The organism is Paenibacillus sp., from assembly GCF_031177825.1.
In the GTDB taxonomy this organism is placed as follows: Bacteria; Bacillota; Bacilli; order Paenibacillales; family YIM-B00363; genus Paenibacillus_AE.
In genome coordinates this window covers 115,343-172,055 of sequence record NZ_JAPSKE010000011.1, presented here as the reverse complement: position 1 = coordinate 172,055, position 56,713 = coordinate 115,343, and the positions used below count along the sequence as shown (strand labels likewise).

At 60.2% G+C, this 56,713-nt stretch carries 47 protein-coding genes and 1 rRNA gene (1 of these 48 only partly in view); 11 read left to right on the top strand and 37 right to left on the bottom strand.

The window, feature by feature from the left end; all coding sequences use genetic code 11:
• Both RIN49_RS15085 and RIN49_RS15080 read right to left on the bottom strand, forming a co-directional pair.
• A 16S ribosomal RNA gene (locus tag RIN49_RS15085) occupies positions 1–89 on the bottom strand; the annotation flags it as partial.
• Between the two features lie 306 nt (positions 90–395).
• Positions 396–1,256 carry a nucleotidyltransferase-like protein gene (locus RIN49_RS15080; RefSeq protein ID WP_309120989.1) on the bottom strand — a complete coding sequence of 287 codons (861 nt, stop codon included), beginning with the start codon at positions 1,254–1,256 and terminating at the stop codon, positions 396–398.
• 130 nt (positions 1,257–1,386) lie between these two features.
• Here RIN49_RS15080 and RIN49_RS15075 point away from each other — a divergent pair, with 130 nt between their 5' ends.
• Positions 1,387–1,719, top strand: a complete 333-nt coding sequence (locus RIN49_RS15075; RefSeq protein WP_309120988.1) for a DUF2614 family zinc ribbon-containing protein — start codon at positions 1,387–1,389, stop codon at positions 1,717–1,719.
• 76 nt (positions 1,720–1,795) lie between these two features.
• Here the strand turns inward: RIN49_RS15075 and RIN49_RS15070 are convergent, their stop codons facing one another.
• From RIN49_RS15070 to RIN49_RS15040, 7 genes are all read right to left on the bottom strand, one after another.
• Positions 1,796–3,553, bottom strand: a complete 1,758-nt coding sequence (locus RIN49_RS15070; protein WP_309120987.1) for a glycosyl hydrolase family 18 protein — start codon at positions 3,551–3,553, stop codon at positions 1,796–1,798.
• A 117-nt stretch (positions 3,554–3,670) separates the two neighbouring features.
• Positions 3,671–4,105 (bottom strand): Fur family transcriptional regulator, encoded by a 435-nt coding sequence (locus RIN49_RS15065; RefSeq protein ID WP_138198339.1) that lies wholly within the window; start codon positions 4,103–4,105, stop codon positions 3,671–3,673.
• A gap of 110 nt (positions 4,106–4,215) precedes the next feature.
• Positions 4,216–4,728, bottom strand: coding sequence for a DUF6677 family protein (locus RIN49_RS15060; RefSeq protein ID WP_309120986.1), 513 nt, complete (start codon positions 4,726–4,728; stop codon positions 4,216–4,218).
• A 65-nt stretch (positions 4,729–4,793) separates the two neighbouring features.
• On the bottom strand, positions 4,794–6,242 hold the full coding sequence (gene gatB, locus RIN49_RS15055; RefSeq protein WP_309120985.1) for an Asp-tRNA(Asn)/Glu-tRNA(Gln) amidotransferase subunit GatB: 1,449 nt from the start codon (positions 6,240–6,242) through the stop codon (positions 4,794–4,796).
• 26 nt (positions 6,243–6,268) lie between these two features.
• Positions 6,269–7,729 (bottom strand): Asp-tRNA(Asn)/Glu-tRNA(Gln) amidotransferase subunit GatA, encoded by a 1,461-nt coding sequence (gene gatA / locus RIN49_RS15050; protein ID WP_309120984.1) that lies wholly within the window; start codon positions 7,727–7,729, stop codon positions 6,269–6,271.
• Between the two features lie 76 nt (positions 7,730–7,805).
• Complete coding sequence (gene gatC / locus RIN49_RS15045) at positions 7,806–8,093, bottom strand: Asp-tRNA(Asn)/Glu-tRNA(Gln) amidotransferase subunit GatC (protein ID WP_309120983.1); 288 nt, start codon at positions 8,091–8,093, stop codon at positions 7,806–7,808.
• A gap of 126 nt (positions 8,094–8,219) precedes the next feature.
• On the bottom strand, positions 8,220–8,594 hold the full coding sequence (locus RIN49_RS15040) for an ATPase (RefSeq protein ID WP_138198348.1): 375 nt from the start codon (positions 8,592–8,594) through the stop codon (positions 8,220–8,222).
• A 149-nt stretch (positions 8,595–8,743) separates the two neighbouring features.
• Here RIN49_RS15040 and ytvI point away from each other — a divergent pair, with 149 nt between their 5' ends.
• Positions 8,744–9,841: a sporulation integral membrane protein YtvI gene (ytvI, locus tag RIN49_RS15035; RefSeq protein ID WP_309120982.1), complete on the top strand. Its 1,098-nt coding sequence runs from the start codon at positions 8,744–8,746 to the stop codon at positions 9,839–9,841.
• A gap of 65 nt (positions 9,842–9,906) precedes the next feature.
• Here ytvI and RIN49_RS15030 read toward each other — a convergent pair whose 3' ends face one another.
• The 9 genes from RIN49_RS15030 to yicI all read right to left on the bottom strand — a co-directional run bounded on the left by RIN49_RS15030 (position 9,907) and on the right by yicI (position 25,212).
• Complete coding sequence (locus RIN49_RS15030) at positions 9,907–12,273, bottom strand: glycoside hydrolase family 95 protein (protein ID WP_309120981.1); 2,367 nt, start codon at positions 12,271–12,273, stop codon at positions 9,907–9,909.
• A 181-nt stretch (positions 12,274–12,454) separates the two neighbouring features.
• Positions 12,455–14,158, bottom strand: coding sequence for a type 2 periplasmic-binding domain-containing protein (locus RIN49_RS15025; protein WP_309120980.1), 1,704 nt, complete (start codon positions 14,156–14,158; stop codon positions 12,455–12,457).
• Between the two features lie 70 nt (positions 14,159–14,228).
• Complete coding sequence (locus RIN49_RS15020; protein ID WP_309120979.1) at positions 14,229–15,107, bottom strand: carbohydrate ABC transporter permease; 879 nt, start codon at positions 15,105–15,107, stop codon at positions 14,229–14,231.
• A 21-nt stretch (positions 15,108–15,128) separates the two neighbouring features.
• The gene (locus tag RIN49_RS15015; protein WP_309120978.1) at positions 15,129–16,082 is read right to left on the bottom strand and encodes an ABC transporter permease; all 954 of its coding nucleotides are present in this window, start codon (positions 16,080–16,082) and stop codon (positions 15,129–15,131) included.
• Positions 16,083–16,694: 612 nt separating this feature from the next.
• Entirely contained in the window at positions 16,695–18,269 is a 1,575-nt protein-coding gene (locus RIN49_RS15010; protein ID WP_309120977.1) for a response regulator, read from the bottom strand.
• Entirely contained in the window at positions 18,266–20,062 is a 1,797-nt protein-coding gene (locus RIN49_RS15005) for a cache domain-containing sensor histidine kinase (RefSeq protein WP_309120976.1), read from the bottom strand. Before RIN49_RS15005 ends, RIN49_RS15010 begins: the two co-directional genes overlap by 4 nt.
• 112 nt (positions 20,063–20,174) lie before the next feature.
• Positions 20,175–20,834 carry an SGNH/GDSL hydrolase family protein gene (locus RIN49_RS15000; RefSeq protein WP_309120975.1) on the bottom strand — a complete coding sequence of 220 codons (660 nt, stop codon included), beginning with the start codon at positions 20,832–20,834 and terminating at the stop codon, positions 20,175–20,177.
• Positions 20,824–22,866, bottom strand: a complete 2,043-nt coding sequence (locus tag RIN49_RS14995; protein ID WP_309120974.1) for a beta-galactosidase — start codon at positions 22,864–22,866, stop codon at positions 20,824–20,826. Before RIN49_RS14995 ends, RIN49_RS15000 begins: the two co-directional genes overlap by 11 nt.
• 78 nt (positions 22,867–22,944) lie before the next feature.
• Positions 22,945–25,212: an alpha-xylosidase gene (yicI, locus tag RIN49_RS14990; protein ID WP_309120973.1), complete on the bottom strand. Its 2,268-nt coding sequence runs from the start codon at positions 25,210–25,212 to the stop codon at positions 22,945–22,947.
• A 109-nt stretch (positions 25,213–25,321) separates the two neighbouring features.
• Between yicI and RIN49_RS14985 the strand changes: the two genes are divergently transcribed.
• Entirely contained in the window at positions 25,322–26,188 is an 867-nt protein-coding gene (locus RIN49_RS14985) for a helix-turn-helix transcriptional regulator (RefSeq protein ID WP_309120972.1), read from the top strand.
• A 5-nt stretch (positions 26,189–26,193) separates the two neighbouring features.
• Here the strand turns inward: RIN49_RS14985 and RIN49_RS14980 are convergent, their stop codons facing one another.
• From RIN49_RS14980 to uptA, 13 genes are all read right to left on the bottom strand, one after another.
• Positions 26,194–27,276 carry a response regulator transcription factor gene (locus RIN49_RS14980; protein WP_309120971.1) on the bottom strand — a complete coding sequence of 361 codons (1,083 nt, stop codon included), beginning with the start codon at positions 27,274–27,276 and terminating at the stop codon, positions 26,194–26,196.
• Positions 27,273–29,066, bottom strand: a complete 1,794-nt coding sequence (locus tag RIN49_RS14975) for a sensor histidine kinase (RefSeq protein WP_309120970.1) — start codon at positions 29,064–29,066, stop codon at positions 27,273–27,275. The genes RIN49_RS14980 and RIN49_RS14975 overlap by 4 nt, the downstream gene beginning before the upstream one ends.
• Positions 29,067–29,166: 100 nt before the next feature.
• Complete coding sequence (locus RIN49_RS14970) at positions 29,167–30,705, bottom strand: extracellular solute-binding protein (protein WP_309120969.1); 1,539 nt, start codon at positions 30,703–30,705, stop codon at positions 29,167–29,169.
• Between the two features lie 69 nt (positions 30,706–30,774).
• Positions 30,775–31,656, bottom strand: coding sequence for a carbohydrate ABC transporter permease (locus RIN49_RS14965; protein WP_309120968.1), 882 nt, complete (start codon positions 31,654–31,656; stop codon positions 30,775–30,777).
• Positions 31,657–31,668: 12 nt separating this feature from the next.
• Positions 31,669–32,616, bottom strand: a complete 948-nt coding sequence (locus tag RIN49_RS14960) for an ABC transporter permease (protein ID WP_309120967.1) — start codon at positions 32,614–32,616, stop codon at positions 31,669–31,671.
• Between the two features lie 137 nt (positions 32,617–32,753).
• A complete protein-coding gene (locus RIN49_RS14955) occupies positions 32,754–34,688 on the bottom strand; it encodes a hypothetical protein (protein ID WP_309120966.1) in 1,935 nt (644 codons plus the stop codon).
• 273 nt (positions 34,689–34,961) lie between these two features.
• A complete protein-coding gene (locus RIN49_RS14950) occupies positions 34,962–35,945 on the bottom strand; it encodes an NAD(P)H-quinone oxidoreductase (RefSeq protein ID WP_309120965.1) in 984 nt (327 codons plus the stop codon).
• Positions 35,942–36,562, bottom strand: a complete 621-nt coding sequence (locus tag RIN49_RS14945) for a TetR family transcriptional regulator (protein WP_309120964.1) — start codon at positions 36,560–36,562, stop codon at positions 35,942–35,944. Before RIN49_RS14945 ends, RIN49_RS14950 begins: the two co-directional genes overlap by 4 nt.
• Positions 36,559–37,704, bottom strand: coding sequence for a YhgE/Pip domain-containing protein (locus RIN49_RS14940; protein ID WP_309120963.1), 1,146 nt, complete (start codon positions 37,702–37,704; stop codon positions 36,559–36,561). Before RIN49_RS14940 ends, RIN49_RS14945 begins: the two co-directional genes overlap by 4 nt.
• Before the next feature lie 97 nt (positions 37,705–37,801).
• Complete coding sequence (locus RIN49_RS14935) at positions 37,802–38,026, bottom strand: DUF2905 domain-containing protein (protein WP_309120962.1); 225 nt, start codon at positions 38,024–38,026, stop codon at positions 37,802–37,804.
• An 18-nt stretch (positions 38,027–38,044) separates the two neighbouring features.
• The gene (locus tag RIN49_RS14930; protein ID WP_309120961.1) at positions 38,045–38,671 is read right to left on the bottom strand and encodes an MBL fold metallo-hydrolase; all 627 of its coding nucleotides are present in this window, start codon (positions 38,669–38,671) and stop codon (positions 38,045–38,047) included.
• A gap of 16 nt (positions 38,672–38,687) precedes the next feature.
• Entirely contained in the window at positions 38,688–39,254 is a 567-nt protein-coding gene (locus RIN49_RS14925; protein ID WP_309120960.1) for a thioredoxin family protein, read from the bottom strand.
• Positions 39,255–39,332: 78 nt separating this feature from the next.
• Positions 39,333–39,932 carry an undecaprenyl phosphate transporter UptA gene (gene uptA, locus RIN49_RS14920; protein WP_309120959.1) on the bottom strand — a complete coding sequence of 200 codons (600 nt, stop codon included), beginning with the start codon at positions 39,930–39,932 and terminating at the stop codon, positions 39,333–39,335.
• A gap of 145 nt (positions 39,933–40,077) precedes the next feature.
• Between uptA and RIN49_RS14915 the strand changes: the two genes are divergently transcribed.
• On the top strand, positions 40,078–40,527 hold the full coding sequence (locus RIN49_RS14915; protein WP_375295256.1) for a cupredoxin domain-containing protein: 450 nt from the start codon (positions 40,078–40,080) through the stop codon (positions 40,525–40,527).
• 48 nt (positions 40,528–40,575) lie between these two features.
• Entirely contained in the window at positions 40,576–40,890 is a 315-nt protein-coding gene (locus RIN49_RS14910; RefSeq protein ID WP_309120958.1) for a dehydrogenase, read from the top strand.
• Between the two features lie 433 nt (positions 40,891–41,323).
• Here the strand turns inward: RIN49_RS14910 and RIN49_RS14905 are convergent, their stop codons facing one another.
• A complete protein-coding gene (locus tag RIN49_RS14905) occupies positions 41,324–41,701 on the bottom strand; it encodes a VOC family protein (protein WP_309120957.1) in 378 nt (125 codons plus the stop codon).
• Between the two features lie 85 nt (positions 41,702–41,786).
• On the opposite strand from RIN49_RS14905, the gene RIN49_RS14900 reads away from it, so the two are divergent.
• Positions 41,787–42,554 carry a sulfite exporter TauE/SafE family protein gene (locus RIN49_RS14900; protein ID WP_309120956.1) on the top strand — a complete coding sequence of 256 codons (768 nt, stop codon included), beginning with the start codon at positions 41,787–41,789 and terminating at the stop codon, positions 42,552–42,554.
• On the opposite strand, the gene RIN49_RS14895 is transcribed toward RIN49_RS14900, so the two are convergent.
• On the bottom strand, positions 42,540–43,811 hold the full coding sequence (locus RIN49_RS14895) for an MFS transporter (RefSeq protein ID WP_309120955.1): 1,272 nt from the start codon (positions 43,809–43,811) through the stop codon (positions 42,540–42,542). The genes RIN49_RS14900 and RIN49_RS14895 overlap by 15 nt on opposite strands.
• 73 nt (positions 43,812–43,884) lie before the next feature.
• Positions 43,885–44,751: an AraC family transcriptional regulator gene (locus RIN49_RS14890; RefSeq protein WP_309120954.1), complete on the bottom strand. Its 867-nt coding sequence runs from the start codon at positions 44,749–44,751 to the stop codon at positions 43,885–43,887.
• 134 nt (positions 44,752–44,885) lie between these two features.
• On the opposite strand from RIN49_RS14890, the gene RIN49_RS14885 reads away from it, so the two are divergent.
• Positions 44,886–46,865 carry a beta-galactosidase trimerization domain-containing protein gene (locus tag RIN49_RS14885; protein WP_309120953.1) on the top strand — a complete coding sequence of 660 codons (1,980 nt, stop codon included), beginning with the start codon at positions 44,886–44,888 and terminating at the stop codon, positions 46,863–46,865.
• Positions 46,866–46,921: 56 nt separating this feature from the next.
• The gene (locus RIN49_RS14880) at positions 46,922–47,638 is read left to right on the top strand and encodes an SOS response-associated peptidase (protein WP_309120952.1); all 717 of its coding nucleotides are present in this window, start codon (positions 46,922–46,924) and stop codon (positions 47,636–47,638) included.
• Here RIN49_RS14880 and yyaC read toward each other — a convergent pair.
• On the bottom strand, positions 47,616–48,128 hold the full coding sequence (gene yyaC / locus RIN49_RS14875) for a spore protease YyaC (RefSeq protein WP_309120951.1): 513 nt from the start codon (positions 48,126–48,128) through the stop codon (positions 47,616–47,618). The genes RIN49_RS14880 and yyaC overlap by 23 nt on opposite strands.
• Before the next feature lie 91 nt (positions 48,129–48,219).
• Here yyaC and RIN49_RS14870 point away from each other — a divergent pair, with 91 nt between their 5' ends.
• On the top strand, positions 48,220–48,444 hold the full coding sequence (locus RIN49_RS14870; RefSeq protein WP_138197368.1) for a DUF1128 domain-containing protein: 225 nt from the start codon (positions 48,220–48,222) through the stop codon (positions 48,442–48,444).
• Positions 48,445–48,642: 198 nt separating this feature from the next.
• Here the strand turns inward: RIN49_RS14870 and RIN49_RS14865 are convergent, their stop codons facing one another.
• Both RIN49_RS14865 and RIN49_RS14860 read right to left on the bottom strand, forming a co-directional pair.
• Entirely contained in the window at positions 48,643–53,565 is a 4,923-nt protein-coding gene (locus RIN49_RS14865; protein WP_309120950.1) for an RCC1 domain-containing protein, read from the bottom strand.
• Between the two features lie 130 nt (positions 53,566–53,695).
• A complete protein-coding gene (locus tag RIN49_RS14860) occupies positions 53,696–54,709 on the bottom strand; it encodes an NAD-dependent epimerase (protein ID WP_309120949.1) in 1,014 nt (337 codons plus the stop codon).
• 107 nt (positions 54,710–54,816) lie between these two features.
• Here RIN49_RS14860 and RIN49_RS14855 point away from each other — a divergent pair, with 107 nt between their 5' ends.
• Positions 54,817–56,226, top strand: coding sequence for an RsmF rRNA methyltransferase first C-terminal domain-containing protein (locus RIN49_RS14855; protein WP_309120948.1), 1,410 nt, complete (start codon positions 54,817–54,819; stop codon positions 56,224–56,226).
• Positions 56,227–56,252: 26 nt separating this feature from the next.
• Positions 56,253–56,713, top strand: the beginning of a protein-coding gene (locus RIN49_RS14850) for an LLM class flavin-dependent oxidoreductase (RefSeq protein WP_309120947.1). The gene runs 547 nt beyond the window's last position; only the first 461 of its 1,008 coding nucleotides appear in the window; its start codon is at positions 56,253–56,255; its stop codon lies off the right edge, out of view.

The following is a 56,713-nucleotide window of genomic DNA, read 5'->3' as shown; positions in this document are numbered from 1 at the left end:
CTGTCCCCGAAGGAACAACTCCGCTCGACTTGCATGTATTAGGCACGCCGCCAGCGTTCGTCCTGAGCCAGGATCAAACTCTCCAAAAAGGGTAGTTCAAACTGCTGCGCTCATTACAAGCTAGCTTTACTTCTTTAAAAAAAGCATATGCGCTCATGTTCAGTTTTCAAGGTGCAAGCTTTATTTCATTGTCGCCTTATTTTTAGCGGCGACTTTTATATACTACCACATCCGCCTATCCGATTGCAACCATTATTTTTTTACCAAATGATCGCTGGCTCTCGGGGTCGTCCTTTCGAACAACCGTTTTTGGCGTGCAGGAGATAATTTATCACATGACAAAACCAAAAGTCAAGGGATTTGCCGGAGGCAAATCCCATCTGATCTTCCGTATGTTAACTGGTGTATTTCATTTCCAACACGTCCAGGCTCGGATCGGAAGCGACGAACACTTCCTGAATGAGCGAACGGCGCACCAGCTTCTTGAGCACGAGATGGAGCTCGGTCCGGACGGCGTGCAGATCGGGATGCCGCTCCAGCTCCGCGGCGCTCCACGGCTCGGAGCGGCTGGACAAGATGCGCAGTAGCGGTCGGCAGCAATCCTTCAGTTTGGACATCACCGAGAAATCGCATGCCAGATGCGCGAGTCGAACGCGTTGCTCCAACGTCTCCGTATTCGTGGACAGTTCTTCGTAGAGCTTAAAGATACCCGGATTAATGCTTCTTACCTGCTTCCAGACGGTAAGCTCCGGTACATGCCCGCTCTCGACGACGGAAATCTTGGCCCAGTGATGGACCGCCGTCAGAATATGGCTGTGCGCATCCAGCAGGTCGCCAGCCTCCAAGTCATTCTTGCTCAATAGGAAATGACGCAAAAACAACGAGAATTCCTGAAACAGCCGCTCGTCCCGCTTCTCGGGCGTCACCGCGAGCAGCGTCTCCCGCTTTTCCTCGAGGAACCCTTGTTTATCCAATACGATCTCTCCCGCTAACAGCCATTGTTGCACGTCGCGATTGCCGGTCGGAGCTAACAGCGCCCCCAACGTCCCACGGTCGTACCATCTTTCTTGTATGTAGGTCTTGTCTTTACTATAATGATGGGTGAAGCATTGCTGACGATCGCTGTCGGTAACGACGATAATCAGCGCGTCGAAGCCGTCGATCAATGCGGAAAACTGCATCGTTTTCTCGATGTACGCAGCCGCGATCACATCCGGTCTGTCCGCGTAATGCCGCTCGACGAACGATTTGATCATAACCCACAAGCCCCCATGTCTTTATCCGATACGCTTCGTGCATTTTGAGATAGAACATATATTCTACGGCGATGGGCGGTTTCCTGCCGAACGGCGAGCATTTTTTCAACCGAAAGAGGAGAAGATACGAATGCGCTTGAAATCAAGCAAGGTGAACGAGTTCCGGTTATGGGGCTTGGTATTGATGCTGGCGGGCATGGGCTTCATGATCGCCGGAACGGCGGCGATCGTCTTTAAGTTTCCCGGTTCGAGCATCATTACCGGCATCGGGCTCGTCCTCGGACTGATTACGATGTTGGGCAGCATGGCGATTTACTTTTGGGCCGGCATGCTGTCGACTAGCGCGGTACAACTGCAATGCCCGGAATGCGGCGAGATGACGAAGATGCTCGGCAAGACCGACCGCTGCATGTACTGCAAGACGATTCTTACGCTGGACCCTTCCCAAGCGCGGAACTCTTAATGAATAAGGAAAAAGATGAGAAGAACCTCGAACTTCGGGGCTCCGCTCATCTTTTTTTATTTTCCGTGGAACGAAGTTATTTATGATGCAATGTTTCGTCTATCGTGCTCCAGATCGTATCGTTCGCGAAGTTGCGGCTCCACGCCGCGACGCCGGCGAGCCCAAGCTCCCTTGCGAGCTCGGCTCGCGCCTTCATCGAGATTTCGTCTTCGATCCAAATCTTCTTCACGGCGCCGTCCTCTTCATACTGAACGTATCGTTGTCCGGTTTTCTCGTCCAATTCTGGCTGTAAACCCTTCTCATTGATCAAATCCGCTACGGCCTTCATGCCCACCGCTTTCGAAGACACCTTCTTCTTCCCGTCCACGGTCTCTTCGGTCCAGATTCTCGTGTAAAACGGTACTCCGAGCAGCAGCTTCTCCGCGGGAACGCCGTGTTCTTCGATAATGACGCGCATCCCGTTCTCCACCCATGGCAGCGAAGCGACGGAGCCGGCGACGGGACTCGACGCCCAATGCTCGTCGTATGCCATCACCATCATATAATCGACGATGCCCCCTAGCGCCTTCCGGTCGAGGAACTTCGACCACGTATCGCTGCCTCCGGCGAACGTCACGTCGATCGATACGGTCAACCCCGCCTCGTGCAGCAGAGGCGTTAACTCGCGCATAAACTGCGTAAGGTTCGGACCGTCCTTCACGTGCACATTTTCGAAATCGACGTTCACCCCGTCCAGCTTGTACAGCTGCGCCCAGCTGACGAGCTGCCTCGCCATCGACATTCGCCGATCGTACGTGGACAACGCCTCTGCCGTCATATCCGGGTCGAAGTTGTTGCTGAAGAGCGCCCACACCTGATAGCCGCGGTCATGCGCCCAACGGACGTAGGCGGCGTCGGCTCGATTCTCGAGGGCGCCTTCGCCGTCGATGACGTGGAACCACGTCGGCGAGACGACGTTCAGCCCCGGCATCGGTCCGAACTTCGTCGCGTCCGGATTTCGTTCGTACACTTGCTCCCAAGCGAGCACGATCTTCTTCCCCATCGGGCGATCGGGAACATATGGGGCCGCTTGGGGAGCGTCTGGACCGGATACGACCTCCGCGCCGGCCCAACGAACGGATCGTTCGTCCGCGAATCCGACGAAGCCTTGGTCCGTCTGCACCTTATACCATCCCTCCGCTTCGCCCCAGACGACCGCCCGTTCGCCGGGCGCCAAGTCGTCGACGATCGGGGCGCGCACCGTCGGCTCGGACCGGACGGCGACGTCCCGCCGCCGCTCTTCGCCGCCGGCGGCCGCCGGCGCTTCGATGCGGGCCAACGTATCGCCGGCGCGAGCGAGCGTCACGATCCCCGTATTCGCGGCTTCGGAGACGACCAGGCCGTAGATCGTCAGGATCGGATCGATAGGGACGTAGACGACGCCGTCATCCCCGTGCTCGACCGGGAAGCGCAACTCGAACGGCTTATCGTTCGACCACGCGGTCAGCTGGTCGCTCACCATCCGCAGTACGCGATGCTCCGTCGCGATAATGACGGACTTGGTCGCGTCCTCGTAACGAATGTTCGGATCGACGACCTCCTGCAGCAGCGACAAGGGAAGCTTCAAGCCTTCCCCCGTGCCGACCGCGCTTCCGTCCATCGCGGCGCCTTGATAAAACACCGGCTTGTCCGAGCCGTAATCGGGGATGATTCGCGTATCGACGGGACCGTAATTGCGAAAGAACCAAACCAAAGCGACGCCGAGCAGCGCGATCGTCATCATAAGAAAGAAAAGGAAGGACCAACCTCGGCCGCGGCGCTTGCGTCTCGGCGGCGGTACGGTCGCTGTATGCACGATGTCTCACCTCCGGAAGGAATAGAAATTTTATCGTACTCGAAAAATAAAAACGTGCCGAACCCTACCCGGGAATACGGCACGCGCGAAATCGATCATGTAACTGTTCTTCCAATCTCAGTGCGATACGCGCTTAGCGCACGCGCTGCAAATCCCGTACACTTCCATGCGGTGGCCGTGCACTTGGAATCCCGTATGCGTCGCGGCGGCGACCTCGATCTCCGTCAACGGCGGAAACTCGAAATCGGCGATCGTGCCGCAGTGCTCGCAGATCGCATGGTAATGCTCCGACATATCCGCGTCGAACCGGCTGGAATCGTCGCCGTACGTCAGCTCCCGCACGAGCCCCGCTTCGATAAACACCTTCAAATTATTATATACGGTCGCTACGCTCATGCTGGGAAAACGGTCTGCAAGCGCCCGATAAATTTCGTCCGCGGTCGGATGGGTCATCGATTGCAGCAGGAAGGATAAGATGGCATACCGCTGAGGCGTCATGCGTACCCCGGTCGATTTCAGTTTATCCAACGCCATATCTAGCTCCATCGCCATAAACGCTCCCCCCATCCTCATTCCTGTTTATAGTCATTCTAAAAAGTCTTAGTTTATTGTACGTCGCTTTCTCGCCGTTTGTCAACGAATGCGCCCGCCCCCGGCGCCTTTCACTTTTTCCCGGCGCCCGACAAAAACACGAAGACGCCGATCAAAATAAGCGCACCGGCGACGATCAACGGGCCGTTGTCTCCCGCGATGGAATCGAGCCCTTCGCCGCCGGTCGTCGCCCAGTACGCCGCGAACAGCAGTCCGCCTCCGATGAAGGCGTATTGCGCGAGCGACGAGCGTCCGCGCTGCGGCGACGCCGCGCCCGAGGCATCGCCGTCGAAGCGGTTCATTCGATCCGTCGTCTGCAGCGCATCGAAGAGCGTATAGAAGTAGACGACCGGAATCAAAATGCCGAGCAGCACGATGAGCGGCACGATCCCTTCAATAGAGACGAGGACGACGCCGAAAATGTTGCCGACGAGGATCAACATAAAAAACAACCCTCGCTGCATCGCCCCCGCATACAGATGCCCGATGCCGGGGAACAGCGCCGATAACAGGCCGGCGACCCACTTCTTCTTCTTCGGTGTATCGATCTCGGTCGCCCCCTCCGTCGCTCGCGCGAACCGCACAGAAACCGAGCGGCGCTCGGCAGTCTAGCGCCGGTCCGATCGGTTTCCAAGACGAATCGCGTACGTTATCCGTTCAACCTCTCCAAAATCAGCTTGTTGACCAAGCCCGGATTCGCCTTGCCTTTCGTTTCCTTCATGATTTGGCCGACGAGGAAGCCGATTGCCTTCTCTTTCCCCGCTTTGTAATCCGCGACGGATTGCGGGTTGGCGTCGACGATGCGATCGACGACCTGCTTAATCTCGCCTTCGTCGCTGATTTGCACGAGGCCTTGCTCCTGCACGATCGTCTGCGGCGACTTGCCCGTCTCGATCATGTCCTTGAACACCGACTTGGCGATTTTCGTGGAGATCGTACCGTTTTCGATGAGACCGATCATCTCGCCGAGCCCGCGGCCGGTGATCTTCACGTCCTTCAGCTCGAGATTGTTCGCGTTCAAGTACCCGAGCAGGTCGCCCATGATCCAGTTCGCCGCGGCTTTCGCGTCCTTCGTGAATTGAAGGCTTTCCTCGAAGAAGCGCGCGAGCGGCAGCGACGCCGTAATGACGTCCGCGTCGTACGTCGACAAGCCGTATTCGGCGGCGTAACGCGCCTTCTTCGCATCCGGCAGCTCCGGAATCGTCGCCCGGATGCTCGACTTCCACGCGTCGTCGATATACAGCTTCACGAGATCCGGGTCCGGGAAGTAGCGATAGTCGTGCGCTTCTTCCTTGCCGCGCATCGAGAACGTCTTGCCTTGTCCTTCGTCCCATCGGCGCGTCTCCTGCACGACCTGACCGCCGCCGTCGAGAATGTCGGCTTGGCGCAGCTCTTCGTATTCCAATCCGCGCTGCACGCCGCGGAACGAGTTCATGTTCTTCAGCTCGGCGCGGGTGCCGAATTCCTTCTGTCCCCACGGACGGATCGAGATGTTGGCGTCGCATCGGAGCGACCCCTCTTCCATCTTTACGTCCGAGACCTCGCAATATTGCATGATCGCCTTCAATTTTTCGAGATACGCTCTCGCTTCCTCCGGACTGCGAATGTCCGGCTCCGAGACGATCTCGACGAGCGGCGTGCCTACGCGGTTGAAGTCGACGAGCGAGCCGACGCCGGCCGGAAGATGCGTCAGCTTGCCCGCGTCTTCTTCGAGATGCAGCCGCGTCACGCCGATGCGCTTCGTCTGTCCGTTCACTTCGATGTCGATCCACCCGTTCTTGCCGATCGGCTGGTCGTATTGAGAAATCTGATACGCCTTCGGGGAGTCGGGATAGAAATAGTTTTTCCGGTCGAACTTGCTCTCCGTCGCGATCTCGCAGTTCAGCGCCATCGCCGCCTTAATGGCGTATTCGACGGCCCGCTTGTTCAGCACCGGCAGGACGCCGGGATGTCCGAGGCAGATCGGGCACGTATGCGAGTTCGGCGGCGCGCCGAAAGCGGTCGAGCAGCCGCAGAAAATCTTTGAGTTCGTGTGCAGCTCTACGTGCACTTCGAGTCCGACGACCGTTTCGTATTTTCGTTCGGTGGCTTGCGTCATGGGGGTTCCTCCTTCCTCAGCTTCGCTTATAGGTTCGGTCTTTGCTTATGATGGTCCGTCGCTTGCTCGAACGCGTGAGCCGCGCGAAGCACGGTCGATTCGTCGAACGCGCGTCCGATCAGCTGCAGGCCGATCGGCAAACCTTCCGCGTTCGTGCCGCACGGCACCGAGATCGCCGGCACGCCGGCCAAGTTGACGGGAATCGAAAAGATGTCGTTCAGGTACATCGTCAGCGGGTCGTCCACCTGCGCGCCGAGCTTGAACGCCGGCGTCGGCGCCGTCGGCCCGAGCACGAGATCGAACTTCTCGAAGACCTCGTCGAAGTCGCGCTTAATGAGCGTGCGCACCTTCTGCGCTTTCAAGTAATACGCATCGTAATATCCCGAGCTCAGCGCGTACGTACCGAGCATAATGCGGCGCTTCACTTCGTCGCCGAAGCCTTCGCTGCGCGACTTCACGAATACGTCCAAGAGCGATTCCGCCTCGGAGGAACGAACGCCGTACCGGACGCCGTCGAAGCGGGCCAGGTTGGAGGACGCCTCGGACGACGCAAGCAAGTAATACGTCGCGACCGCGTATTCGTTATGCGGCATCGACACTTCCTCCCAGACGGCGCCTTGCGACTCGAGCGCCTTGAGCGCCGTGAGAACGGCGTCCTTCACGGCCGAGTCGATGCCTTCGCCGAAGTACTCCTTCGGCACGGCGATGCGGAGGCCTCGGACGTCGCCCGTAAGCGCGCTTAGGTAATCCGGGATGTCCACGTTCGCCGAGGTCGAGTCGAGCGGGTCGTGGCCGGCGATCGCCTGCAGCACGTACGCCGCGTCCTCGACGGAGCGCGTCACCGGGCCGATCTGATCGAGCGACGAAGCGAACGCCACGAGACCGAAGCGCGACACGAGGCCGTACGTCGGCTTCAAGCCGACGACGCCGCAATATGCGGCGGGCTGGCGGATCGAACCGCCGGTGTCGGAGCCGAGCGCGAAGAACACCTCGCCCGCCGCCACCGCCGCGGCCGAGCCGCCGCTGGAGCCGCCCGGGACGTGTTCCAGATTCCACGGATTGCGGGTGACGTGGTAGGCGGAATTTTCGTTCGAGCCGCCCATCGCGAATTCGTCCATGTTCAGCTTGCCGATCGTGATCGACTGCGCCGCATCCAGCTTGTCCATGACGGTCGCATGATGCACGGGTTTGAAGTTGTCGAGAAACTTGCTCGCGCACGTCGTGCGCAGCCCTCTCGTAACGATATTGTCCTTGATGCCGGCAGGCAATCCGAACAGAAGCCCCTTCGCTTCGCCGTCGCCGAGCCGACCGTCGAGCTCGGCCGCGCGGCGGCGGGCCCCTTCTTCGTTCAGCGTCAGGAACGCCTGGACCCGATCCTCTACCTCGCCGATTCGACGGTAGCTCTCGTCGACCAGATCGGTGACCGACAGCTCCTTCTTATGAAGCCGGTCTTGAATGTCTCGCAGTTTCGATTGGAATAAAGACAACGGGAACAACCCTTTCCTTCATATATGTAACGCATGCTTCCATGGGTATCGCAAGCTTCATGCATGGTCGAAGTCGTTATTCGAGTACGGCCGGCACCCGGTATTGCCCGTCTTCTTCGTCCGGCGCGCCCGCCAGCGTCTCTTCGACCGGCCACGACGGTCTCGCTTCGTCTTCTCGCAGGACGTTCTTCACCGGAAGCACGTGCGTGGTCGGCTCGACGCCTTCCGTGTCCAGCTCCTTCAGCTTCTCCGCATATTTCAAGATCGCGTTCAGCTGCTCCGTGAACCGTTCCTTCTCCGCGTCGGTCAAGGCCAAGCGGGCCAGCTTCGCGACATGCTCTACATCTTTCAACGTTACGCTCACTTTCGGGGCACCTCCGATATCTAAATACAAGTTCTCTCATTATATATTATAAAATTCGCGCCATGCAAAAAAAGCCTGAACGACGATCCCGCGGTCAGGCTTTCTCCATATTAGGCGAGCTTCCTCTTAAATCCACGCCCGCAAATTCACTTGTTTCACGAAATCCGACGCGTTCGGCGTCTCTTTCGGCTTCTCCTGCGCCGGCTCCTCTTCCCCGTTCAACAACCGCTTGAACAACGCTTCGTTCCGGGTCGCCAGGGCGAAGTCGATCAGCGACTCCTTCTCGACGCGTTCCGCTTCGCGCTGCAGCAGCGTCTCTTCCAATTCGACGTCGTCCTTCGGTACGAAGACGTGCTTATTCATCGTCGGCACGCGCACGACATAGTCGAAAGCGTTGTCGGGGTTGCGGTCGTACGCAATAATGAAGCCGTGCTCCCCGATCGGCAAGCCTTGTTCGAACTTGTCGCCCATGAGAATCACCTTCTGTCCCAATCGCAGCATTGCGGTACCCCCCTTATGCAATTTATCGAAATTGTCGTTCTCGTTATCCATTCTTGCCTTTTATCCTACTAAAAAACGCGGCAGGTGTCTACTTTCGCGAGATCGGTTATGATATAGCTAGCAAAGTTTAGGAAAAGGAGCGAATCCGCTTGCAAAGCTTCTACCGAAAATATTGGAGAACCGCGTTCGACATCGGGTTGATCGCGCTGACCGTATACTTGCTCATGTATGCGTTCAGCTTCGTCTACCGCATCGCCACGCCGATTCTGCTCGCGTTCGTTATTTTCTATCTTATGGAGCCGATGGCTCGCTTCATGCACAAACGCGGCATGAAGAAGTCGATCGCCGCCGCGATCGCCATCATCGTCCTGATGCTGATCATCCTGCTCGTCTTTGTCGGTCTCGGCGCCATCGTCGCGACGCAGGTCATCGGACTCGTCTCGGCGATCGAACGCAATTCCGCGATGTTGCAGGACCATATTTTGCAAGGCGTCCGATACGCGCAGGAGCAGTACAACGCGCTTCCCGTCGGCGCCGTGGAACAAATCCAGAGCGCGCTCGCCGGGCTCAGCGATTGGGCGACCGGCTTCGCGGGTACGGTGCTCAACTATTTCGTCGGCATCATTACGTCGTTCTCTACGTTTCTATTTAATTTCTCGATCGCGGTCGTGCTCGCCTACTTCCTCAGCATCGAGATCCCGTTCTGGCGGCGGACCGCCGAGACGAAGACGCCGAAGACGTTCAAGAATGCGTTCGTCTTTCTCCGCGACAACGTTCTGCTCGGCCTGATGGCGTACATCAAGGCGCAGCTGAAGCTGATCGGCTTCACCTTCGCGATCGTCTTCATCGGACTGCTCGCGCTTCGAATCGACAACGCGTTCTCCCTCGCGCTGCTCGCCGGGCTGTTCGATGTACTGCCGCTGCTCGGCGTGTCGGCCGTCTTCCTGCCGTGGATCGCCTACTGCTTCATTACGGGCGACCTCTTCCTCGGCATCTGCTTATCGGTGCTGCTGGCCATCGTGCTCACGTTCCGGCAAATCATGGAGCCGAAGATTACCGGCGACTCGCTCGGCGTCTCGGCGTTCACCGTACTGTCGGCCATGATGATTTCGATGTCGCTGTTCGGCGTGGCGGGCCTCATCCTGTCGCCGATCCTGATCATTCTATTGAAGGCGCTGTACGAGCAGGGTTATTTGAAAAAGTGGATCCGAATGCCGCCCGAAGAATACGAGCGCACGGACGTATAAACCTCGCGCAATCCCAAAAATCCCCCGTTCCGGCTAGAGCCGAGGACGGGGGATTTCGCGTTGCGTTAACGGAGCGAGATCGCGTAGACGCCGCCGGGCGCCGTGGCGAAGCCGCCGTCGGCATCCGGCGCGACGGCGACGCCGGACGCGTCGCGGACGACGTAGCCCGCGCCGTCCGCAAGGCGCAAGCGGGCGCCGGCGTTCGAGCGCACGGTCGCGCCGGCGAGGCGGCCGTCCGCCCAGACGACGTCGACGACGAAGCCGCCGCGCGCCTTCAGGCCGCGGACGCTGCCCGCCGGCCACGCCGCGGGCAGCGCCGGCAGCAGCCGCAGCGCGCCGCCGTGGCTCTGCAGCAGCATCTCCGCCATGCCGGCCGCGCCGCCGAAGTTGCCGTCGATCTGGAACGGCGGATGGTTGTCGAACAAGTTCGGCAGCGTCGAGCGGCGGAGCAGCGTGAACACGTATTCGTACGCCGATTCCCCGTCGCGCAGCCGCGCGTATAAGTTAACGAGCCAGGCCGCGCTCCAGCCGGTATGGCCGCCGCCGTGCGCGAGCCGGCTCGCGAGCGTGGCGCGGCACGCCTCGGCGAGCGCCGGCGCCGCGTCGGGCGTCATGTCCTCGCCCGGATACAAGCCGTACAGATGCGACACGTGCCGATGCCCCGGCTCGCTCTCCGGGAACGGCTCCAGCCATTCCTGCAGGCGCCCCTGCGCGTCGACGCGGTACGGCGGCAGGCGGCGGAGCGCGGCGCGGAGCTCTTCCGCGAACGCGGCGTCGTCCGCAGCCTCGATCGTCAACACGCGGGACGCTTCGAGGCAATTCGCAAACAGGTCGCGGATGAGCGCGAGGTCCATCGTCGTCGCCGCCGAGACGCTGCACGGCTCGCCGTTCGGCAGCAGGAAGCGATTCTCCGGCGACGTGGACGGACTCGTGACGAGCATGCCGTCCGGCCCCTCGACGAGCCAATCGAGCGCGAACCGCGCGGCGCCCTTCATGAGCGGATAGGCCGTCTCGCGAAGGAACCGTTCGTCCAGGTTGAAGGCGTAATGCTCCCAGAGGTGACGGGACAGCCAGACGCCGCCCATCGGCCAGAACGCCCAACTCGGGTCGCCGCCCGTCGGCGTCGACGCTCGCCACAGGTCGACGTTATGATGCGTCGTCCAGCCGCGCGCGCCGTAATGGACCGCCGCCGTCCGGGCGCCCGTCCGGCTCAGGTCGGCGATCATTCCGAACAGCGGCTCATGGCACTCGCTCAGGTTGCACAGCTCCGCGGGCCAATAGTTCATCTGCGTATTGATGTTCGTCGTGTAATCGGAGCACCATGGCGGCTGCACCCGGTCGTTCCAGATGCCCTGCAGATTCGCGGGCTGCGTGCCCGGACGCGACGACGCGATGAGCAAATACCGCCCATACTGAAAATACAGCTCCTCGAGCCGATCGTCCCGAACGCCTTCCCGGTACCGCGCGAGCCGCTCGTCCGTCGGCGTCTCGTCCGCCGTCTCGCGGGCTTCGCCGTTCCCGAGCGTCAGCTCCACCCGCTCGAACAGCGCGCGGTGCTCCGCCTCGTGTCGCGCCCGAAGCGTGCCGTAGGGCATCGAACGCATCGCGTCGAGCGCGGAGGCGCACGTCGCCGCGAGCGGAGCGGCGCCCGGCTTCGGCATGACGTCGTACCGCTCGAAGTCGGTCGCCGCCGTCAGCAGGAACGTCACGGACCGCGCTCCGCGCACGCGAAGCGTTCCGTCGGCCGCAGCGGCAGCGCCGCCGTCCGCGATCGCCCGCAGCCGGATCGCGAATGACAGCCCGGCATCGTCCTCGTATTGGATCGAATACGGGTGATCGCCGCGGTAGTTGTCCGCGATATGCGTCGGCGCCCGGCCCTGCAGCAGCAAGTCGTCCCCGGCCGCGGCGACGGCGTGCTTCAGCGGCGAATCCAGCGCCGCGTCGACGTCGAACGGCGCGCCTTCTTCGGTCGAGAGGCGCACGATCATTGCTTGATCCGGCGCGCTGACGAACGCCTCCCGCACATACGTAACGCCGCCGAGCTTGTATCGGACCGTCGAGACGGCCGAGTCGAGCTCGAGCTCCCGGACGTACGCCTCCGGTTCGCCGTCCGCCGCGTGCAGCGTCAAGCGCAGGTCTCCCAGCGGTTCGTACGACTGCACGTTGGCGCCGAGCATCTTGTCGCGAACGAGCGTCTCCGCCGCGCCGTAATCGCCGTTCGCGATCAGCTCCCGCGCGGTCTTCAAATACCGCATCGCTTCGTAATTGTTCGTATCCCGCGGGAAGCCCGACCATAACGTGTCCTCGTTCAACGCGTACCGCTCCTCGCGGACGCCTCCGAACGCCATCGCGCCGAGGCGGCCGTTGCCGAGCGGCAACGCTTCCTCCCACGCCGCGGCGGGCTGCTTGTACCATAATCGTTGCTTCTTCATCCGAGCGCTTCCTCTCCTTCTCCGCTATGCCAAGGATCAACGGCTTCTCCGTCCTCCGAAGGACGGCATCCGTTTCCCGAGACGATTCAGGTGTTATATCCGCAGGAAATACTTTCTGAATCGTGGAAAAAGGGAGCCGGCCTCGCGGCCCGCCCCCTTCCGCTATGCATTTTCCCGAAAATTACTGAATGACGCCCTTCTTCTGCAGATCGAGGATATGGCGCTCGTACATGACCTTCTCGACCTTCGCCGCGCCGACTTTATCCATGTCCTTGACGAAGTCCGCGTAGATGTCGTCGAACTCCGCGTCGCTCTTCGCAAGCACGAGCTTCGGAATCGTCTTGTTCCACAGATCCTTGATCTTCGCGTTGATGACGCCTTCCGGCGTCGACCCTTCCGGCTCGATGTTGTCGAGGCCGAGCGCGTTGCCGTCGAAATTGTATTGAGCGATCATTTCTTTAGCCGCGTATTGCTCCGGTTGGTTCTTCATGAAGTCGCGCTTCTCCGCGTCGTCCCACAGCTGGCCCGCGCGCCACATGAGCGTGGAAGCGGTCAGTCCGTACTTATTATACCATGCCGCGTTGTCGGACAGCTCGAGCTGCTTCACTTCTTCCTTGTATTGCGGCAAGCCGTCGACCATGTCGTACGTCTCGCCTTCCTTGCCGTAACGCAAATCCATCTGACCTTCGTCCGACCAAGCGTACTCCAAGAACTTGATGATCCGGTCCGGGTTTTTCGCGTTCTTCGTAATGAAGAAGCCCTGCCAGCCCATGAGCCGCTGCGCCGGATAACGCGGCTCTTGCCCGTCCACCTTCAGCGGGTTCAGGATGACGTATTTCTTGTCCGCCCCGATCGTGCTTTCGATCTTCGGATTGTACATCGTATAGATGTTGTTCATGAACGCGCTCGATACGATGTATTGGCCGCCGTAAATTTTCTCCTCGTATTGCTCCTGCTTCGCGATCAATTGCTGCGAGTCGAACAGACCTTCCTTCTGCAGTCGGTTCACGAAGCGGAACGCCTCGATGAAGCCCGGATCGCGCATCGGGTAGGTAAGCAGCTTCTCGTCGTCCTTGATGCGGTTCTCCTGGTGATTCGGCGAGAACGAGTAGATGAGGGAATCCATCGACAAGCTGCCTTGGAAGCCCCACATGGAGACGTCGAACGATTCCATGCCGAGCGGGCTCAGGTCCGGATACTTCGCCTTCGCGTCCTTAAGGAACGCGATGAGATCTTCTTCCGTCTCGATCGCCGGCTTCCCGAGCGCTTCGTAGATATCGCTGCGGACGAAGTACGGGCGGATCGGCGTAATCGGCACGCCGTTCACGAGACGGTCTTTCGTCTCGTAGAAGTTCGGAAGGTACCAAAGCTTGCCGTTCACGGAATGGTACTTCACCAACTCTTCGTCGAGCAGGCCGCGGAAGTTCGGCGCGTACTGGTCGATCAGCTCGTCGAGCGAGTACACCATGCCGCTGTTGATCAGCTTCGTCACCTGCGGATGGTTCCAATCGAGCATGAGCGTATCCGGCAGATCGTTGGAGGCGATCATCGTGTTCAGGAAGTCGTTGTCGTTGCCCGTCGCGAGGAATCGGTCGATCGTCGCGCCCGTCTTCTCCGTCACGAGCTTCATCGCGTATTGGTCTTTCCACAAGTAGTTCGAAGCCCATGTGCCATAGAAGTATTGACGGAACGTGAACGGAGACGTGTCGGACTTGTATTCCAGCTCGTTCGGATCCGCCGGCGCCGCGTCGGTCCCTCCCGCCGTCTGCGTACCGCCCTCGGCTTCGGCCGGCGTCGTCGGCGCGGCTTCTTCCTTCGCGCCGCAGGCGGCCAATACGACGGATAACGCGAGAAGCGAGAATAAGCCTTTCTTCATTCGGTTCATGCGATGAATCCTCCCTTTTCTGTGTTTCCCCTAGTCTTGTATGCTTAACGGTTTCCCGCGCAAGCCTCGCTTATCCTTTGACGGACCCGATCATAATGCCCTTCACGAAGTATTTCTGAAGGAACGGATACGAGAAGACGATCGGCAGCGTCGTTATGACCATCGTCGCCAGCTTCACCGACTCGGCGGTGACCGTCTTCATCCCAAGGTTGCTGGCGATCAAGCTGACATTGCTGTTCGAGCTGATGATCTGCATCAAGATTTGCTGCAGCGTTCTCAGATCCGGTCCGCCGTACAGCATCGCGTCGAACCAGGAGTTCCAATGGAACACCGCGTTGAACAGCGCGACCGTCGCGAGCACCGGCTTCGAGACGGGCAGGACGAGCCGGAAGAAGACGATCAGATCGTTCGCGCCGTCCACCTTGGCCGACTCCTCCATCTCCTTCGGGATGCCGCGGAAGAACGTCAAGATGATGATGGCGTTGAACACGTTGAACAGCGTCGGCAGGACGTACACCAAGAAGTTGCCCTTCAGGTGCAAATATTTCGCGATAAGCAGGTACTCGGGGATGAGGCCCCCGTGGAAGTACATGGTCACGATCGCCATCATAAGGAACAGCTTGCGCCCGAGCAGGTCCGGCTTCGAAACGCCGTAAGCGAACGCCGAGGTGAACAGGACGGCGCAGGCGGTGCCGACGAGCGTCCGGGCGACGGTGACGAAGAACGCGGACAAGATGCTCTCGTCGCGGAACACCATCTTATAGTTCTCGAGCGAGAAGACGCGGGGCCAGAACGTGACGCCCCCGCGGGCCGCGTCGATCGGATCGTTGAGCGACGTGATCAAGATGTTGTAGAACGGATACAGCGTAGCGAACGCGACTAAGGCCAGCAGCGCCACGTTAGCGGCGTCGAACAGCTTCTCCCCGGGCGTGCGATGGAACGTATGCATGTTGCGCGATTCCTCCTTCCGTTAGAACAGGCTCTCGCCCGTCAGCTTGCGCGACGTAAAGTTCGCCGTGAACATGAGCGCGAACGCGACGATCGATTGGAACAGCCCGACCGCGGTGCCGTACGAAAACCTGCCGAGCACGATGCCCATATCGTAGGCGTAAATTTGCAGCACGTTCGCTTCGTCCTGCGTCATCGAGTTTTGCATCAGGAACAGCTGGTCGAAGTTCGTGTTGACGAGGCCGCCGACCGCCAGGATGAACAGGATGACGATCGTAGGCTTGAGCGCCGGCAGCGTGATGTGCCAGATGCGCTTGAAGCGGCCCGCGCCGTCGACGACCGCCGCTTCATACAGCTGCGGATCGATGCCGGCGATCGCGGCGAGGAAGATGATCGAGTTCCAGCCGATGTTCTTCCAAATTTCCGAGACGACGACGAGCGTCAAGAACGTATCCGGGTCGCCCATGAGGATGCGCTCCGCATCGACGAGGCCGAGCGTCTGCAGCAGCGAGCTTAACGCGCCGGTCCGGGGATCGAGCAGCGTGTACATAAAGCCGACGACGAATACCCAAGAGATAAAGTACGGAAGGTACGACAGCGACTGCACGACGCGCTTGAACTTCTGGCTGCGCAGCTCGTTCAACAGAATCGCCAGCAGGATCGGCGCCGGGAAGCCGAAGATCAGCTTCGCGATGCTGATTTTGAACGTGTTCCCGAGCGCGTCCAAGAACGTCGGATCGATGAACAGCTCCTCGAAGTTCGCGAGTCCGAGCCATGGACTGCCCGCGAAGCCTTGAACGGGGTTATACTCTTGGAATGCGATAATGATGCCGTACATCGGCGCGTAATTGAACACGATCATCCAGAGGACGGCCGGCAGCGTCAAGATCATGAGGTAGCGCTGCGACCAGAACAATCTCGCCAGTCGAGATTTGTTCGTTACGGCGGCAGCGGGGGTAACGGCGGCGTTGCGCATCGGCGATTCTCCTTTCGACGAAAACCCTTACATCGTTCTTTCGATGTTCTCATTGTACGGGGTGCGCCCGGGGCGGAACTATAATAAAAACCAATGATCGTTTCGAAATCCAACGGGATTGTTGAAAAGTCGCGGCGATGCCCGGGGCGTATCGCCGAAGCCGGCGATGGATGCGCGGAGGCGGGCTTCCTTCCGGAGGATTCTCCGGATTCTGCGAAGTAAGCGCAGATGTGGGCATATTTCCGGGAGACACGCTCCAACGATCGGGTACCCTCGAGCCGAACCGCAGAAAAAAGGAGCGACATTCGTCGCCCCGTTGCTGATAACGCCAAATATTCGCTTATCCCAGCAAATAACGTCACTTTTGGCACTATCGCACGCCCGCGATCGCCGAAATCCCGTCAAACCTGTTCGTCCTTGCCGACCGCCAAGCTCGATAACGCCAAATATTCGCTTATCCCCGCCAATAGAGCCAAATTTGGCACTATCGCACGCCCGCGTCCACCCAAGTCCCGTCACGCCTGTTCGCCCTTGCCGACCGCCGAACTCGATAATGTCAACTATGCGCTTATCTCCGCAAATAAAGCCAAAGTTGACGTTATCGCCCGCTCGTTACCTATGCGCTAGCTCCTGATATTCGCCCGGCGTCATGCCGACCGCGTTCTTGAAGACGGTGCAGAAATACGACGTGTTCGGGATGCCGACCTCCTTCGCGACGCGCGACACCTTGTACTCGGACCGGCCGAGCAGCTCCTTCGCCTTGTCCATCCGGCATTCCGTCAGACGCTCGTGGAACGTGCGGCCCGTCGCCTTCTTATACAGCGCGCCCAAGTAGTTCGGCGACAGAAACACTTCGGCCGCCGCCGCCGTCAAGCTCAGGTCGGTGGACATATAACTCGTCTCGATCAGCCGGTTCACCTTGCTGACGATGTAATCGTCCTTGCCCTCCCGCTTGTTCGCCAGGAACGCGATCATGCTCTTCGCCACGGCGAGGCCGTGCGCGCGGAACTGCCGCAGCGTCGACAGCCGGTCGAACCGAGCCGCCGCTTCCCCTTCGTTCGCCTCGGGATCGCCGGCGAGCATCGACAGCTCGAAATACAAGCCGGTCAAGTAATTGCGAACGTATTCCCGCTCCGCCCCGCGCTGCGACGAGATCGCGTCGAACATGCCGCTCGCGGCGTCGACCGCCTTCTTCTCGTCGAGCGCGCTGACGCCGTACACGACTTGCTTCGCGTACGCGCCGACCTTCGCCAGAAACTCGTTCGCCTCCGCGTAGAACGCCGCCTTCTCCCGCTCGACGGCTTCGGGCAGCGCCACGCCGGACAATCCCCAGAATACCGCGTACTCGAGCGCGCTTCTCGCGGCGCGGACGGACTTCCACGCCTCCGTCAGTCCGTCCGCCGCGCCGCCGACCGCGACGACCGCGTCCTCCGGCCGGGCGAAGCCGCCGGGCTTCGCGAGCCGCGCCGCGAGGCCGTTCGCGACCGCGCGCGCCCCGGCGTCGTCCGCCGCCAGGACGACGGTCCACGCGTGCTCGACGGCGCCGCCCGCGTCCGGCAGCGCGAGGCAGGGCGCGCCGACCGCGCGGCGCACGTCGTCCTCGGCGAGTCCCGGCACGCCCGCGAAGAGAATCGCCGCGAACGCGCCGGACGCCGACGCGAAGCCCGCCGCCTTGCGCAGCTCGGGGGCGCGCTCCTTCGGCAGGCGCCCCTCCATCGCGTCCGCCGCGAGCTTCGCGATCGCCAGCGCGCGATGCTCCAGAGCCGCGGCCTTGAGCTCCGCTTCGTCGCGGCGGCGCCGCCGCACGCGCGCGCATTCCTCCACCGCTTCCGACACGGCGCGCTGCAGCTCCTCCTCCTCGATCGGCTTCAGCACGTATTGATTCACCTGCGTCTGCAGCGCCCGTCGCGCGTACTCGAAATCGCTGAAGCCGGTCAAGACGACGATGACCGTCTCCGGCATCGCGTCCTTGATCTTCTTGGCCATCTCGAGACCGTCCATGCCGGGCATCCGGATATCGGTAATGATGAGATCCGGCTCGAGCTCGAGCGCTCGCTCCCAGCCGTCGATGCCGTCGCGCGCGGCGCCGACGATCTCGATGCCGAGACTCGCCCAATCCAAGAAATCGAGCAGCCCTTCCCGCTCCCATCGTTCGTCCTCCACGATCAGCAGCTTGTACGTCGTCATCCCCGTTTCTCCTTCCCGAACATGATCGTCACGGCCGTCCCGATGCCGGGTCCGCTGTGCAGCTCAAAGCGATATTTGTCGCCGTAGTACGCCTGTAGCCGTTCCATAATATTTTTGACCGCATAGCCGCTGCCGCTCCCGCCGGAGCGGATGCTGCGGCCTTCCCGAATGTCCTGCAGCCGGTCCTTCCGCATGCCGACGCCGTCGTCGATCACTTGGTAATACAGCATGTCGCCCGCGACGCCCGCTTTGATGATCAACGTGCCGTGATCTCGCTTCGGCTCGATGCCGTGCACGAGCGCGTTCTCGACGACCGGCTGAAGCAAGTTTTTGGCGGCGGTATACGCATAAACCGACTCGTCGATTTCGTATATCACGTCGAAGACGTCCTCGTAACGGAACTTCTGAATTTCCAAGTACGCCTTCACCATCGCGACTTCGTCTTTGATCAAGATTTCGCGGCGCCCTTTGTTCAACATCAAGCGGTAAAACTTGGCGAGCGCATTCGAGATGTCCACGATTTCCTTCGACTGCGCCTTGCGGGCGACCCATGAAATCGTAGCGAGCGAGTTATACAGAAAATGAGGATTGACCTGCGATTCCAGCGCCCGCAGCTCCGCCTCCCGCTCCATCAGCTGGATCTTGTACACCGTCTCGACGAGCTCGTGAATGCGCCCCGTCATCAGATTGAAGCTCGAAGCGATTTGCGAAAATTCGTCGTTGCCGAACGCCGGAACGTTCGCGGTCAGCGAGCCTTCCTTCACCTGCTTCATCGCCCGCAGCAGCAGCTTCAGGCGCGAAAGAAGCGCGCTGGTGATGAAATAAACGAAGGCGCCGAGCACGAGCAGCGCGAAAAACAACACGATCGCGATCTGCCTCGCGGACTGCTGCACCGCCTCGGTGAACGCCGACACCGGGAACAGTCCGACGATGCGAAGTCCGATGCGGTCGATCGGCACCCCGATGACGATCGACCGCTCGCCGCCGATCGTGCGCACCTCGTTGAAGGCGCCCGACGGGAGCTCGCCGATGCCGAGGTCGGCGACGTTCCGCCCGGCCCCCGCCGGATCGCCGCCCGTCACGACGTTGCCCTGCCCGTCCGCCACGAATACGCTCCCGAGCTGGACGGAGCCTTGGCCGTCCAGCATATCGAACATGACGTCCTCCTTCACGTCGATCTCGAGCACGCCGACCTCTCCGGAGTAACGGAACGATTGAATGATTTCGTAATACGAGAAGACGTTCGGAATGTCTCCCCCTCGTAACGGCACGTTCAAGTGCACGAGCTGCGGATGCAAGCCTCGCCAGCCGGTCGTCGGGCGCGTCGGACGGAACAAACCCGCGTATTCCGGCAGCCCTTCCAGCCGATCGATCCGGTAGAAGCTGTCGTACAGCTCGGGAATCGAGGCGTTGAACATGTAAATGCGCAGCGACGCGATGTACGGATTTTGGCGGAGCACGTTTTCGACGAAAGGGGAAATCTCCGAGCGGTATTCCTCGTATTGGTACGATTCCCCCGTGAACGTCGTGCCGAGGAACGACTGCAGCTTGATGTCGGAGGCGATGAGCTGCGAGACGTTCTCGATCAAGCCGACCTTCTCGAGCACGCTGTCCCGCGTCTGAATCAAGTTATGCTCCATCACCTGCTGCGCTTGTTCGACCGCCGAATTCGCGAGCTGCGTGTACAAATAAACCCCCGACCCGGCCAGGGAGACGGCCAGAATGCAGGAGTAAGCGATGACGAACTTCCATGTGACGCTAAGGTTGCGGAACGAAAATTTGTACGGCCCCATAACGGCGCCTCCCTTCGAATCGAAGTATATCAGAAAAAACCGCCCCCATCTCGAGTAAACTGTCCCCTGTACTTGGGGGCAGCCTACTTGCGATGGGAACGGTTCTCTCGCATTACTTCAAGGCGAAGCGGCTGTTCTGCACGGCGTTCAGCCATTCGCGGGCGACCAGCTCGTGGCCGGCATACGTCGGGTGGACGCCGTCCCAGAGCCAATACGCGGCCGGCGCTCGCTCGCAGGCGCGCTCGAACGGCTCCTGCAGCGGCACGAAGACGGCGTCGAACCGCTCCGCGAGCTTCCGCACCGTCGCTTGGTACTCGGCGAGCTTCGCGCGCCAAGCGTCCCACTTCAGAGCGGGCGCGCCGACGTTTAGGATGAACGGCTCCATCAGCACGAGGCCGGTGTGCGGCGATTTCTCCCGCGTCTCCTCCAGCACGTGCGTATACGCGCGTTCGAACCGGTCGGTGACGCCCTCCGGCAGCTCGTTCATAATACGCCAAGCGTCGTTGACGCCGATCAAGATCGACAACAAATCCGGGTTAATATGGAAGAAGTCCTCGTTCCATCTCGCGTACAAGTCCGAAATCCGGTTGCCGCTAATGCCGCGGTTGACGAACCGCGGCGCCTTCTCGGCGAGCTCGAAGCCGAGCTTCGACGAAATAATGTACGGATAACTGTGCCCGAGAATATGGTTCTGATCCTCGCCGCGCCCGCGGGCGCCGTCGGTGATCGAGTCGCCTTGGAACAAGACGACGGTACGTTCGTTATTGGACATGGGAAGCATCCCCCTCCATCAAAATCACAACGCCGTGCGCCGGCACTTCGACGGCGCCGCGGCGAGTTTCGCCGGTCAGCGCGTCGGTCCAGACGCTCTCCCCCATGTCGGCGCCGGTCGCCGTCTTGTTGTGATTGAGGAGGAATAAGATGCGCTTGCCGTCTTTCGTGCGTACGGCCGCTTCCAGCCCTTCCGGCGTGTCGAGAATCGGCCGGATGCCCGCTTTGTCGCACAGATTTTTCAAGAAGCCTTGCATGAACGCCTTGTCCGGCGACGTCGCGACGTACCACGCCTCGCCTTCGCCGTACTTGTTGACCGTGACGGCCGGCATGCCCTTGTAGAAGTCTTCGCCGTACGTCGCGATCGCTTCGGCGCCCTCGAGATGAATCAGGTCGCACAGAATCGACCCGTCGTATTGGCCGGACAGCGCGCCGACCGTGCCGTTCATGACGATCTTATTCGTCTGACCCGGCAGCAGCGCGTCGATCTCCTCGGCCCAGATGCCGAGCACCTTGCGCAGCTCGCCCGGGTACCCGCCGCACGTGACGAGATCGCTCTCGTTCACGATGCCGCTGAAGAACGTCGTCACGAACGTGCCGCCGCGCTTCACGAACGCTTCGACCTTCGCGGCGAAGCCCGGCTTCAACATGTACATGACCGGGGCGATGACGAGGTCGTACTTCTCCAGGCTCTCTTCGACGCCGATCATATCCGTCTGCACGTTCATCCGGAACAACGCGTCATAATATTTATGCACTTCGTCGACGTAGTTCAACGCGACCGACGGACCGCTCGACAGGTCGACCGCCCAACGGTTTTCCCAATCGTAGACGATCGCGGCCTTGGACTCGACCCTCGCGTCGAGAATCGAATCGCCGAGTACCCCGAGCTCGCGGCCGAGCTCCGCGCACTCGCGGAATACGCGCGTATGCTCGTGACCGACGTGCTCGATGACGGCGCCGTGGTACTTCTCGCAAGCCCCGATCGAGCGGCGCAGCTGGAAGAACATGACCGTATCCGCGCCGCGCGCCACCGCTTGATAACTCCACAGCCGCATGACGCCGGGACGCTTCAGCGCGTTGTACGGCTGCCAGTTTTGCTGGCTCGGCGTTTGCTCCATGAGCATGAACGGCTGGCCGCTCTTCAAACCGCGCATCAGATCGTGCGTCATCGCCGTGAAGCTCGCCGGCGTATCGATCGACGGGTAGTTGTCCCAAGAGACGACGTCCATATGCTTCGCCCAAGCGAAATAGTCGAGCTCCGGGTAGAAGCCCATCAAGTTCGTGGTGACGGGAACGTCGGGGGTGACCTTTTTCAACTCGTCGTATTCGATCTTGTAGCATTCCAATAGGCTGTCGGACTGGAACCGTCGGTAATCCAGCGAGATGCCCTGGAAGTTCGTCCGATTGCCCCATTCCTCGCTCAGCTCGTTCGGCGGCACGATCTCGTCGAAGTCGTAGAACGTGTGGCCCCAAAAGCGCGTGTTCCAAGCGCGGTTGACCGCGTCCAGACTGCCGTAGCGCCGCTTCAACCAGACGCGGAACGCCGCCGCGCAGTTGTCGCAGTAGCAATAGCCGCCATACTCGTTCGACACGTGCCAGATGAGCAGTCCCGGGTGATCCTTGTACCGCTCCGCGAGCTTCGCCGCGAGACGCGCCGCGTACTTGCGGAACGTCGGGCTGTTCGGGCAGGAGTTGTGTCTTCCGCCGAACTTCCGCTTGCGGCCCTGCTTGTCGACGCGCAGCACATCGGGGTATCTCTTCGCCATCCAAGCCGGATGCGCGCCGGTGCTCGTCGCGAGACACGCATAGACGCCGTCCTTGTACAGCCGGTCCATCGTTGCGTCGAGCGCGGCGAAATCGTACGTTTCCTCGTCGGGCTGTATAAGCGCCCACGAGAAGACGTTGACCGTCGCCACGTCGATGCCCGCGAGCTTGAACATGCGGTTGTCCTCCGCCCACGTCTCCGCATCCCACTGCTCGGGATTGTAGTCGCCCCCGTACCAAATCTTCGGCAGTTTCTCGTTAATCACGTTTCCAACCCGCCTCCCCTGATTTCATGCGCATGCGCGGCGGCGAAAATTTCGCCGCCGCGCAACGCGCTGGCCGATTTACAGCGTAATCGTTACCGTATTTTCGCCCGCATTAGGCTTGTACGTATTGCCGCCGATCACGACGCTCCACGGCTTATTCGAGCCTTCCGTTTCGACGCGCACGACGCTGCCGGTTCTCGTCGCGCGAGCGGTCATCGCCGGCTCCCCTTTAAGATCGTACACGACCGCCGTCGCTTCCCCGCCGTCCGCGAGCTCGAACGCGTGGAACGCCACGCCGTCCGTATAATCGTAGTCCGGGCGCTGGTCGTTCGCGCCGACCGCGATGAGCGAGTTTTCGCGAACGAGGAACGGCAGAGACAGGTAATCGTGCTTCTCTTCGCGCCAGCCGCCGCCTTCGATGACTTCGCCGGACATCCAGTTCGTCCAGCGGCCCTTCGGCACGTAGTACTTCGCGATGCCTTGCTCGTTGAAGATCGGCGCTACAAGCAGCCTGTCTCCGAGCATGTACTGGCGGTCCAGGTAATGGCATGTCGGATCCTCCGGGAATTCGAGCACCATCGCCCGCATCATCGGAATGCCCTTGTCGCGCGCTTCGACCGCATGCGAGAACAGATGCGGCATCAGCTTTGATTTAAGCTCCGTGAAGTAGCGGAGGACGTCGACCGACTCCTCGTCGAACAACCACGGCACCCGGTACGATTCGTTCCCGTGGAGCCGGCTATGGGACGACAGCAAGCCGAAGGCGACCCAACGCTTATAGATGTCCGCCGGCGCCGTCTTCTCGAAGCCGCTGATGTCGTGGCTCCAAAACCCGAAGCCGGAAAGTCCGAGGGACAAGCCGCCGCGCAGCGATTCGGCCATCGAGTCGTAGTTCGCGGAGCAGTCGCCGCCCCAGTGTACCGGGAACATCTGGCCGCCGGCCGTCGCCGAACGCGCGAACAGCATCGCTTCGCCTTTGCCGCGGCGCTCCTCGAGCACCTCGAATACGGCTTTATTATATAACTGCGTATAGTAGTTGTGCATCTTTACCGGGTCCGACCCGTCGAAGTAGACGACGTTCTCGGTCGGAATGCGCTCGCCGAAGTCGGTCTTGAAGCAGTCGACGCCCATGTCCATCAGACGGCGCAGATGGCCTTGGTACCATGCCACCGCGTCCGGGTTCGTGAAGTCGACGAGGCCCATGCCCGCCTGCCACAAGTCCCATTGCCAGACGTCGCCTTCGGTCGTCTTGACGAGGTAGCCCTTTTCCATCCCTTCCTTGAAAAGAGGAGATTTCTGCGCGATATACGAGTTGATCCACACGCAGATGCGAAGGCCGCGATCCTTAAGACGCTTCAGCATGCCTTCCGGATCCGGGAACATCGCCGGGTCCCATTCGAAGTCGCACCACTGATATTCCTTCATCCAGAAGCAGTCGAAGTGGAACACGTGCAGCGGAATGTTGCGCTCCGCCATCCCTTCGATGAACGAATTGACCGTCTTCTCGTCGTAGTCGGTCGTGAACGACGTCGTCAGCCACAGGCCGAACGACCAAGCCGGCGGCAGCGCGGGCTTGCCCGTCAGCTTCGTATAGTTGTCGAGCACGTCCTTCAACGTGTCGCCGCCGATGACGAAATATTCGAGCGCCTCGCCCGCCACGCTGAAGCCGACCTTCGAGACGACCTCGGAGCCGACCTCGAACTCGACGCGCTCGGGGTGGTTGACGAACACGCCGTAGCCGTTGCTGGACAAGTAGAACGGAATGTTCTTATAGGCTTGTTCGCTGCTCGTGCCGCCGTCTTCGTTCCAAATCTCGACCGTCTGGCCGTTCTTGACGAAGTTGGTGAACCGCTCGCCGAGACCGTAGATTTGTTCGCCGACGCCGAGGTCGAGCAACTCGCGGAAGTACTGCTTTCCGTTGTCGTCGATGTGGCCGACGCCGCGCGTCGCCGAGCCGGTGAGGCGCTTGCCGTTCTGCGCGAATTCCAATCCCCAGTTCGGAGCCGTCCGGATGTTGGCCGTGAGGCCGCCGGTCGTGAACGCGAGGCCATCCTCGCTTCGCTCGATGTGCACCGGATGGTTCGCCACGCTGTTGATCTGGAACGCCGGGCCGGTCTTGCGCTTCCCTTCGTGGTGCGACCAGCGCACGCGGACGACGTCCGGCAGCGGGGAGCTGATCTCCGCCTTGAGAAGCGCCGCGTTCAGCGTGTCGCCCTTGGTGCGCACTTTCTTCGTTGCATTGTAAACGGTTACGCTATTCTGCGTCGTGTCCACGTCGCGTACGTCGACGGGCTGTTCGATATTCACGCCTTTGCGGAGCATCCAATATCCGTTATTAAATTTCATTAGAATCCCTCCCGTTCTTCATCTATAATGATATTGTCGTTTCGGAATCAATTCCGCATCAATTTTGCCCAATATTATACCGATTTTGACATTTCAGGCGGTGAAGACCATGAATAAAGCGACTTTGAAGGAAAATCGCGTCCACGGCGAACCCGTCTACCCCGTCAGCACGTACCGCTTCTCCTGCGGGCCGGAAGAGCCGCTGATGGACTTGCATTGGCACGACGAGCTGGAATTTCTGCTTCTCGTCGAAGGGGCCGCGGCGTTCCGCGTCGATACGACGGACTTCGAGCTTCGCGCCGGAGAAGCGATGTTCGTCAATAGCGGCGAATTGCATTCCGGCCGCGTCCTCGGCGACGAGCCGGTCACCTTCCTCGCCGTCGTCTTCGGCGCCGATCTGTTCGGCGACGTCCGCGAGAAAGTGTACGACCGGTATATTTTCCCGTTAGTCCAGCGAAATTATGTCGTCCCTACGAAAATCGGCCGGGAGACGGCGGCGGAACGCGACATCGCCCGGCTGCTGCGCGAGCTGTTCGAAGCGAACGAGTCGGAGGCGCCGATGCGCGAGCTGACGACGAAGGGCTTGCTTCACCTATGCGTCTCCAAGCTGCTCGCGCTCGGCGGGGAACACCGCCGAGACGAACCGGCGGACGGACGGATCGAACGGCTGAAAACCGTGATCGAATACATCGAGGCGCGATGCGAAGAGACGATCGCCCTGAGGGATTTGGCGGGGCTGGCGGGGATGAGCGAGTCGTACTTTTGTCGGTTTTTTAAAAAAATAACGGCGAAGACGCCGGTGGAATACGTCAACTCCGTGCGCATCCAACGCGCGGCCGAGCTGCTGCGCCGCACCGACCGAAAAATCATGACGATCGCGCTCGAGGTCGGCTTCAGCAACCTGAATCATTTCAACGGAGAATTCAAACGCCGCTTCGGCTGCACGCCGTCGGACTATCGCAAGGCTCGAACCTGACGATGTTATCCTCCCAGCCGCTTCTTATATTCCAAGGGATTCAAGCCGTATTGCTCCTTGAACAACTTAGAGAAGTGGATACTGTCTTCGTACCCTACGCGAGCGGCGACTTCATACACCTTCAACGGGGAAGTCACCAGCAGCCTCTTAGCCTCTTCCATGCGAACCGTCACGATATAATGCAGGATGGTCATCCCGGTCTCTTGCTTAAATAAGCTGGCTAAGTACGTACGGCTCATCGATACGGCATCGGCCACTTCCTGCAGCGTAATCCGATCGGCGTAGCGGTCGTGAATGTACGATTTGACCAACGAGATCATGCGAGTGCCTTGTTTATTTCTCTGCGCCAGCATAAACTCGGCAAGCGCGCGCGCCCCCGTCTCCAGGCGATGGACCGCCGACAGTCGATAGTACCTTCGCGCGTCCTCCCTTACGAGATCCGCCAGCTCGATTGCGGCATCCTCTCCTTGAATCGACGTAACGCTCCCTTGCGCCAGCGATTCGTTCATCGCGCGAAGCCATTGCACCGCCAGATGAGGCAGTAAATAGTAATGGTTGCCGGCCGCTTCCTCCAGCATCTCAAGGGTGTCTACGACAAGCAAGGGGTTCTGCTCCGTCTGCAAGCTTCTCATCTGTTCGCTCCAGCGATCGATCATTCCCTTGGATTGAGGCAGGTGGTTCACCATCAAGCGCGACGCTCTCAGGTCGCGGCTCTGGCGCAGCTCCGAGATCGTCTTGTCCAGCACAAGCTTCAGATCGTCCGTGTCCACGGGCTTCAGGACGTAATCGATCACCCCGAGCCGCAAGCTCTGTTGAACGTAACCGAAGTCCTCATAGCTCGACACCACGATCGAGGTCATCCACGGATATAACTCTTTCATCCGGCCGATCAGCTTCAGCCCGTCCATATTCGGCATTCTAACGTCGGTGACGCACACGTCCGCATAATGTCCTTCCAGCCATGCCAGAGCTTCCAGCCCGTCGGCGGCGGTACCGACGACCGCCGCCGTCGCCGAGCATTCCTCGATTTTCTTAGTCAGACTCATCCGTATTAAAGGTTCGTCGTCGACGACCAGGAAGGAAATCATGCCCCTGCCTCCTTCTCGCGGTATTGTAATGGAAATACGACCGAGACGAGAGCGCCGGTCCCGTTCGATGGATTGGATACGAATACGCCCGTGTTCGGATTCGCCGCGTAATAAACGCGCAGCCGGGAATGAACGTTGAGCAAGCCGATCCGGCTGGAATGCTCCTTCAGCCGGGGCGAATTCAATAGATGGATCTGGCGTTCCAACATCTTCAGTCGCTCTTCCGAAAAGCCGACGCCATTGTCGGAAATCGCGATTTGCACGTATTCCCGCTGCAGGCATCTCACCTTCACCTCGATCCGGAGAGGCTTGCCGTTCCGCTCCAGGTTATGCTTGATGCAGTTTTCCACGACCGGCTGGATGACGGCTTTCAAGCATAATGCCCCCGCGCACTCCGCTTCGAGCCGGATCCGAAAGCTGAGCTTCTCGCCGAATCGAATCCGATTGATTTGCAAGTAATTTTGAAGGTGACGAAGCTCGTCTTCCACCGTAACGATCGTGCTTTTGTAATCGGACGTATAGCGCAGCATTCTCGACAGCGCGACGGTCATTTGTTCGATCTCCTTGTGATCCGCCAGATTCGCCATAGAATTAATCGCCTCGAGACTGTTGTAGAGAAAGTGCGAGTCGATCTGCGACTGCAAGGCCGACATCGTCGCTTCCTGCCGCTGCAGCTTCGACTCCGCCAATTGATGGATCGACGTCTCCAATTCGTTCAGCATGGAATTGTACGTATGGCCGAGATCGGCGATTTCGTCGATGCCCTCGACCGGAATCCGATCGTGGAAGTTGCCGATCTTCGCCTTCGTCATGATTTTCTTCATAACGCCGATCCGCCTCGTGAAGGAAGAGAGGATCGCAATGATGGTGATCAGCAATAACGCAAGACCGACCAATACCGCGGCGATGGTGATGCCGCGAATATAGAGCACGCTTTCCGCGAATTCGTAATAAGGGATTAAAGAAATCACCTTCCAGCTCGTGAGGGGAACCGTCTGGAAAATCATGATTTCATCGCTGGCTTCGCGGTAGAACGACCCGCTCCCCGCCGACAATCGTTCGATCAAATCCTGCTCGAGGAAAGAGGTCACGAGCTGCAAGTCGGGATGCGCGATAATGCGCCCCTCCGCATCGCTGATCAACGTCAAACCCGACGACTCGGGCCGATTCTCGTTGACGATGCCGACGACCGGACGAAGATCGATATCCAGTTTAATGTACCCGACCTCCTGTCCGACGGTCACTTGCTTCACCATCGTCATGACGGGGAGGTTCTTCTGGACGTAATTGTCCGAGAACGTCACGTCGAAGTAGATGCCGTGCTGGCCCTCCAGCTTGTCCATGTATCGTTCGTTTTCGAAATCATAGGACTCTACAAGCTCGAATCCGTTCGTGAAGTGCATTTCGTTGCCGTTCGTATTGGAGAAGGTGATCGACAACACCTCGGGATGCTGATAAATAAATACCTGAAGATAGTTGTTAATGATTTCTTGGAAAATGATGTAGGAGGACAAGTCGTCCCCCGCCTCCACCCTCAGCCATCGCTCGGTGTCGCTGTTCGAAGCGATCGAAAGAAAACCTAACTGGAAGCCTCGCAAGTACCGGTCGACGTTCATGTTGACTTGATTCAAGATTTGGTTACTGAATTGTCGCGCGTCTTTCTCGATAATTCCCTTCGTCTGATAGTAGGTGAAATACACGACGGAGACGACCACGGAAAGCAATACCAAAGTGATCATTGCGATCATTTTCCACTTAATGGATCTCCGAATCGATTCAATGAAAACCATCGTATGCGCCTCTCTCCGCTGCAGTCGTATTTTCATAGTACCATGTGAAAAAAAGAAAGGGCGACAGGCCCTTTCCTCCATTGTTTTCCAGCCCAGCAGGCTATTTATTAGCGTTGTAATAGTCCGTCATGATTTTGATCAGCTCGTTCCCGCCCTGCGAACGCCACTTCTCGACGAATGCGTCCCACGTCTCGTCTACCGGCAGGTTGTTTACGACGACCTCCGCAGCCGTCTCTTGGAACGAATTCAGCAATAGGTTCTGCATCTCCTCGTCGAGCGGAGGCATGCCGGCCACCGCGCTGGTGAACCCTTCCCGATGGGAAATCTCGTACGCGCGACGAAGCTTCTCGCCCGCTTCGCCCGGATATCTCGCTTCGAACGCAGTGTCGTTGATGCCGTGCATCTTGAACGAAGCGCGCCACAGCGTCTGCGCGGCCTCCTCCGAAGCCTCGTCGTACACGATCTTGCCGTTCTCGATTTTATAATTGAGCCCTTCTAATCCGAGCTCGGAGAACACTTGCCCCTCCTCGCTGAGCAGCCAATTCAAAAACTTGATGGCGGCGACGGGGTTTTGGGAGGATTCCAAAACATGGTATGTCGTTCCGACCGTCGCAATATCCGACCCGACCGGTCCGTCCCAGCCCGAGCCGCGCGGCGTCGGCATCGTCATCATATTCACGCCTTGATCCGGCGTCGCGTCGACGATCCGCTTATGGAACGCCCATCCGCCGTCCGGCATGTAGCCGAAGGAGCCTACGCGACCGGATTCGAACTTCTGCGCCCAGATCGAAGAGGAATTCGTCAGGAACTCGGAGTCCAGCAGGCCTTCTTTATACATCGTCTGCAGGAACGCCAGCGGCTGTTTGAATCTCGGATGCGCGAAGCCCGGGACGATCTCCCCCTCGTTCTCGAAGCCGCTGTACGGCGTCAAGCCCCACATGCCGAAGATCGGATGCATCACCCAGTTGAAGCCTTGACGCGTCGTGAACGGAATTTCGTCCTTCTCGCCGTTGCCGTTCAAGTCATTGTCCCGGAACGCCCGCAGCACGTCAAGGTATTCGTCCGACGTCGTCGGATAGTCCAAATTCAGCTTCTTCAGCCAATCCTCGCGAATAAATAGAATTCGGCTGGAGCCCGCCTTCGCCGGCGCAGGAACGCCGAGGATTTCGCCGTTGACGGTGACGCCGTCCCATGCGCTCTGCGGAATGTTCGCCTTCAAATTCGGTCCATGCTCTTCGATCAGGTCGTTCAGCGGAAGCAGCAAGTCCTTCGCGATCGCGCCGGCCCCCGCTTCCAGACCCGTTCCTTGGAACAGATCCGGGAAATCGCTCGCCGCGAATTTCAACCTCATCTGATCGTTATAATTCGCTTGCGCGACGAACGTAATGTCCAAATTCACGCCCGATTTCTCCATCATATATTGTACGGACGGATCGCTTGCCGGATCGGACGGCGTTACCTTCGCCAGATCGCTGGTATACACCTTAATCGTCGGCGTCGGTTCCGCCGCGGGCTGCTCTTGGCCGCCGTTCGTCGCCGGGGACGGCTCCGTTGCCGTGCCGTTCCCTCCTCCGCAGGCGGCGAGGAACGCCAAGATCGGTACACAAGTCAAACTCGTCCATCTTTTGATTTGTTTCATGCGCATCTTCCCCTTTTTCGATAATAGTTATAGTAGATGGCGTTATCCGCCGGAGACCCGAACCTGGAACTACTCTTTCAGGGACCCGAGCATGGCTCCCTTGATGAAGTGCTTCTGAATGAACGGATAGATCATGACGATCGGAGCCGTCGCTACGACGATGGTGGCCATCTGCAAGCCTTGCGGCGAGGTGTCCATGACCGCCTCCGCGCTGATGCCGCGGAAGTTGTCGATCGCGTTCGCGTCCGCAAGAAGGTTGTACATATACAACTGAAGCGGGTATAAATCCCGATCGGTAATATAGATCAATGCCGAGAAATAGCTGTTCCAATGCTGCACCGCGTAAAACAAGAGCAGCGTGACCGTAATAGGCAAGGACAATGGAAGAACGATCTTCCACAGGATGCCGTATTCGGACATCCCGTCGATTCTAGCGGCTTCGAACAGCTCTTCGGGAAGCGACCGGAAGAACGTAATGCATAGAATCAGGTTGAATGCATTCAATGCCGCCGGAATAATGAGCGACCAAATGCTGTTGATCAATCCAAGGTCGTTGACCAGAAGATAGTTGGGAACCATCGGCGCTTGGAAGATCATCGTGAAGACGATCAACAAGAGGATGTAGCGCCGTCCCATCAAATATTTCCTCGAGAGCGGGTACGAGGTCAGCATCGTGAGGCCCATGTTGACGGCCGTGCCGACGATCACGAGAAAGACGGACACTCGGAATGACTTCCAGAACGTCTCGTTCTGTATGACCAACGCGAAGTTGTCCAAGTTGAAATCCACCGGCCATATGAATACCTTGGAGTGAATCAACGCATTCGTCGAGCTGAACGAGCCGGCGATCACGTGCAGAATCGGGATGACGACGAGCGCCGACATCGCCAGCAAGAAGGCGACATTGCTAACGTCGAACAAGCGTTCCAATTTCGTGGATTTTATTTTCATGCGCCGCCCCCCTTAATACAAACTCTCGCCGGTAGTAGACCTACTGACCTTATTGGCGATAAGCAGGAGAACGAAGCCGATGACCGATTTGAACAGCCCGATCGCCGTCGTTAAGCTGTACTGTCCTCCGATGATGCCCATTCGATACGAATACGTATCCAGCACGTCCCCCGTCTTGTAAGTGAGCTCATTCAAGAAAACATTGATGTGCTCGACGCCCATGTCGAGAATGTTCCCGATTTTCAGCAGCAGCAAGATCATGATCGCGGGCGTCAATCCGGGCAAAGTGATGTGCTGGAACTGCTTGAACCGTCCCGCGCCGTCGATTTTCGCCGCCTCGTACAGCGACGGATTGACGCCGGCCAATGCGGCCAAGAAGATGATGGCGTTCCACCCCATCTCTTTCCACATCCCGCTGGCGACGATAATCGTGCGGAAGTATTCCGCCTTTTGCAAAAAGTTGATTCTCTCGAACCCGAACGCTTCAACCAGCGTATTGAGCATTCCCGTCTGAACCGACAAGATCATGTATACGAAACCGTACACCATCGCCCAGGACAGGAAGTGAGGCAAATACACGATCGTCTGTACGCTGCGTTTGAACGCCATACTCCGCAATTCGTTCAACAGAACGGCAAGGAGAATCGGAGCCGGGAAGGCGAATATAATCTGATACAGGCTGATAATCAACGTGTTGCCGAGCAATCGCTGCAGGTCGGGATAAGTAAGGAATCTCTCGAACCATTTGAACCCCACCCATTCGCTTCCCGCGATCCCTTTGAAAATGTTAAAGTCTTGGAACGCGATCACGCTGCCGAGCAGCGGGTAATACTTGAACACAAGAAAGTAAACGATGCCCGGAATCAGCATAATGTATAAGGCGCGATGTTGGATCAAGAATCGCAAGACCTTGTTTCTTGGCGTCTTCTCGGCTGCAGCTCTTGCGCGTACGGCTTCCATTCACTCACCTTTTCTATTTCTAAATAATTACCCCTTGCAAATAAAATTGTAACCGCTTGAATCGGTACCAACAATTAGCCGATGTTATGATTCACTCCGTCGATCGTTCGAATCGAACGTTTCCGCTACGCAAACTCTTACAATCTCTTCCTTCCCATCAAACGCGATTCGTCGCAGTAGTACACATGCCCGTCCGTCCCCAGCGTCATCAATGACAACGGCCGGTCGTCCAACACTTGATGATCGAGCGTGTCCGGATCGACGACGACCATTCGGCGCCCGACCATCGTAAACAGCAGCCCGTCCGCGCTCCAGCGCAAATAATACGGGCGGAATTTACTGTACCGATACTCGCTGGGGAAGATCGTCTTGGATTTCACGATCGTCTGCGTGCCGGGCGCCATCGCGAAGATCGTTCCGTCGACGACTCCCCATACGTTCCCGTCGGGTCCGACCGACAGCTCGCCGATCATCCGCGGCGCCGTATCGATCCCCGGAATGGCCGGCGTAAAGCATGCGATCAGCTTCCTGTCCTTCGCATCCCAGACGAACAGCTTCGCTTCCGTCTCCGTCGGCTCGATTCCCAGCCCGCCCCAGTTGGACGTGCCGCCGTACAACAGCCCGCCTTCATATGCCAATCCGATAATACTCTGATTCGGAACCAGGTTCGGGTATACGTCCCATCGATCCTCGGCCTCGTCATATACCGTCAAGGCGCCGGTCAACGAGCCGTAATCCGGAGTCGTTCCAATGAACAGCTTCCCGTCGCCGGAAGCGAAGCTGAAGGGCCGGTCCTGCCCATGACCGATATGCTTCGCGAGCGACGGGTTGGCTTCGGCCGTCATCGAAGGATCTAACGGCAGACTAGGGTCGTATCGGTAAATATTCGCTTTCGTATACGTCCCGAAGTAGACCTTGCCGTTCAGAAAACCGATGCCCTCGATTTGCGGAAACTTCGGAAGGCTCGCCTCTACCCGATCGAGTTCGGGGTCGTAAATCGTCAAACTGCGATGATAGCCGCCTAAGTACAATTTCCCGGCTCCGTCCGATTCCAGGGACTGCAGCAACAGCGGCTTCGTCGGCAAAGAGACGCGGCTCGCTTCCGCCGTATTCGTGGAAGGATCGTAGAACACTACGTCGGCATTCGAGGTAACCACCGCGAGAACGCGTTCCGGTTTCCCCTTCAAGGCGACCCATTGCATGCACTTGATTTTCGGGTTGTCCTCTACGTTCGGAAGCTCCGTATGGATCGTCGTCCCATGCGTGTTCGTCGAGTAGGAATGAATGTTCCCGTCGGCAACGAAGTAGAACGCTCCGTCCGTCGGCGAAGGCGGGCTTACGAAGTTGTCGGCGCGAAACCGGCTGACGACGCGTTGCGACACAGGTTCGTAAACCACCGCTTCCCTGCCGCCGATCGAGAGAAACAGCAGCTCCCCGTACGGCCAGATGCGATCGATAAACCCTTGCGTTCCGGTGCACCCCTCCACATGCAGTTCCTCTCTGACGCCGCTCGCCCGATGGATCCGCTGCAGCGCCGCAACGCTGCCGACGCCCCCATAGACGTATTCTTCCGTTGCCGCTACGCCCCTGGCGTAATGCTCCTTGTCCGAGACGGGACCGACATCGCGAAACCGCCTGCTATTAGGGTCGTACTCGAACACCTTGGCGTGCGGATAGGTCGCCCCGTAGATGTTCCCGTCCGGCGAGCTTGCAAGATCCCACACGAAGGGATCCGCCGGATGGACGCCGACGCATTCCACGACCCGTTCCGCGGGATCGTATCGGTACAACCGGCCGGTCCCCCCCGTACCCGAGAAGTATACGTTCCCGTCGGGCGCGGCGGCCATGCCCCACACGGCGTCCGCGTCGGGCACGTTATATTCGAACCGCACGCCGCCCGTTTCCAAATCTGCGACGTAGAACGTCGCGGGAGAGCCGTTCACGACAAAATAAAGCTCCGCTCTCCCCTCCTTACCCGTTCCGATCGAAGCCGCTTGCCCGACTCTCCCTCGCACGACTTCGCCGAGCGCCTCCGGACGATCCAACTGCAGAGCTTCCAATCTGTTTCCCATAGCGGCCAACTCCTATTCGACATAGGTGAATTCTTCATCTTAGCGATTCAGTGTCATCATTATAGGTTTGTTAACCTAGTGAAACAATTAGGGAAATGTCAGATTTGCTTACCCAATGTTACGATGTTTTCGGGAATGAAAAAGAAGCCTCCCCGGCAATCGCCGGAGAAGCTTCCGTTGTGGCCGCCATTTCGGTAACAGCGGCAATTGTTTACGATTCGGACCGAGACCGATCGCCGGGATCGGCGGCGATGCATCGCCGTCCGGCCACCTTCATACGCGCAATACGATCTTCCCGATGTTGACGTTGGATTCCATGCGGCGATGCGCCTCCGCGGCTTCCTCGAACGGGAAGACGGCATCGACGATCGGACGCAGCCGGCCGTCGGCGAAGCGCGGCAGCGCGAAAGCTGCGAAATCTTGCGTGAGCGAAATTTTATCCGCGACGGGACGCGAACGCAGCGTCGTGCCGATAATGTGGAGCCGACGCGCGAGCAGCGTCCCGAGCGAGAAGCCGCCGGGAATCGCGGCGCCGCCGAGCGTGCCGATGACGACGAGACGGCCGTCGACCGCGAGCGTCGCGAGATGATCGGCGAAATACGGCGCCCCGACGAAGTCGAGCGCGACGTCGACGCCGGCGCCGTTCGTGCGCTCGAGCAGCCAGTCGCGGAACGAGCCGTCGCGATAGTTCCACGCGGCGGCGGCGCCGAGCGACAGCGCCGCCTCGAGCTTCGCCGCCGTTCCGGCGGTGGCGTAAGACGCCGCGCCGGCTTCGCGGACGAGCTGTATGGCGGCGGTGCCGACGCCGCTCGCGGCCGCGTGCACGAGCACGCGATGCCCCGGCTGCAGCCCGCCGAGCCGCCATAGGTTGAGGTAAGCGGTCAAGAACGCTTCCGGGATCGCCGCCGCCTCCTCGAAGGAGAGCGGCTCGGGAATGGCCATCGCCATGCCTGCGGGGATGACCGCGTACTCGGCGTAGCCGCCGCCAGGCAGCAGCGCGCACACCCGGTCGCCGACGCGCCAGCCGTCGACGCCGGCGCCGACCGCCTCGACGATTCCAGCCATCTCGAGGCCGAGAATGTCCGTTACGCCCTGAGGCGGCGGGTACTTCCCCATGCGCTGGAGCAGATCCGCCCGATTGAGGGCGGTCGCCCGCACGCGCACGAGCAGCTCCCCGGCGCCCGCGGCGGGCGTCGGCCGATCGACGAGGCGGAGCGTCTCCGGTCCGCCGAACGGTTCCGCGACGATCGCTCTCATGTCGCCGCCCCCCTTTCGCCCGGCGCCGCGGCGCCGAGCGCGCCGTAAACGTAGCGGATCGTATCCGCGATGACGTCTTCCGAACGCTGCGGCCCCTCGAGAAACAGCGGCTGGAAGTAATACGCCCGCTTATGGAACATCATGGATCCGAGCACCATCAGCAGCGTCGTATCGAGGCACCGGAAGCGGAAGACGCCCTCCTCCCGCCCCCGCTGCAGCATATCGCGCAGGGCGCTCCAGATCGGGAACGCCCGCGCTTGAATGATCGAGATGCGAGGAGAACGCATCATGATCTCCTGCTCCATGATCGTCGACAAATCCGGGTCTCTGAGCACATAAAGCATCACCTGCTCGATCATGGTCGCTACGCCTTCCGCAGGCCGCTTGAACGTTTCGCGGAACGGCTCCATCGCCTCCTCGGCCGGGAAAAACTGGTCGAACAACGCCTTAAACAAATTGTCTTTCCCGCCGAAATGATACGACACGAGCGCCACGTTCGCGCCTGCGGCGTCGCACACTTGGCGCACCGTCGTGCCCTCGAAGCCTTGCTTCGCGAAGAGCGTCTTCGCCGCGAGCAAGATCTTGGTCCGGACGTCCGGCTCGTTCGCCGCCGTCATGCGGCCGCCGCCCGCGGCGAGGTTTTCATTCGCCGAATCGCCGTCGCCCCGACGCCCGCCGCGAGACAAATCGCGATCAGCGTAAGGAGCGAAACCGAGACGCCCGCGACGCTCGGCCCGCCGAACAGCAAATCCATAAGCCCCTCCACCGCATACGTAGCCGGCATAAAGTCGCCGAGCGAGCGGTAGAAGCCGGAGAGCAGCTCCCGCGGCACCATCGCGCCGGAGGACACAAGCTGCGCGGACAGCAGAATGATGTTGAACACCATGCCGCCCGGGCCGAACAACAGCAAGAAAATTTGGGCCAAACTCATGAAAGCGAACAGGAAGAGCGACTGGAAGCCCCACAGCTCAAGGAAGACGCTTGCCGGCGAGCCCCCGAACAACGTGACGAAGGAGACGCCGAACAGACCGACGACGATCGCCGTGCCCACGTTGATCATCTGTCTTGCGCCGAACCGCTCCCACTTGCCGAAGCGCGACGCCAGCGCCATCGACGACTGTTCGAGATTCATCGCGAGCAGCATCGAGCCGACGTAAGACGCGAGCACCATCATCATCGGCACCATCTGGCTGGCGAGGCTCGCGACGGGATTCGAGTAGACGACGTCGCTCTCGACTCGCGTCGTCAGCCCTTCCGCCATCGCGACCGCCTGCGCCTCGGGAAGCTGCAGCCGGACGAGCGCCGCCTTCACGCCGTTCGCGGCGGCCATCGCGTTCACCGTCGTCGTCACCTGCGACGCCGCGCCCGCCATCATGTTCTTGATCGTAACGGGGTTCGACTCGTTAATGTAATAATGCAGCGTCGCCCGGGACTCCGGCGCGGATACGGCCGCGCTGAAGTCGGCCGGGATATGCACGACCATCTGCACGTCGCGTTCGTTCAGCCTCGACTGGGCGTTCGCCAAGTCGCCGACCGCTTCCACTTGGAACGGCAGCTGCGCCGCCAAAGCGTCCGCCACCGCGGCGCCGAAGCCGGCGTCCTCGTTCACGACCGCCACGCGCAATTGATCCGCGTGGTCGTTCACGCCGTCATACCCCGTCATCCATACAACGCTGAAAATCAATTGAAACAATACCGCCGTCGCGATGCCGACTTTCGTCATCGGCAGCGCGAAGAACGCTTTAAGCACTTGACCCATTCAAACCGCTCCCCATCAATTAAATAATCGTTTAAATTAAACGTTTGTTTAATAAATTACCAAAAAAAACCGCGGCCGTCAAGCGCCGAAGCGCCGACTATCCGCGGAACAAACGAATGACATACAGGATCAACGATCCGACGACGCTGATCACGATGCAAGTGACGATCGGGAAGTAGAACCTAACGTTCTCCCGCTCCACCGCGATATCGCCGGGCAGGCGGCCGAGAAACTGCAAGTACTTCCCGCCGAACTGCCAGACGACGCCCAGCGCGATCAAGACGATCCCGCCGATAATCAATAGCTTCGCTGTCGGATTCACTTGACCGCGCCCTCCTCGCTAAACGTATGGATTGTGTTCCTTCTCGTATCCGATCGTCGTCCTCGGCCCGTGGCCCGGATGAAGAATCGTCTCGTCCGGCAGACGGAACAACCGGTCATGGATCGAGTTGTACAGCTCCTTCGAGCTGCCGCCGCGCAAGTCCGTCCTCCCGACGCCCATCTTGAACAGCACGTCGCCGCAAAACGCGTGCGTCCCCCAGACGAGGCTCACGCTTCCCGGGGAATGGCCCGGCGTGTGGTACACCCGGAACGTCTCGCCAAGCAACTTCAGCGACATCCCCTCGTCGAGAGCGTATTCCGCCGGCTCGGTGACGACGGGGCCGCCGATGTCCGGCCAGTTGAGCGAGCCGTTCAGCTTCGGATCCGTCAGCCAATCCGCCTCGGCGTCATGCAAATACACGGGGCAGCCCTTCGCCTTGCGGACCGCGTCCACCCCGCCGATATGGTCGAAGTGCGCATGCGTCAGCACGATCGCCTCGATCTCGAGGCTCTCGATGCGCCGCAGCAGCGCTTCCGGCCGTTGGCCGGGATCGATGACGACGCCGGTGCCCTTTTCCGAATCCGACAACAAATACGCGTTCGTCGATAGCGGCCCCAACGCGAACGTCTCGATGCGAATCGTCATAATGCGACCCGCTCCCTTAGAAGCTCGAGATGAGCTCGCGGAGCTCCTTCACGATCAACTGCTGGTAGTCCGTGCCTTCGCCGTACCGCGCCATGATTTCCTTGCGCGTCTCCGCCAAGTTCGCTTGATAGTCCGGCGCTTCCCGATCCGGGTTTTCCTTCTTGAACTTGACCATCGGCTCTTGCACGTACGTCGGGCGCGGCCCCCAGGTGCCGAGCACGAAGCCGCCGGTGTCGACGAAGATCACGACCGGGATCGACCGGCCGCCGAGCGTCAAGAACTGGTCCTGTACGTCCATATGCTCTTCTTGAATGAGAAATTCAACCGGCACCCCGCTGTTCTCCAATGCTTTCAAGACGACCGGCACGTTCCGCACGACGTCGCCGCACCAATCCGCCGCGAGAATGACGCATCGCAGATCGTCGCGGTTGTTCAAGCTTTCGAAAAATTCCTTATCGTCCTCGTCCGCCCAAGCGAACTTGTCCCCCCAGGAGAGGAACGCCTCCTGGTTCTTAGTCATAGCGTCGATGAAGCCCTGCGGGGTCAAGCCTTGCCCCAGCTTATGCGCGAGCGATTTCGTCATGGTCGTCGTCCTCCGTATTCGATCTCGAAAAATAATAACGCTCCCTTATTGTACCAAAGCGAGCCGCGCTCCATCCAGTTATCCGCGCGCCTTGCCGCGTCTCCATATGAAGAGCAGGTACGCCGCCAGTCCCAGCGCGGCGATGACCACCGCCGGCTTCGCGTACGGCCCCGCCGCTTCGTCGATCGTCTCCCACCGTTCGCCGAGCGTCAGGCCGAGCCAGATGAAGAGAATCGACCAAGGAATGACGGCCAGCGTCGTCAGCAGCGTGAATCGACCGAGCGGCATGTTCGCGATGCCGGCCGGGATCGAGATCGCGTGCCGGACGACCGGGATGAACCGCGCCGTGAAGATGACGCCCGCGCCGTAGCGATCGAACCATCGTTCGGCGATGTCGATGTGCTTTTTCTTAATGAGAAGGTATTTGCCGTACCGCTCGAGGAACGGTCTTCCGCCGTATTTCCCGATCCAGTACACGAACAGCTGCGCGACCACGCCGCCGACCGTTCCGAAGACGACCGCGCCCGCGAACGAGATGCGCCCTTGCGACACTAAGTATCCGCCGTACGACAGGACGATTTCGCTCGGAATGACCTCCAGCATCAACCCGATCATGATGCCCCAGTAGCCGAGCTGCTCCAGCCACGCCAGCACGGACTGCACCGCTTCATGCAACATCGCTTCCGCTCCTACCTTATTTTCGTTGATAGAGACGTTCTTCATTGTAATGTATTCCATTCGGGAAAGGAACATGTCCCCCGCCGACATAATCAAGGACGAGTCACATACACTTGTACAAAAAAGCGGAAAGAAGGTCGGACGGATGAACTCACGAATCGTAGTAGTCCGCAAGTGGCAGCTGCTCGCGCTGGCCGTCGGCATTTGCTTGGTGACGGCGACGACCCTCCTCTGGGAACGCGGCGAGTCGGAGACGGCGGACGCGATGCCGGTCGGCGAACGCGTCATCCATATGGTGACGGGGGAGTACAAGACGACGACGAAGGACGGCAAGGAAATCGAAGCGTACCGCTGGGACCCGGGCACCGTGTTCGTCAACAAGGGCGAGAACGTCAAGCTGAAAATTCTCGGCGTCAACGGCGAGCATCACCCGTTCGTCATCGAAGGGATGAACATCCAGGGCGTCGTGAAAAAGGGCGAGGAGACGACCGTCAGCTTCCACGCATCCAAAGAAGGCATCTACCGGATCATCTGCTTCACGCATCCCGACAGCGTCAACAACGGACCGATGATCGGATATATCGTCGTAGACTAACGTCTCCCCCTCCTCTTGCATATGGTGGGAGGAGAGGTGATCAATCTCATGATGAAGCATAACGAAAAGCATACCGCGCAGCTGCCTTCGCCGCGGAACATTCGGCGCGCCTGCGGCAGGGAGCTGTACCGGACGCTCAAGCGGTTAAACGTATACGTCGCGCCGGAGAAGGTCGAGGAGGCCGAGACGCTCTATTTCAAGAAGGTCGTCGGCAACCTGCTGTGGATTTTCGAGCATCGCTCGAACAAGAAGAAGCAAGCCGAGTGGTGGGCGGAAGCGGTCGCTCCCGACATCGCGAAGCTGTGGGGCGTCGACGAGGAGGCGCTCGTCCGCGCGTTCAAGGAAGGCTTCGCGGGCGCATAGGGCGCGATGGCGTCCCGGCGCATCAGCTGCGCATCCCCAGCGATTGTTGAGGTAGATAGTCGCGGCGATTGTTGCAACGATCTCGGACCGTCGGGCGGGTCGTTCCCTCATAGGGGACGGCCCGATTTTTTGCGTTTTCTATCGGCTTGCGTCGATATAGGGAACACCGTTTCTCCCTATTTTCGCATGCACTCCCGAAAACGACCGAATAGGGAACATCGAAGTTCCCTATTGCCGCGTCGAACGCCCAAAACCGGGAGTTTCAACGGAAATAGAGAACATTCCTGTTCCCTATTTCCCCTGAATCGCGCCAAATCGAGAAAATAGGGAACATTCGATTTCCTTATTGCTGCGGTCTCATGCGGCATGCGCCTCTCTTCCAGCCGCGAAACAAAAAAAGGTACGATCGAAACATCCGATCGTACCGGTTCGCTTACGGCTTCTGGAACAGCTCCAGCTTCTCGCCGTTCGGTCCGTAGAAGAACGCGATTTGAATCCCGTTCAGGATGACGCGGGGCGCCGTGTCGATCATCGACACGCCCGCCGCCTGCAGCCGCGCGATCTCCGCTTCGATGTCGTCGACGGTGAAGGCGAGGTGATTCACGATGCCATCCGCGGACAGCTTGCCGTCGAACCGTCCGACGAGCTCCACTTCGACGCTCTCCTGCCCCGGGAACGTCAGGAACGCGAGCTCCACTTCCTCGTTCAACGCGACGCGGCGGTCCAGGTTCATGCCGATCACTTCCGTGTAAAACCGAATCGATTCGTCCATGTTCTTTACCATAATTCCGATGTGTTCCAGCTTCTTCACAGATAACGCCCCTTCCAGTATACTAGTCCGTATTGTTCTGCCTGACGCGCCATTACACCATGATTGTACCGAAAGGGGCACCCGCTTGGAAACCTTGCTTCCGGAAACGCTGCTATTTTTAATCGCTGCCGGCTTCGTCGCCGCGTTCGTCGACTCCGTCGTCGGAGGCGGCGGCCTCATCTCGATGCCGGCGCTGCTGCTGGCGGGCCTCCCGCCCGGCGTCGTGCTCGGCACGAACAAGCTCGGCGGCACCGCCTCGTCCCTGACGAGCGCAGCGCAGTTTCTACGCTCCGGCCACATCGAGAAGAAGCTCGCCTTCGCGCTGTTCCCGCTGTCGTTCGCCGGCTCGGCGCTCGGCTCGTATACGGTGACGCTGCTGCCGTCCGCCTTCCTCAAGCCGCTCGTCATCGTCCTGCTCATCGCCGTGACGATCTATACGATCTTCAAGAAAAGCTGGGGCAAGGACGCCGTGTACCGCGGACTCACCGACGCGAAGCGCGTCCTCGTCGCGGTCGCCGCGTTCGTCATCGGCTACTACGACGGCTTCTTCGGCCCCGGCACCGGCTCCTTCCTGCTATTCGCCTTCTTGCTGCTCGGCTTCGACTTCGTGCGCGCCGCAGGCAACGCGCGGCTGCTCAACTTCGCCAGCAACGTCGCGAGCCTCGCGACGTTCCTGTACTTCGGACTCGTCAACTTCGCGTACGGCATCCCGATGGCGCTCGCGATGATCGTCGGCGCGTATGCCGGCTCGCGCTTCGCGATCAAGCGCGGCTCCGCGTTCGTGAAGCCGCTGTTCGTCGCGGTCACGTCGCTCCTCATCGGTAAGCAGCTGTGGGACTTATGGCTTCCGTAAATCCGGCAGCTTGAACGTCACGAGCCCGAGAAGCGGCAGCGCGCTCGCGGCGACGAAGACCGGCTTCAAGCCGAACGTATCGATGCAGGCGCCGAGCGCGACCGCGCCCAGCGCGCCCATGCCGAACGCCAGGCCGACGATGAGCCCCGAAGCCGTCCCGATATGGTTCGGCATCAGGAGCTGCGCGTACACGACGACGACGGAGAAGCCCGTCATCAGAATGAAGCCCATCGCGATAAAGACCGGAATGACCAACGGCTGCGGCAGGTACGGCAGCACCGCCGCGAACGGCACGGCGCCCGCCATCGAGCCGAAGATGACCCGCTTCGGGCCGATCCGGTCGGCGAGCGGTCCGCCGAAGAACGTGCCGGCGACGCCGACGAGGCCGAACAGGAACAACGGCAGCTGCGCCCATTCGATCGTAGACGCGTACTGCTCGGCGTAGAAGTACTGATAATAATTCAGGATCGCCGTATGATACGTCGAACGCGCGAACGTGAGCAGCACGAGCAGGCTCATGCCGAGCCAGACGACCTTCGCGGTATTCCCGCTTTCCCCTTCGCGCGACGCATCGGCCTTCAGGGTGCGGTCCACGGTCTTCGCCGGCTTCGGCCGACGCAGATGCAAATTCCCCTTATACCACCTCGACACGAACCACGAGATCGCGACGGCGACGGCCGCTACGCCCATGAACCAGAACGCCGCCAGCTGCCCGAACGGAAGAAACAAATACTTCGTCATCAGCGGCTGCGCGGAGCTGCCCCCGTTGCCACCGACCTGGTAGATCGATTGCGCGAGACCGCGGCGCTCGCCCGCCGCCAAGTAGACGACCTTCGACCCTTCCGGATGAAACACCGCCGAGCCGAGCCCGACGAGCATGACGGCGGCGAGCAGGGCGGCGTAGTTCGGCGCGAGCGCGATCCCTCCCATGCCGGCGAGGCTCATGACCATGCCGAGCGGCAGCATGAACGGCGACGGCTTGCGGTCGGAGTACATGCCGATGAGCGGCTGCAGCAGCGAAGACGTAATATTCAATGCGAAAATGACGAAGCCGATCTGCGTATACGACAAGTCGAGCGGCTTCTGCAGCGACGGCAAAATCGCGGGCACGACCGCCTGCATCGAGTCGTTCAACATATGGATCGCGCTGACGCCCAGCACGACCGGGAACACGGTGCGCGCGGCCCCGTTGGCGAACGTAACATCCGGCGCCGGCTTCGCGAGGGTCGGATCCGCCGTTCCGTTGGCGTTAGTCATGTGATGTGCCTTCCTCTCCCTATCGATCTATGACTGCGATATCTCTCCAGTCTAGGAATCGGTCGGCGGCGCGTCAAGCGTTTTTATGCTCGGCGCGGTACGCCGCCGGCGTCGTACCGACATGCCTGCGGAACAGCCTGCCGAAGTAAGCGCCGTTCGGCTGCCCGACGCGCTCCCCGATGCGCTGCACGGGCAAATCCGTCCGCAGCAGCAGCGCCTTCGCCTGCTCGATCTGCAGCCGGTGCAAATAGCGCAGCGGGCTCATCCCCGTATGCCGCTTCAAGCAGCGCGCCAAGTAATCGAAGTGGAAATGCAGCGCCCGCTCCATCGCCCCCGCGTCGAACGGCTCGGCCACCCGCTCCTGCAAGTAGCGGATGACGCTGTCCGCGATGCGCATCGTCCGCGCGCTCCCCTTCGCCGCCGGCTCCGGCTGCAGCCGGACGAGCAGCTCTCCGAGCTTCGCCTGCAGCCGGAGCGACGACTGCAGCGTAAGCGAGCGGTGCAGCCGCACCATCTCGTCCAGCAGCGGGACGATCGACTCCGTCGGCAGGTTCGCGCGCTTGGGCACATACATCGTCTGCGGAACCGGCGCGAGATGGGCGTCGGTGCCCCGCTCGACCGTTCGCTGCCACGGGATGCGTTCCCGCTCCACGTAGCGGATCGGCGGTACGTGGGCGAAGTGCACCCAATACACCTCCGTCTCCTCCTCGACCGCCCGATGGCCCCAATGCGTCTTGCCGGGCTCGAGCACGAGGACATCCCCCTCCGACATCGTATACTCGACGCCCTCCTCGCAAATATAGAACGTCCCGTTCCGGACGAAAATCAAGTCGTATACCGCGAAATTGCGGACGAAATGCGACATCCCCGGCGTCCATACCGCATGCCCGACCGTGATCAGCTGCGGCAGCGGCGGGAACGACAGCTCCAAGCAATCCATTCGGGCCACGCTCCGTTCACTAGTAGAAATCGTATGGAAAATGGTCGAAATCGTCCCTATCTCCGCACGACGATAATCGCTTACATTTAGGAGTGAGAATATAGTCATTTTCCCATAGGAGCTGAACATTTGCCATGAGATTTCGTCAGGTCCATCTCGATTTCCACACGTCGGAGGCCATTCGCGGCATCGGGTCTCGCTTTTCCAAACAACAATTCCAGTCGATGCTGCGCAAAGGTCACGTCGATTCCATCACCGTCTTCTCCAAGTGCCATCACGGGTGGGCGTATCATCCGTCGGTAGCGAACGAAATCCATCCCGAGCTCGATTTCGACCTGCTCGGCGCGATGATCGAGGCGGCGCACGAGATCGGCGTGAATACGCCCGTCTACCTGTCGGCGGGACTCGACGAGAAATTGGCGCGCCGCCGCCCCGAGTGGCTCGTCCGCAAGAAGGACGAGAGCCTCACGTGGGCGAAGGATTTCATGACCCCGGGCTATCACGTGTTCTGTATGAATACGCCGTATTTGGACGTGCTCGTCGCGCAGATCGAAGAAGTCGCCTCGCGATACGACGCGGACGGCATCTTCCTCGACATCGTCGGCGTGCACGAATGCTACTGCCAATCCTGCGTCGCCTCGATTCGCGCGGAAGGCGGCGATCCTCGCGACCTCGCGGCGATGAAGCGGCTCTGGGAGCGAACGTACGCGCGGTACGCCGAGGCGACGAACGCGGCCGTATGGAAGCATAAACCGGGCCTTCCCGTGTTTCACAACGGCGGGCACATCACAAGAGGTCGGCGCGATCTCGCGTTCAAGAACACGCATCTCGAATTGGAATCGCTGCCGACCGGAGGCTGGGGCTACGACCACTTCCCGTTGTCCGCGCGGTACGCGCAGACGCTCGGGCTCCCGTATCTCGGCATGACCGGCAAATTCCATACGTCGTGGGGCGAGTTCGGCGGTTACAAGCATCCGAACGCGCTGCGGTACGAAACCGCGCTCAGCCTCGCGAACGGCGCGCGCATCTCCATCGGCGACCAGCTCCACCCGGAGGGGCTTATGGACGAAGCGACGTACGCGCTGATCGGCGCGGCGTACGCGGAGGTCGAAGCGAAGGAGCCGTGGTGCGTCGATGTCGAGAGCGTCGCGGATATCGCCCTCCTGTCCCTCGAGGCCCAGCAATCGTACGCTTCCGGCGGAACGGGCACGCGAGACCTGCATGCGGTCGCCGACGCGGGCGCCGTTCGGATGCTGCTGGAGGGCAAGCTGCTGTTCGACGTCGTCGACCGCGAAGCGGATTTCGCGCGGTACAAGGTCGTCATCCTGCCGGACGCCGTACCGGTCGACGACGACCTGCTGCAGCGTCTTACGCCGTTCCTCGCCGCCGGCGGCAAAGTGCTCGCGACGGGGACGTCCGGTTTGACGCCGGCCGGCGACGCCTTCGCGCTGAAGCTCGGCGCCGCGTACGTCGAGCCGAATCCGTACGCGCCGAGCTACTTCCGCCCGAACTTCGAGGTGGCCGGCTTGCCTTCGGCGTCTTACGTCATGTATGCGCAGGGCCAGCGCGTCGAGCTGGCGGACGGCGGAATCGCGCACGGATCGCGGGAAAACTCGTACTTCAACCGCGACGTCTTCGCGTTCTGCTCGCACCAGCACACGCCGAGCACGCTCGAGGCCGACGGCCCCGGGATGACCGAAGGCGAGCATGGCATCTACCTTGCGTGGAACGTATTCGAGGACTACGCCAAGAAGGGCAGCCTCGTCTTGCGGGAGAGCGTGCTGTACGCGCTGGACCGGCTGCTGCCGAAGAAGACGCTGCGAACGAACTTGCCGGCGCAAGGCGTCGTCACGGTACAGCGGCAGACGACGGAGAACCGATGGGTGGCGCATCTGCTGTATGCCTCGCCGGTTCGCCGCGGTACGAGCGTCGAGGTGATCGAGGATCTCGTGCCGATGCGGGACGTGGCGGTCGAGATCGCGGCGCCGGCCGCGGCGAAGGACGTCTACCTCGCGCCGAGCGGGGAGAAACTGACGTTCGCGCAGGACGGCGGCGTCGTGCGAACGACGGTCCCTGAATTTACGTCGCACGCGATGGTCGTTTTGCAATTCTAGATTTGTATGAAGTCGTCCGTGCATGCGAAAATAGATCCCAAGGAGGGATCCGTCGCATGTGCGGACGTTTTACGTTGACGGCCGATTGGGGGCTCGTCAGGGAATGGTTTTTCATCGAGATGGCGGAACAGATGGAGCGCATCGCGCCTCGATATAACGTCGGACCCGGACAGGACGTGCTCGCGGTCATCGCCCACGAGGGGAAGCGCCGGGCCGGCTGGCTGCGTTGGGGGCTGAAGCCGTCGTGGACCGGTGCCGACGGGAAGGCGCCCGCGCCGCTGATGAACGCGCGCGCGGAATCGCTCGCCTCGCGGCCGACGTTCAAGACGCTGCTGGCGCGCCGGCGCTGCCTCGTGCCCGCGGACGGCTTCTACGAATGGAAGAAAGCCGCGGACGGGAAGAAGCAGCCGATGCGCGTCGTCTTGACGGATCGGCCGCTCTTCTCGTTCGCGGCCCTATATGATACGTATGTGGCGGAGGACGGCACGCGACATCATTCCTGCGTCATCGTGACGACCGAGCCGAATCGGACGATGTCCGCGATCCACGACCGGATGCCGGCGATCCTCCGCCGCGAGGACGAGACGCTCTGGCTCGATCGATCCGTCTCGGCGCCGGACCGGCTGCTGCCGCTGCTTCGGCCGTACGACGACGCGGCGATGCGCGCCTACCCGGTGTCGGCGGCCGTCGGCAACGTCCGCTGGGACGCGCCCGCCTGCATCGAGGAGGTCGCCCCCCCGGAGCCGCCGCCTACCTTGGGAACGCTGCTGTAATCGCGTGTACGATCGTGTCGGCCATCGTCATGACGCGATGCAGCGACGTGTTCTGCAGAATCGCGTACGACTTGATGCCGTTCCCGTTCACGATGCCGGCGATGCCGTAATCGCCCACGGGCGGCAGATTGCGCCCCATCGACGCGCCCGGCAGCATCGGCACGTGCGTCACTTGGAAGCGGCCGACCGATTCCGGACGGCCGAGCGCCGCGTCGATCGCGACGACCGCCTCGGTGCCCGCGGGAATCGCTGCGAGCTCCGTCATCCACGCGGGCAGCGTGTTCGCGTCGCACGGCGACGCCAGCGTGCCGATGACGCGCTCGTACCCGGCGTTCGACAGCGCCGTGCCGACGAGCGGCCCGAGCGCGTCGCCGGTCGAGCGGTCCGTTCCGATGCACAGGAACGTGATCGGCCTTCCATTGATCTTGCCGCGCAGGTCGAGCAGCTCGCGCTTCAATCCTTCGCCATCCACCGTCGTCCATCGCTCCATGCTCGTTCCTCCGTTCGCGGCTTCGTTTTCGAAGCATTTTCCTAGCAACCATGATACAATGAATCCAACCAAGACGAAAGGACGGGACCTCATGGACCTCACGAAGGCGACGCCGGAGAACGTCGATTACATGGTCGAGCAGATTAAGACGCGGCTCCGGATGGCGACGGGAGCGGCGATCAAGTCGACGCAGTTCAACGAAGAGATGTACGAGGATTTGAAAGACCTCTACGATATGGTCATGAGCAAGGAGCGGTTCAGCATCAGCGAAATCGAGGCGATCGTCTCCGAGCTCGGCAATTTGCGCAAGGGGTAACGCGCGCCTGCCCGCGAACGGGAAATCCTCCCTCTTATTCGGTTCGGGCGCGGGGAATTTTAAAGATGAAAGGGAAAACCTCCCTCTTACTGCCCGGTTTTTCACGTTTACGGCCCAGGGAGGTTTTCCCTTTCGTACTAAAACTAAAGAGCCGAAGTCGGATACTCGACTTCGGCTCTTTAGTTTTAGTTTTATGTTTTACACCAACGGCGGGGTCAGCGCCCAGGATCTTGGTTCGAGGAGCCGCAGCAGGAACTGAACGTCTTCCTTCCCGAACCCATCGGGACCCGCGAAATTCGGCAATCGGCGCCTGCCATTCATGTACTGGAATACATGAACGAGCGACAACGGCTCCGCGGTCGTTGGATTGACGAGCATGCGCGCATTCGCCTCCAGTTGCCATTCGGACCGATGGTCCGTCAGCGGCAGGAGCGCCTTGCCGCTGCCCGTTGCATAGTTCGACCGAACGAGGATTTGCGTAGCTCCGGAAGGAACGACGACGCCTTCGGTCGGCAGCGGGAATCGATACGCCCCCGTCTTCGCCGTCACCGTGCCGATCGGACTACCTACAGGTGTACCGTGGCTGTCGGCGAAGAGAATATCGTAACTCTCAAGACCCGCCTCGCTTTCGGCAGGGCTCCACATGACGGTGCCCGCGATCCGATCCGCCTGCGGATCGATATCGAAAAGTCCGACGTCAACCGCATGCGGCAGTGCCGGCATCGGCGGAATTTCCGCCAGATCGACGATCGCGGCCGATGCGCTCTCCTCATAGTCGGAGTTTACCGCGTAGATGCCGATTTTCGTCGCGCCCGTCGGGATGAGGATATTGTCCGGAACTGTGATGTAAGTAGCCGGACTGCTCTTATCCCAATACCTCAGGAAGATGTAGGAACGGACCTTCTCTTCGTTTTCGTTTAGGAAGTACAGTTGGTACCCGAAGACTGAATTAATGTCCCCGTTCTCTTGTTTCCAAGAAAGTTGAACGTCAAGCATAGAGCCGTTCCGATAACCGTTGAAAGCCGCATCGTTGGGCGCTTGCAGCGCAGCGTTGACAGTCGCTTCGACGCTCTCCCCGGTCGTATTGTCGACGATTTCGATATTCCTCCAGGCGGGAGCCTGCGCCTGACCTTCTCTCCCCACCGTAATCAAGAATTTACGATAGGTAGACGTAGAGAACGGCTCCGTCAGTTCGACTTCGTAGGAATTGGTAGATTCCGTAGGTTTTCGCACCAATGCCGTCCCGACGTTCCCATTTTCCAAGTGAGGCTGCACGACATACTCGTCGTAATATTCCTCCCCGGGCGCCTTGTTCCAATGCAGCGTAGCTTCGACGTTGCCCCGGGTTCCATCGGCGTCCGTCAACATTACACCGTCCGGGAGATAAGGCGCGTCAAACAACGGAATGGAATCGTCCCTCACCTCGCCCGATGCGAGCAGCGTCCGAACCACCAACGTGTGTCTTCCAGCTGAAATTTCCGTATTCAACGGGACGACGGTTTCGGAGGCGGAGGCTGCGGCGGTGGCGATCGCACCCCCGACCGGTTGGCCTTCCTCGTCTCCGAGGTAAACCTCGTACCCGCTGATCGCGCTCGCTTCCGCGGCGCTGGAGAAGCCCCAATAGACCCTTCCTCCGATTTCATGCAGCTCATAATCCTCATCGTCGAAGCGGAGATACCCGATTCCTGGTTGTTGCCCTTCCATAGCGACTGTCGCGAGACTGACGCTTGCGATATTATCGACGTTGACCTTCTCGACGCCGAAGTATTTCGCGCCCGCCGGGAACGTCGCCCCGGGCTCCAGCGTGAATGTATGCCGCGGACCGACGCGCTTTACTTGGCCGAGCCATTTCAGCTTCGTCAGATTCCCGTCAAGGACGTAAATGTTGTATTTGCTATTATTAACGTTCTCGTAAGAATCTTCGTTATAAAAATCGTACCCGGAGAAGTCGAACCATTCCAGCTCGCCGCCCGAAACGTTCGAGGTCGGATCGCCTGGACGATACTGAACGCGATTCACCGGGAGCACATCGGGAGATGTCATCAACGACGGAATCGTCGTTTCGGCGATCGCGTTGTCAGCGATATTCGTCTCTAAGCTCCGGTCGACCGGCTCGTAACCCTCATGGTCCCTCACGGTCAACTCCACATAAGATTCCAATTGGTCGAAGTCCGTCCAAGGAAGCGTTAACGCATACCAACCTTTTGCATCGGCTTCGCCAGGCAATTGTTCGCCATATTCCGCATCTGTCAAATACTGATATGTAGAGATGCCGCTTTCGTCCGGCGCCATGCGCCACACCAGCTTAGGCGAGATTTCCCCCGCATCCGGATCGGTATCGATGAAAGACAAGCTGGTGGGAAGCAGCCGGTCGTCCCATAAACGGATCACCCGCATCTTGCCAGCGGCGCCGTCGGCGCCCACGGCACGCACGCCGAGAAAAGTCGCGCCTGCAGGTATGTCGACGGGCGCAATTCCGTTCTCTCCGCCGATCATAATGGTATATTCCGTATGATAAGCCTTGTAATTGTTCGGCTCTACTGCAGCGATCGGAACAGGATCGCCTTCGACGTCGTCGATGATATTCCCCGACGCGTCGGTGAAGAACACCTCGTGACGATCGATTCCGCTCGTTTTCGAAAGGCCTTGGAAATACAACGGCCCTGCGATCGAATGCGGTCGTCCGTCGGTGTCGAAGAAGGAAACGTAATTTGGTGCGCTGGGAGTAGATGCGACCTCTCCCCAATAAGCGACACCTCCGTTGTCTTCCGGGAATACGGCCAATCGCGCCCCGGGAACGGGAAGCGCCGTGTTCATCGGGATATCCAATACATATTGATCGTTGGATCCGATATGCGCGTACGGTTCGATCTTTTCCCCGTCACCGTCCGCGCTGACGAAGTAGACGACGTATCCGTCGGCATTCCCTGACGGCCTCCATACGAGACGGCCGCCGACTTCGTCCGGATCCGAGTCCATATCCGTAAACATTACATCTTCGATATCTCCGACATCTTCCGTCTCGTAATAGATGTCATTCGTTTCATCGACGACGCTGTCGAAGATCGGGGCGTAGAACAACTCCGAATAGTTGCCTTCGGCATCCACCATGCGAACGGCGAATTGCTGAGAGTCGCGGAAATCGTTCTCTCCAGTTACTGTGTAATTATACGTTCCCTGCCCGATCGGATACGTCTTGAGCAGCGTCTTCTGCTCAGACCCGAAGGAATAACGTTCCTCCGTCGTCGGGCTCTCGCCTTCGCCCGGCGGCACGAGCCAGGGAAGGTAAGAAGTTCCTTGGATCAGATACAACTCGTATTCGACGAATCGATCCGTAGAAGCCGGATCCGTCCATTCGACATGGGGCTCGATGTAATATTCTCCGCCGTTCGTATCTTGGAACTTGAGCTGCAGAACGTCTACCGGGTCATCCGTGAATAATAACCAGTTTTCGGTCGTCAACCGCGCGCCCGCCCCCGCTAACGTCGTATACACGCGCAGTCCTTCCGCCTCGGTCGGAACCGCCTTCTCGTCTATGTAGAAATTGCCGCCGAAGCTCTCTCTTACGACGAGCGGCGACCCGATCGGACTGCCTAAAGAGTCGACGAAGAATACCTCGAACTTCATTCCCGGAGCGGAATACGACGCGTCGGTATATAAAATTCCTTGAATGTAATGTTCGCGAGGATCTAGGTCGACGAATTCCATCTCCTCGGGGTACCACTCGGGAACGAGTTTCACTTCGAGCGGAGCGGCTTCCGCCGTATCAGGCAGTTCGGATAAGAGCAATTCGACGTCTTTATAGCCCAAATCATACTCCGAATTCACGTACAGGGTATGGGCTTCATCCGAAATATTATGGAAGCTATAGATCCCAGTGCCCTCGTCCAACTCCGAATATCCCGCCGTAATCTCGGAATTTCGTTCGACCTCCAGCCATATATCCTCTCGTTCGATCGGTAGGCCTGTTACGCCGTCCACAAGGCGCACGTACAGCGATTTGCCCATCTCTTGGACGACCGTCACCTGCGGCGAATCGTTCTGCTCTCGCATACTGCCCCGATATCCGTAACCCCAAGTATAGAGCGCGCCGTCGGCGTTCGCCGCATAAGCGTTTTCGATCCCGGCCGCGACCGAAACGGTATGGGACAAAGGCAGCAAGGCGGGAACGGCGGTCCCGGCCGAAGAGACCGCATCCGTTAATTCCTTGTTTTCGTTATCCCCGATCCCCCATACTTGACCGTCCGCATCGAGGAACAATGCAAAGTCGTCGCCCGCGGAGACGCTTTTCACTTCGACATCGGCGACCGGGAAAGACAGCGGCGTCGGGCTGTCCGGAAGATATCCCATGTCTCCCCAGCCGTACACGGCGCCGGAGACGGTCACCACGTACGCTTGATTGGCGTTCCAGCCCGAGTATAACTTACCGGAGGAGAACGCCCCGTTCTCCGAGATCGGTATCGCGACCGGACTCGACAGCTCGTCGAAGTTCCGCCCCCAGCCGTACACCGTCCCGTCGCGAGTAATCGCGTAAGACGATTCATAGCCCGCCGCAATGTCGACTACGTCGGTCAACACGCCGGTCCCCGTAATCACCGCGACCGGAGTGTCCGTACTCGTGGACAGACCGTCTCCGAGCTGACCGTCGGCACCGGTGCCCCATGCGTAAACTCGACCGCCCTTCAAGGCCAGCGCATGATACCGTCCCGCGGCGATCTTTTCAACGCCGCTCATGACGAAGACGGGGGATTCGGAGTTGCTGTAGTAATTTCCGACGCCGAAGTACCCTTCCCCCCAGGCGTACAAATCGTTGGTTTCGGTTAATGCGAACACCATCGATTGCGTCGTCGCGATTTCCTTAATGGATGGTAATCCTCGCTTGCGCGTCGGCGAAGGATGCTCGTAATAACCGGTAACGTCGCTCGGATTTCCCCAGGTCCATACCGTGCCGTCCGATTTCCGAGCGGCCATGAAATCCTCGCCCGCCGCAGCCTGCGTCACCTTCGCGGAACCGGAATCCTCGGCAAGCGCCCGCGGTTGAGTCCACGGCAACGCCGTCCCGAAGGATATCGCGACGGCCAAACACAGACTCATCGACTTCTTGAATCCTCTCATATCCATCGTTCCTACTCTCTTATGACATTGGATAAATAATACTAGATTTTATCATGCGACCGTCATAAAAAATAGGAACTGCGTTACAATTTGACACGAAATTTCATGCGATTACTATTTATTTCGCGCTCGTGGATTACGCTTGACCGTAATACCCCCGGTACCACTCCACGAACCGGCCGAGCCCCTCCCGCAGCGGCGTGCTCGGGCGGAAGCCGACGTCGCGCTCGAGCTCCGAGATGTCCGCGTACGTCGCGTACACGTCCCCCGGCTGCATCGGCGCGTACTCGACGACCGCCTTGACGCCCAGCAAGTCCTCCAGCGTCGCCACGAATTCGCCGAGCGCGACGGGCTCGTTGTTGCCGATGTTGTACACCTTGTAAGGCGCATAGCTGCCGCTCGGGTTCGGATGCTCGCGGTCCCACGCCGGGTTCGGCGCCGGCACGCGGCGCATGACGCGCACGACGCCTTCGACGATATCGTCGACGTACGTGAAGTCGCGCCGCATGTCGCCGTGGTTGAACAGTCGGATCGTCTTGCCCGCGAGGATGTCGCGCGTGAACGAGAAATACGCCATGTCCGGTCGGCCCCAAGGGCCGTAAACGGTGAAGAACCGCAGCCCCGTCGTCGGCAATCCGAACAAGTGGCTGTACGTATGCGCCATCAGCTCGTTCGACTTCTTCGTCGCGGCGTACAAGCTCACCGGATGGTCGACCGGGTCCGTCGTGCGGAACGGCATCGTCACGTTCGCCCCGTACACCGAGCTCGACGAGGCGTAGACGAGATGCTTCACCCCGCGGTGCCGGCACGCCTCAAGCATATTGGCGAAGCCGACCAGATTGGAGGCCACGTATTTGTCCGGCCGCTCCAGACTGTATCGGACGCCCGCCTGCGCGCCGAGATGGACGACATAATCGAACGCGTTGACTTGGAAGAGCCGATCCACGACCCCCTTGTCCGCGAACGAACCCTCCACGAACGAGAACCGTTCCGAAGCGCCCAGCCGCTCCAGCCGCGAGCGCTTCAGCCCCACGTCGTAATAATCGTTCATGTCGTCGATGCCGACGACGCGGACCCCTTCCCGCAGAAGCCTCTCCGCCGTATGGTATCCGATAAACCCGGCCGCGCCGGTAATAAGCACCGTCTCCATCTGTTCCTCCTGACGGCGACCCGGTCCGCTAAGACGGGGCGCCTTTGTTTTTTCGATGAAATCATCATATCATGGGAAGCAATAAGCATAAACCGAGGTGTTTTACAGTGACGACGACGGAGAAGCTGCCGGAAGCGTTCGTATCGAAAATGGAAAATCTTCTCGGCCCCGAAGCCGCCGCGCTCTTCGCAAGCTACGAGGAGCCGAAGGCCGTCGGGCTGCGGGCGAATCCGCTGAAGACGGATCCCGAGACGCTCGCGCGGGCGCTGCCGTTCGAGACGACGCCCGTACCGTGGTGCGAGACGGGCCTGTCCTGCGACGCGGAGACGGCCGCGAATGTATCCCCCGGCAAGCACCCGTACCATGCGGCAGGGCTGTACTATATGCAAGAGCCGAGCGCGATGTATCCGGCGGCGCAGCTCGGCGCGGAGCCGGGCGAGCGCGTGCTCGACCTATGCGCCGCCCCCGGCGGCAAGACGACGCATCTCGGCGGCGCGATGGCGGGCCTCGGATTGCTCGTCGCGAACGAATACGAAGCGAAGCGGGCCAAGGCGTTATCGGAAAACGTCGAACGGCTCGGCCTAACGAACTGCCTCGTGCTGAACGAAACGCCGGAGCGGCTCGCGGCGCGGCTGCCGGGCTTCTTCGACCGGATCTTGGTCGACGCGCCATGCTCCGGCGAAGGGATGTTCCGCAAGGATCCGGAGGCGGCTTCGTATTGGAGCGAGTCGCATGTCGCCGCCTGCGCGCGAACGCAAGGAGCGGTGCTCGACGCCGCGTACGCGATGCTGAAGGAAGGCGGCACGCTCGTTTACTCGACCTGCACGTTCTCCCCCGAGGAGAACGAGCGGGCGATCGAGGCGCTGTTGTCGCGCTTCCCGGACCTCGAGCCGCTGCCGATGCCGCACGCGTTCGGCGTCGCCGCCGGCGTGCCCGCGTGGTCCGCGTCCGGCGACGAGCGGCTCGCGCGGACGGCGCGGCTGTGGCCGCATCGCGTGCGGGGCGAGGGGCACTTCGCCGCGAAGCTCGTCAAGCGCGGCGAAGCGCCGGCGCCGGCCGCGGCGAGACGCGGCCCCTCCCCCGGCAGCGGCCCATCGCGCCAGCAGCTGGCGCTGTTCCGCGCCTTCGAGGCGCAGGCGCTCGCCGGGACGATCGACGGCGACTTCCTGCTGTTGGGCGCCCAGCTGTACCGGCTGCCGGACGAATGTCCGGATCTCGCCGGCCTGCGCGTCGTCCGGTCGGGGTTCCATCTCGGCGAGCTGAAGAAGGACCGGTTCGAGCCGAACCATGCGTTGGCGCTCGCCCTGCCGGCGGAGCGGTTCCGTCACCGGTACGAGCTGCGAGACGCCGGCGAACGCGCCGTCGACGCGTACCTGCGCGGGGAGACGCTGCCGAGCGAAGGCGATCGGGGCTGGCTCGCCGTCACGTACGACGGCTATCCCCTCGGCTGGGGCAAGGAATCGAAGGGAACGATTAAGAATTTCTACCCGAAGGGGCTTCGCCGCATTAGAGCTTGATAAGGAGTAAGGAGGCGACACGGCGAATGGTGAAATTAAGCGTACTGGATCAATCGCACATCGGGGAAGGCCGAACCGCGAGGGACGCGCTCGACGAGACGACGCGGCTCGCGCAGGAGGCCGAACGGCTCGGATATACGCGGTTCTGGGTGTCGGAGCATCACGGCATGCCGATGCTCGCCCACTCGAGCCCGGAGGTGCTGCTCGCGCATCTCGGCGCGCATACGTCGAGCATCCGCCTCGGCTCGGGCGGCGTCATGCTGCCGCACTACAGCGCTTATAAGGTCGCGGAAAACTTCCGCCTGCTCGAAGCGCTCCACCCGGGGCGCATCGACGTCGGCCTCGGCCGCGCGCCCGGCGGCATGCCGATCGCGTCGCGGGCGCTGCAGCAGGACAAGCGCGTCGACATCGACCGTTATCCGGAGCAGGTCGCCGACTTAGTCGGCTATCTGCACGACGCGCTGCCGGCGGATCATCCGTTCGCGCG

Excerpts from the sequence above, each read along its gene's own strand:
- RIN49_RS15080 (WP_309120989.1), bottom strand. The coding sequence starts at position 1,256 with ATGATCAAATCGTTCGTCGAGCGGCATTACGCGGACAGACCGGATGTG.
- RIN49_RS15075 (WP_309120988.1), top strand. The coding sequence starts at position 1,387 with ATGCGCTTGAAATCAAGCAAGGTGAACGAGTTCCGGTTATGGGGCTTG.
- RIN49_RS15065 (WP_138198339.1), bottom strand. The coding sequence starts at position 4,105 with ATGGCGATGGAGCTAGATATGGCGTTGGATAAACTGAAATCGACCGGG.
- gatB (WP_309120985.1), bottom strand. The coding sequence starts at position 6,242 with ATGACGCAAGCCACCGAACGAAAATACGAAACGGTCGTCGGACTCGAA.
- RIN49_RS15040 (WP_138198348.1), bottom strand. The coding sequence starts at position 8,594 with ATGCTGCGATTGGGACAGAAGGTGATTCTCATGGGCGACAAGTTCGAA.
- RIN49_RS15030 (WP_309120981.1), bottom strand. The coding sequence starts at position 12,273 with ATGAAGAAGCAACGATTATGGTACAAGCAGCCCGCCGCGGCGTGGGAG.
- RIN49_RS15025 (WP_309120980.1), bottom strand. The coding sequence starts at position 14,158 with ATGAACCGAATGAAGAAAGGCTTATTCTCGCTTCTCGCGTTATCCGTC.
- RIN49_RS15020 (WP_309120979.1), bottom strand. The coding sequence starts at position 15,107 with ATGCATACGTTCCATCGCACGCCCGGGGAGAAGCTGTTCGACGCCGCT.
- RIN49_RS15015 (WP_309120978.1), bottom strand. The coding sequence starts at position 16,082 with ATGCGCAACGCCGCCGTTACCCCCGCTGCCGCCGTAACGAACAAATCT.
- RIN49_RS15010 (WP_309120977.1), bottom strand. The coding sequence starts at position 18,269 with ATGACGACGTACAAGCTGCTGATCGTGGAGGACGAACGATGGGAGCGG.
- RIN49_RS15005 (WP_309120976.1), bottom strand. The coding sequence starts at position 20,062 with ATGGGGCCGTACAAATTTTCGTTCCGCAACCTTAGCGTCACATGGAAG.
- RIN49_RS15000 (WP_309120975.1), bottom strand. The coding sequence starts at position 20,834 with ATGTCCAATAACGAACGTACCGTCGTCTTGTTCCAAGGCGACTCGATC.
- yicI (WP_309120973.1), bottom strand. The coding sequence starts at position 25,212 with ATGAAATTTAATAACGGATATTGGATGCTCCGCAAAGGCGTGAATATC.
- RIN49_RS14985 (WP_309120972.1), top strand. The coding sequence starts at position 25,322 with ATGAATAAAGCGACTTTGAAGGAAAATCGCGTCCACGGCGAACCCGTC.
- RIN49_RS14980 (WP_309120971.1), bottom strand. The coding sequence starts at position 27,276 with ATGATTTCCTTCCTGGTCGTCGACGACGAACCTTTAATACGGATGAGT.
- RIN49_RS14975 (WP_309120970.1), bottom strand. The coding sequence starts at position 29,066 with ATGGTTTTCATTGAATCGATTCGGAGATCCATTAAGTGGAAAATGATC.
- RIN49_RS14970 (WP_309120969.1), bottom strand. The coding sequence starts at position 30,705 with ATGAAACAAATCAAAAGATGGACGAGTTTGACTTGTGTACCGATCTTG.
- RIN49_RS14965 (WP_309120968.1), bottom strand. The coding sequence starts at position 31,656 with ATGAAAATAAAATCCACGAAATTGGAACGCTTGTTCGACGTTAGCAAT.
- RIN49_RS14960 (WP_309120967.1), bottom strand. The coding sequence starts at position 32,616 with ATGGAAGCCGTACGCGCAAGAGCTGCAGCCGAGAAGACGCCAAGAAAC.
- RIN49_RS14955 (WP_309120966.1), bottom strand. The coding sequence starts at position 34,688 with ATGGGAAACAGATTGGAAGCTCTGCAGTTGGATCGTCCGGAGGCGCTC.
- RIN49_RS14950 (WP_309120965.1), bottom strand. The coding sequence starts at position 35,945 with ATGAGAGCGATCGTCGCGGAACCGTTCGGCGGACCGGAGACGCTCCGC.
- RIN49_RS14945 (WP_309120964.1), bottom strand. The coding sequence starts at position 36,562 with ATGACGGCGGCGAACGAGCCGGACGTCCGGACCAAGATCTTGCTCGCG.
- RIN49_RS14940 (WP_309120963.1), bottom strand. The coding sequence starts at position 37,704 with ATGGGTCAAGTGCTTAAAGCGTTCTTCGCGCTGCCGATGACGAAAGTC.
- RIN49_RS14930 (WP_309120961.1), bottom strand. The coding sequence starts at position 38,671 with ATGACGATTCGCATCGAGACGTTCGCGTTGGGGCCGCTATCGACGAAC.
- RIN49_RS14925 (WP_309120960.1), bottom strand. The coding sequence starts at position 39,254 with ATGACGAAATCGCTCGCGCATAAGCTGGGGCAAGGCTTGACCCCGCAG.
- uptA (WP_309120959.1), bottom strand. The coding sequence starts at position 39,932 with ATGTTGCATGAAGCGGTGCAGTCCGTGCTGGCGTGGCTGGAGCAGCTC.
- RIN49_RS14915 (WP_375295256.1), top strand. The coding sequence starts at position 40,078 with ATGAACTCACGAATCGTAGTAGTCCGCAAGTGGCAGCTGCTCGCGCTG.
- RIN49_RS14910 (WP_309120958.1), top strand. The coding sequence starts at position 40,576 with ATGATGAAGCATAACGAAAAGCATACCGCGCAGCTGCCTTCGCCGCGG.
- RIN49_RS14895 (WP_309120955.1), bottom strand. The coding sequence starts at position 43,811 with ATGACTAACGCCAACGGAACGGCGGATCCGACCCTCGCGAAGCCGGCG.
- RIN49_RS14890 (WP_309120954.1), bottom strand. The coding sequence starts at position 44,751 with ATGGATTGCTTGGAGCTGTCGTTCCCGCCGCTGCCGCAGCTGATCACG.
- RIN49_RS14885 (WP_309120953.1), top strand. The coding sequence starts at position 44,886 with ATGAGATTTCGTCAGGTCCATCTCGATTTCCACACGTCGGAGGCCATT.
- RIN49_RS14880 (WP_309120952.1), top strand. The coding sequence starts at position 46,922 with ATGTGCGGACGTTTTACGTTGACGGCCGATTGGGGGCTCGTCAGGGAA.
- yyaC (WP_309120951.1), bottom strand. The coding sequence starts at position 48,128 with ATGGAGCGATGGACGACGGTGGATGGCGAAGGATTGAAGCGCGAGCTG.
- RIN49_RS14870 (WP_138197368.1), top strand. The coding sequence starts at position 48,220 with ATGGACCTCACGAAGGCGACGCCGGAGAACGTCGATTACATGGTCGAG.
- RIN49_RS14865 (WP_309120950.1), bottom strand. The coding sequence starts at position 53,565 with ATGGATATGAGAGGATTCAAGAAGTCGATGAGTCTGTGTTTGGCCGTC.
- RIN49_RS14860 (WP_309120949.1), bottom strand. The coding sequence starts at position 54,709 with ATGGAGACGGTGCTTATTACCGGCGCGGCCGGGTTTATCGGATACCAT.